The organism is Streptomyces sp. NPDC088706 (assembly GCF_044752765.1).
In the GTDB taxonomy this organism is placed as follows: Bacteria; Actinomycetota; Actinomycetes; order Streptomycetales; family Streptomycetaceae; genus Streptomyces.
In genome coordinates, this window is the sequence record NZ_JBIVLW010000007.1 from 55,599 (window position 1) to 111,405 (window position 55,807).

Annotated in this window: 54 protein-coding genes (1 of these 54 running past the window's edge); 26 read left to right on the forward strand and 28 right to left on the reverse strand. The window is 74.1% G+C overall.

Features of this window, described 5'->3' with window-relative positions:
• Positions 1–17: 17 nt before the first annotated feature.
• Positions 18–272 carry a type B 50S ribosomal protein L31 gene (locus ACIQAK_RS18465; RefSeq protein ID WP_018512979.1) on the reverse strand — a complete coding sequence of 85 codons (255 nt, stop codon included), beginning with the start codon at positions 270–272 and terminating at the stop codon, positions 18–20.
• Positions 273–327: 55 nt separating this feature from the next.
• On the reverse strand, positions 328–492 hold the full coding sequence (gene rpmG / locus ACIQAK_RS18470) for a 50S ribosomal protein L33 (RefSeq protein ID WP_366389212.1): 165 nt from the start codon (positions 490–492) through the stop codon (positions 328–330).
• 69 nt (positions 493–561) lie between these two features.
• Between rpmG and rpmB the strand changes: the two genes are divergently transcribed.
• Positions 562–798, forward strand: a complete 237-nt coding sequence (gene rpmB / locus ACIQAK_RS18475; protein ID WP_366389211.1) for a 50S ribosomal protein L28 — start codon at positions 562–564, stop codon at positions 796–798.
• Positions 798–1,103 (forward strand): 30S ribosomal protein S14, encoded by a 306-nt coding sequence (gene rpsN, locus ACIQAK_RS18480; RefSeq protein WP_366389210.1) that lies wholly within the window; start codon positions 798–800, stop codon positions 1,101–1,103. Before rpmB ends, rpsN begins: the two co-directional genes overlap by 1 nt.
• A gap of 84 nt (positions 1,104–1,187) precedes the next feature.
• Here rpsN and rpmF read toward each other — a convergent pair whose 3' ends face one another.
• Positions 1,188–1,358 carry a 50S ribosomal protein L32 gene (gene rpmF / locus ACIQAK_RS18485; RefSeq protein WP_366389209.1) on the reverse strand — a complete coding sequence of 57 codons (171 nt, stop codon included), beginning with the start codon at positions 1,356–1,358 and terminating at the stop codon, positions 1,188–1,190.
• A gap of 97 nt (positions 1,359–1,455) precedes the next feature.
• Complete coding sequence (locus ACIQAK_RS18490; RefSeq protein WP_366389208.1) at positions 1,456–2,721, reverse strand: hypothetical protein; 1,266 nt, start codon at positions 2,719–2,721, stop codon at positions 1,456–1,458.
• 174 nt (positions 2,722–2,895) lie between these two features.
• Here ACIQAK_RS18490 and ACIQAK_RS18495 point away from each other — a divergent pair, with 174 nt between their 5' ends.
• From ACIQAK_RS18495 to ACIQAK_RS18545, 11 genes are all read left to right on the forward strand, one after another.
• Positions 2,896–3,876 (forward strand): ABC transporter substrate-binding protein, encoded by a 981-nt coding sequence (locus tag ACIQAK_RS18495; protein ID WP_366389207.1) that lies wholly within the window; start codon positions 2,896–2,898, stop codon positions 3,874–3,876.
• Between the two features lie 32 nt (positions 3,877–3,908).
• Positions 3,909–4,976 carry an iron ABC transporter permease gene (locus tag ACIQAK_RS18500; protein ID WP_366389206.1) on the forward strand — a complete coding sequence of 356 codons (1,068 nt, stop codon included), beginning with the start codon at positions 3,909–3,911 and terminating at the stop codon, positions 4,974–4,976.
• Positions 4,973–6,031 (forward strand): iron ABC transporter permease, encoded by a 1,059-nt coding sequence (locus ACIQAK_RS18505; protein WP_366389205.1) that lies wholly within the window; start codon positions 4,973–4,975, stop codon positions 6,029–6,031. The genes ACIQAK_RS18500 and ACIQAK_RS18505 overlap by 4 nt, the downstream gene beginning before the upstream one ends.
• Positions 6,032–6,102: 71 nt before the next feature.
• Positions 6,103–6,966 carry an ABC transporter ATP-binding protein gene (locus ACIQAK_RS18510; protein ID WP_366389356.1) on the forward strand — a complete coding sequence of 288 codons (864 nt, stop codon included), beginning with the start codon at positions 6,103–6,105 and terminating at the stop codon, positions 6,964–6,966.
• Between the two features lie 67 nt (positions 6,967–7,033).
• Positions 7,034–7,168, forward strand: a complete 135-nt coding sequence (amiA, locus tag ACIQAK_RS18515) for a streptamidine family RiPP (protein ID WP_015613003.1) — start codon at positions 7,034–7,036, stop codon at positions 7,166–7,168.
• 126 nt (positions 7,169–7,294) lie between these two features.
• Positions 7,295–8,137, forward strand: a complete 843-nt coding sequence (locus tag ACIQAK_RS18520; protein ID WP_366389204.1) for a hypothetical protein — start codon at positions 7,295–7,297, stop codon at positions 8,135–8,137.
• Positions 8,138–8,193: 56 nt separating this feature from the next.
• Complete coding sequence (locus ACIQAK_RS18525) at positions 8,194–9,744, forward strand: CocE/NonD family hydrolase (RefSeq protein WP_366389355.1); 1,551 nt, start codon at positions 8,194–8,196, stop codon at positions 9,742–9,744.
• Positions 9,735–11,108, forward strand: coding sequence for a YcaO-like family protein (locus tag ACIQAK_RS18530; RefSeq protein WP_401848409.1), 1,374 nt, complete (start codon positions 9,735–9,737; stop codon positions 11,106–11,108). The genes ACIQAK_RS18525 and ACIQAK_RS18530 overlap by 10 nt, the downstream gene beginning before the upstream one ends.
• Positions 11,109–11,122: 14 nt before the next feature.
• Positions 11,123–12,493 carry a nitroreductase gene (locus ACIQAK_RS18535; protein ID WP_366389202.1) on the forward strand — a complete coding sequence of 457 codons (1,371 nt, stop codon included), beginning with the start codon at positions 11,123–11,125 and terminating at the stop codon, positions 12,491–12,493.
• On the forward strand, positions 12,490–14,229 hold the full coding sequence (locus ACIQAK_RS18540; RefSeq protein ID WP_366389201.1) for an ATP-binding cassette domain-containing protein: 1,740 nt from the start codon (positions 12,490–12,492) through the stop codon (positions 14,227–14,229). The genes ACIQAK_RS18535 and ACIQAK_RS18540 overlap by 4 nt, the downstream gene beginning before the upstream one ends.
• Positions 14,226–16,079: an ABC transporter ATP-binding protein gene (locus tag ACIQAK_RS18545; RefSeq protein ID WP_366389200.1), complete on the forward strand. Its 1,854-nt coding sequence runs from the start codon at positions 14,226–14,228 to the stop codon at positions 16,077–16,079. The genes ACIQAK_RS18540 and ACIQAK_RS18545 overlap by 4 nt, the downstream gene beginning before the upstream one ends.
• Here ACIQAK_RS18545 and ACIQAK_RS18550 read toward each other — a convergent pair.
• The 3 genes from ACIQAK_RS18550 to ACIQAK_RS18560 form a co-directional block, all read right to left on the reverse strand.
• Positions 16,009–18,525, reverse strand: a complete 2,517-nt coding sequence (locus ACIQAK_RS18550; RefSeq protein WP_366389199.1) for a SpoIIE family protein phosphatase — start codon at positions 18,523–18,525, stop codon at positions 16,009–16,011. The genes ACIQAK_RS18545 and ACIQAK_RS18550 overlap by 71 nt on opposite strands.
• A gap of 240 nt (positions 18,526–18,765) precedes the next feature.
• Positions 18,766–20,001, reverse strand: a complete 1,236-nt coding sequence (locus ACIQAK_RS18555; protein WP_366389198.1) for a glycosyl hydrolase — start codon at positions 19,999–20,001, stop codon at positions 18,766–18,768.
• A 123-nt stretch (positions 20,002–20,124) separates the two neighbouring features.
• Complete coding sequence (locus ACIQAK_RS18560) at positions 20,125–21,405, reverse strand: cytochrome P450 (RefSeq protein ID WP_366389197.1); 1,281 nt, start codon at positions 21,403–21,405, stop codon at positions 20,125–20,127.
• 213 nt (positions 21,406–21,618) lie between these two features.
• On the opposite strand from ACIQAK_RS18560, the gene ACIQAK_RS18565 reads away from it, so the two are divergent.
• Together ACIQAK_RS18565 and ACIQAK_RS18570 are read left to right on the forward strand one after the other, a co-directional pair.
• Positions 21,619–22,101 carry a tyrosinase family oxidase copper chaperone gene (locus tag ACIQAK_RS18565; RefSeq protein ID WP_366389196.1) on the forward strand — a complete coding sequence of 161 codons (483 nt, stop codon included), beginning with the start codon at positions 21,619–21,621 and terminating at the stop codon, positions 22,099–22,101.
• A 64-nt stretch (positions 22,102–22,165) separates the two neighbouring features.
• Positions 22,166–23,029, forward strand: a complete 864-nt coding sequence (locus tag ACIQAK_RS18570; protein ID WP_366389195.1) for a tyrosinase family protein — start codon at positions 22,166–22,168, stop codon at positions 23,027–23,029.
• A gap of 68 nt (positions 23,030–23,097) precedes the next feature.
• Here the strand turns inward: ACIQAK_RS18570 and ACIQAK_RS18575 are convergent, their stop codons facing one another.
• The 16 genes from ACIQAK_RS18575 to ACIQAK_RS18650 all read right to left on the reverse strand — a co-directional run bounded on the left by ACIQAK_RS18575 (position 23,098) and on the right by ACIQAK_RS18650 (position 39,309).
• The gene (locus tag ACIQAK_RS18575) at positions 23,098–23,478 is read right to left on the reverse strand and encodes a chaplin (RefSeq protein ID WP_366389194.1); all 381 of its coding nucleotides are present in this window, start codon (positions 23,476–23,478) and stop codon (positions 23,098–23,100) included.
• A gap of 138 nt (positions 23,479–23,616) precedes the next feature.
• Positions 23,617–24,765 (reverse strand): GNAT family N-acetyltransferase, encoded by a 1,149-nt coding sequence (locus ACIQAK_RS18580; RefSeq protein WP_366389193.1) that lies wholly within the window; start codon positions 24,763–24,765, stop codon positions 23,617–23,619.
• A complete protein-coding gene (locus ACIQAK_RS18585; protein WP_366389192.1) occupies positions 24,762–25,481 on the reverse strand; it encodes a lipopolysaccharide biosynthesis protein in 720 nt (239 codons plus the stop codon). The genes ACIQAK_RS18580 and ACIQAK_RS18585 overlap by 4 nt, the downstream gene beginning before the upstream one ends.
• Complete coding sequence (locus ACIQAK_RS18590; RefSeq protein WP_366389191.1) at positions 25,478–26,614, reverse strand: glycosyltransferase; 1,137 nt, start codon at positions 26,612–26,614, stop codon at positions 25,478–25,480. The genes ACIQAK_RS18585 and ACIQAK_RS18590 overlap by 4 nt, the downstream gene beginning before the upstream one ends.
• Complete coding sequence (locus ACIQAK_RS18595) at positions 26,611–27,423, reverse strand: polysaccharide deacetylase family protein (RefSeq protein WP_366389190.1); 813 nt, start codon at positions 27,421–27,423, stop codon at positions 26,611–26,613. The genes ACIQAK_RS18590 and ACIQAK_RS18595 overlap by 4 nt, the downstream gene beginning before the upstream one ends.
• Positions 27,413–29,200 carry a lipid II flippase MurJ gene (locus tag ACIQAK_RS18600; protein ID WP_366389189.1) on the reverse strand — a complete coding sequence of 596 codons (1,788 nt, stop codon included), beginning with the start codon at positions 29,198–29,200 and terminating at the stop codon, positions 27,413–27,415. The genes ACIQAK_RS18595 and ACIQAK_RS18600 overlap by 11 nt, the downstream gene beginning before the upstream one ends.
• On the reverse strand, positions 29,197–30,558 hold the full coding sequence (locus ACIQAK_RS18605; protein WP_366389188.1) for an O-antigen ligase family protein: 1,362 nt from the start codon (positions 30,556–30,558) through the stop codon (positions 29,197–29,199). Before ACIQAK_RS18605 ends, ACIQAK_RS18600 begins: the two co-directional genes overlap by 4 nt.
• Before the next feature lie 2 nt (positions 30,559–30,560).
• A complete protein-coding gene (locus tag ACIQAK_RS18610) occupies positions 30,561–32,045 on the reverse strand; it encodes a sugar transferase (protein ID WP_366389187.1) in 1,485 nt (494 codons plus the stop codon).
• Between the two features lie 2 nt (positions 32,046–32,047).
• The gene (locus ACIQAK_RS18615) at positions 32,048–33,217 is read right to left on the reverse strand and encodes a glycosyltransferase (protein ID WP_401366428.1); all 1,170 of its coding nucleotides are present in this window, start codon (positions 33,215–33,217) and stop codon (positions 32,048–32,050) included.
• Between the two features lie 316 nt (positions 33,218–33,533).
• Complete coding sequence (locus ACIQAK_RS18620; RefSeq protein WP_366389185.1) at positions 33,534–34,136, reverse strand: isochorismatase family protein; 603 nt, start codon at positions 34,134–34,136, stop codon at positions 33,534–33,536.
• A gap of 116 nt (positions 34,137–34,252) precedes the next feature.
• A complete protein-coding gene (locus ACIQAK_RS18625) occupies positions 34,253–35,302 on the reverse strand; it encodes a polyprenyl synthetase family protein (RefSeq protein WP_366389184.1) in 1,050 nt (349 codons plus the stop codon).
• The gene (locus tag ACIQAK_RS18630; RefSeq protein WP_366389183.1) at positions 35,299–36,459 is read right to left on the reverse strand and encodes a tetratricopeptide repeat protein; all 1,161 of its coding nucleotides are present in this window, start codon (positions 36,457–36,459) and stop codon (positions 35,299–35,301) included. The genes ACIQAK_RS18625 and ACIQAK_RS18630 overlap by 4 nt, the downstream gene beginning before the upstream one ends.
• 239 nt (positions 36,460–36,698) lie before the next feature.
• Positions 36,699–37,064: a VOC family protein gene (locus tag ACIQAK_RS18635; protein ID WP_366389182.1), complete on the reverse strand. Its 366-nt coding sequence runs from the start codon at positions 37,062–37,064 to the stop codon at positions 36,699–36,701.
• Positions 37,065–37,262: 198 nt separating this feature from the next.
• A complete protein-coding gene (locus ACIQAK_RS18640) occupies positions 37,263–37,940 on the reverse strand; it encodes a TetR/AcrR family transcriptional regulator (RefSeq protein ID WP_366389181.1) in 678 nt (225 codons plus the stop codon).
• Positions 37,937–38,617 carry a DUF4166 domain-containing protein gene (locus ACIQAK_RS18645; RefSeq protein ID WP_366389180.1) on the reverse strand — a complete coding sequence of 227 codons (681 nt, stop codon included), beginning with the start codon at positions 38,615–38,617 and terminating at the stop codon, positions 37,937–37,939. Before ACIQAK_RS18645 ends, ACIQAK_RS18640 begins: the two co-directional genes overlap by 4 nt.
• Positions 38,614–39,309, reverse strand: coding sequence for a hypothetical protein (locus ACIQAK_RS18650; RefSeq protein WP_366389179.1), 696 nt, complete (start codon positions 39,307–39,309; stop codon positions 38,614–38,616). The genes ACIQAK_RS18645 and ACIQAK_RS18650 overlap by 4 nt, the downstream gene beginning before the upstream one ends.
• 150 nt (positions 39,310–39,459) lie before the next feature.
• Here ACIQAK_RS18650 and ACIQAK_RS18655 point away from each other — a divergent pair, with 150 nt between their 5' ends.
• From ACIQAK_RS18655 to ACIQAK_RS18665, 3 genes are all read left to right on the forward strand, one after another.
• Positions 39,460–40,137, forward strand: coding sequence for an ABC transporter permease (locus ACIQAK_RS18655; protein WP_366389178.1), 678 nt, complete (start codon positions 39,460–39,462; stop codon positions 40,135–40,137).
• Between the two features lie 25 nt (positions 40,138–40,162).
• Positions 40,163–40,834: an ABC transporter permease subunit gene (locus ACIQAK_RS18660; protein ID WP_366389177.1), complete on the forward strand. Its 672-nt coding sequence runs from the start codon at positions 40,163–40,165 to the stop codon at positions 40,832–40,834.
• A 62-nt stretch (positions 40,835–40,896) separates the two neighbouring features.
• Entirely contained in the window at positions 40,897–41,853 is a 957-nt protein-coding gene (locus tag ACIQAK_RS18665) for an ABC transporter substrate-binding protein (protein WP_366389176.1), read from the forward strand.
• A gap of 11 nt (positions 41,854–41,864) precedes the next feature.
• Here ACIQAK_RS18665 and ACIQAK_RS18670 read toward each other — a convergent pair whose 3' ends face one another.
• Entirely contained in the window at positions 41,865–42,761 is an 897-nt protein-coding gene (locus ACIQAK_RS18670; protein ID WP_366389175.1) for a nitroreductase/quinone reductase family protein, read from the reverse strand.
• Positions 42,762–43,116: 355 nt separating this feature from the next.
• On the opposite strand from ACIQAK_RS18670, the gene ACIQAK_RS18675 reads away from it, so the two are divergent.
• Positions 43,117–43,242 (forward strand): hypothetical protein, encoded by a 126-nt coding sequence (locus ACIQAK_RS18675; protein WP_366389174.1) that lies wholly within the window; start codon positions 43,117–43,119, stop codon positions 43,240–43,242.
• Between the two features lie 88 nt (positions 43,243–43,330).
• Here the strand turns inward: ACIQAK_RS18675 and ACIQAK_RS18680 are convergent, their stop codons facing one another.
• Positions 43,331–44,494: a betaine/proline/choline family ABC transporter ATP-binding protein gene (locus ACIQAK_RS18680; protein WP_366389173.1), complete on the reverse strand. Its 1,164-nt coding sequence runs from the start codon at positions 44,492–44,494 to the stop codon at positions 43,331–43,333.
• Between the two features lie 128 nt (positions 44,495–44,622).
• On the opposite strand from ACIQAK_RS18680, the gene ACIQAK_RS18685 reads away from it, so the two are divergent.
• The gene (locus tag ACIQAK_RS18685) at positions 44,623–45,918 is read left to right on the forward strand and encodes an alpha/beta fold hydrolase (RefSeq protein ID WP_366389172.1); all 1,296 of its coding nucleotides are present in this window, start codon (positions 44,623–44,625) and stop codon (positions 45,916–45,918) included.
• Positions 45,919–45,930: 12 nt separating this feature from the next.
• Here ACIQAK_RS18685 and ACIQAK_RS18690 read toward each other — a convergent pair whose 3' ends face one another.
• A complete protein-coding gene (locus ACIQAK_RS18690; RefSeq protein WP_366389171.1) occupies positions 45,931–46,503 on the reverse strand; it encodes a rhodanese-like domain-containing protein in 573 nt (190 codons plus the stop codon).
• A 154-nt stretch (positions 46,504–46,657) separates the two neighbouring features.
• On the opposite strand from ACIQAK_RS18690, the gene ACIQAK_RS18695 reads away from it, so the two are divergent.
• The 5 genes from ACIQAK_RS18695 (at position 46,658) to ACIQAK_RS18715 (ending at position 51,462) form a co-directional block, all read left to right on the forward strand.
• Positions 46,658–47,392, forward strand: coding sequence for a PIG-L deacetylase family protein (locus tag ACIQAK_RS18695; protein ID WP_366389170.1), 735 nt, complete (start codon positions 46,658–46,660; stop codon positions 47,390–47,392).
• Between the two features lie 61 nt (positions 47,393–47,453).
• Entirely contained in the window at positions 47,454–48,053 is a 600-nt protein-coding gene (locus ACIQAK_RS18700; protein WP_366389169.1) for an XRE family transcriptional regulator, read from the forward strand.
• 141 nt (positions 48,054–48,194) lie between these two features.
• Positions 48,195–49,160, forward strand: a complete 966-nt coding sequence (locus ACIQAK_RS18705; protein ID WP_366389168.1) for an NADPH:quinone oxidoreductase family protein — start codon at positions 48,195–48,197, stop codon at positions 49,158–49,160.
• Positions 49,157–50,347: an acyl-CoA dehydrogenase family protein gene (locus ACIQAK_RS18710; RefSeq protein WP_366389167.1), complete on the forward strand. Its 1,191-nt coding sequence runs from the start codon at positions 49,157–49,159 to the stop codon at positions 50,345–50,347. The genes ACIQAK_RS18705 and ACIQAK_RS18710 overlap by 4 nt, the downstream gene beginning before the upstream one ends.
• Entirely contained in the window at positions 50,344–51,462 is a 1,119-nt protein-coding gene (locus ACIQAK_RS18715) for an acyl-CoA dehydrogenase family protein (RefSeq protein WP_366389166.1), read from the forward strand. Before ACIQAK_RS18710 ends, ACIQAK_RS18715 begins: the two co-directional genes overlap by 4 nt.
• A 96-nt stretch (positions 51,463–51,558) precedes the next feature.
• On the opposite strand, the gene ACIQAK_RS18720 is transcribed toward ACIQAK_RS18715, so the two are convergent.
• Positions 51,559–51,915: an STAS domain-containing protein gene (locus tag ACIQAK_RS18720; RefSeq protein WP_366389165.1), complete on the reverse strand. Its 357-nt coding sequence runs from the start codon at positions 51,913–51,915 to the stop codon at positions 51,559–51,561.
• Positions 51,912–53,237, reverse strand: coding sequence for a GAF domain-containing SpoIIE family protein phosphatase (locus tag ACIQAK_RS18725; protein WP_366389164.1), 1,326 nt, complete (start codon positions 53,235–53,237; stop codon positions 51,912–51,914). Before ACIQAK_RS18725 ends, ACIQAK_RS18720 begins: the two co-directional genes overlap by 4 nt.
• A gap of 274 nt (positions 53,238–53,511) precedes the next feature.
• Between ACIQAK_RS18725 and ACIQAK_RS18730 the strand changes: the two genes are divergently transcribed.
• Positions 53,512–55,807 carry the 5' portion of a SpoIIE family protein phosphatase gene (locus ACIQAK_RS18730; protein ID WP_366389354.1) on the forward strand. Its footprint extends 1,847 nt past the window's final position, so 2,296 of the gene's 4,143 nt are visible here — the first part of the coding sequence; its start codon is at positions 53,512–53,514; its stop codon lies off the right edge, out of view.

Below are 55,807 nucleotides of genomic sequence, written 5' to 3' on the forward strand. Positions count from 1 at the left end.
CCGCCGCTGTTCCTCCGTCACCGGGCCTCACCCCGCCCGTACCGGCGCTCGAAGCGCTCGACGCGGCCGGCGGTGTCCAGGACGCGGGCGGTGCCGGTGTAGAAGGGGTGGCTCGCGGAGGAGATCTCCACATCGACGACCGGGTAGGTGCGGCCGTCCTCCCACTCGACGGTCTTCTCGCTGGTCAGCGTGGAGCGGGTGAGGAAGGCGAAGTCGGCGGCCTTGTCGCGGAAGACGACGGGGCCGTAGGCGGGGTGGATTCCGGGCTTCATGAGGGGGTCCTAGCGGTCGGGGTTGCTGCGGGGCGGGCCGGGAGAGGGAGAGCCCTCAGCGCTCCTCGCGGAAGTCGACATGCCGGCGGGCGACCGGGTCGTACTTGCGCAGCACCATGCGGTCGGGGTCGTTCCGGCGGTTCTTGCGGGTGACGTAGGTGCAGCCGGTCCCCGCGGTGGAGCGCAGCTTGATGACCGGGCGTACTTCGTTGCGAACCATGGGCGCTACTATATGGCAATGGTTTCCATTTTCAATAATGGATGCATCGATGAGAGGCAGGTAACGTCCGTGTCCGCCCACTGCCAACTGACCGGCTCCAAGCCGGGATTCGGCAACGCCATTTCCCACTCGCACCGCCGTACGTCACGCCGGTTCGACCCGAATGTCCAGCGCAAGCGGTACTGGCTCCCCGGTGAGGGGCGCCATGTGCGGCTCACCCTCAGCGCGCGGGCGATCAGGACGATCGACGTGCTCGGCATCGAAGCGGCGGTCGCCCGCATCCGCGCGCGAGGAGGGAAGGTCTGATGGCGAAGAAGAGCAGGATCGCGCAGAACGAGAAGCGCAAGGTGATCGTCGAGCGGTACGCGGCCCGCCGGGCCGAACTGAAGGAGATCGTCCGCCGACCCGGCACTCCGGCGGCCGAACGTGCCGCCGTCCTCGCGGAGTTGCGGCGCCAGCCACGTGACGCCAGCGCCACGCGGGTGCGCAACCGGGACAGTGTCGACGGCAGGCCCCGGGGGTATCTGCGCACCTTCGGCCTCTCCCGGGTCCGGATGCGCGAACAGGCGCACGCCGGATTCCTGCCCGGGGTGACCAAGTCCTCCTGGTGACGCCGGCCTGAGCGCGACGAGGGGCGGGTGGTGACGCGGCGATCGTGCCGCGCCACCACCCGCCCCTCTGTGTGCCGTGCGGGCTCAGCCCTGCGGCCGGATCAGGCCGCGCTCGTACGCCTTCACCAGCCGCTGCGGCACCTGGTGGACGGTGCCCTCGATCGTCACCGCGACGAGCTGCGGTGTGGTGGCCTTCCACTGGGCGCGCCGGTGACGGGTGTTGCTGCGGGACATCTTCCGCTTCGGAACTGCCACGGGTCTCTCCTGGAGGTGGGGTCCGGTAGGACCGACTGCTGCTGACCGTATATGGAAATGGAAGTCGTTTCCAAGGTGTGATCCGTGCGGTGGCCGGTCACCGCCCCACGAGGTCCGCGTGCGCCCCGTCGCCGGGGGCGATCAGGGCGAGGTGGCCACCGTCGTCGAGCGGCGTGGGGAGGGCGAGGGTGGTCACCGGCTCCGCCCGGTCGGCGTCGAAGAGGTGCACCTCGCCGTGGCCGCCCCGGCTGACCGCGACCAGGCCGGCGCAGGGAGAGGCGGCGATCGCCCGCCGCTGGACGCCGTCCCACGGGGTGCCGCCGCGCCGGGGCGCACCGGACATCGCGGGCAGCGGGAGGCGGGCGGTGAGGTGCGGCCGGGCCCCGGGGGCGGTGGGCGCGGCCAGCAGGATCAGTTCGTCGCCGTCCGGGTGGACGCGGGAGTACGCGATGTGGCGGGCGGTCACGGCGAGGCGGAACACCAGTCCGGGGCCCAGCTCCAGCCTCCCCGTGGTGCCCGTGTCCAGCCCGTGCCACCAGGCGTCGTTGGTCCATTCCGGCCATCGCCCCGGCGCGGTGGGCCCGCCGCGTACGCAGGACCAGAGGGTGCGCCGTACGGGGTCCAGCCGCAGGTAGTAGCCCCGGCCTCCGGTCCGTCCGTCGGCGACCCAAGGGAGGGGCGGCTCCGGCGTGAGCCTCTCGCCGTCGTGCCGGACCCGGTGCACGCCCGAGCCCGCCGCGGCGAACACCCGCCCGGTGACCGGGTCGTAGGCGTCCCCGTGCCCGTCGGCGTCCGGCAGCCCGATGCGCCGGACGGGCTCCACCGGCGGGCACGAAGGGGGTGCGGCCATCAGGTCCCGGTGCCGGTGGACCAGGAGTTCGCCGGGCTCCCGGTGGCGCAGCACCACGAGCGGCGACGCCCCGCCGAGGACCGTGACACCCGGCTCGCCGGTCCGGCCCCGTACGCGTACGGCGACGGCTCCGTCCGGTGCGTCGAGGTCGAGGACCGTCAGGAGCCCGGTCCAGGCCTCCTGGTTACGCCCGAGACCGGTGGTCACCGCGAGGTGCCGGCCGCCCGGCGCGGCCGCCAGGTGTTCGGCGGGTACGGCGACCGGCACCCGGCGCCGGACCAGGGGCCGGCCGGTGTCGGGGCCGTACGGATCGAGGACCAGCAGCTCGCCCGCCCGGTCGTCCACGCAGGCGACCAGATCGTCCGGCAGGGCGAGGAACCCGGCGTGCTCGGCGAGGTGCCGGTGGTTCAGTGCCGCCCGTTCGCCGCCGTCCGGGAGGTCCAACAGGCTGATGCGCCCGGCGACTTGGTCGGCGACCAGAAGGCGGGGTGGCGGATGGGGAGGGTGGGGCATGCGGCGCTCCTGAGGGCGGTCGATGGGTCCGGCGGTCCGGCGGGAAGCCTTGGCCCGCTTTATTGGAAATGATAATCATGTGTAAGGTCCGCTCTGTGGTGGGGATGGCTCCCGGGGCCCCGCCGTCGCACCTGCCTCCTTCCCGGGGCCGTACAGAAACTGAGGGACGAGCCGATGCCACGCACCGCACTGAGAGTCCGCCGCTGGGCCGCGATCGCCGTACTGGGAGGGCTGCTGGCCGGCTGCGGAACGTCGGGCGGCGAATCCGGGACCGCCGAACCCGCGGCCGGGGCCGGGCCCCGTACGAGCACCGAGGTGCGGCCCATCAAGGCCGCCACCGAGATCACCGACGCCAAGGGCGTCACGGTCTCCCTGGACAAGGCCCCGCGGAAGATCGTCTGCCTGGTCGCCCTCTGCGACGACATCCTCGTCGAGCTGGGCATGACCCCCACCGCCACCAACTCCGCGGTGCTCGCGCACCCGGAGTTCCTGGGCAAGGAGAAGGCGGCGAAGGTCCCCGTCGTGCCCGGCGGCTTCCTCAGCCCCGAGGTCGAGGCGATCCTCTCCCACCGGCCCGACCTGGTGATCGGCCTGGAGGACACCCACGGCAAGCTCGCCCCCGCACTGAAGGGCGCCACCACCTTCTGGCCGGTGCAGCCCGGCTCCTGGAAGGACAGCGTCGGCTACCTGCGGGACCTGGCCGCACTCACCGGCCGTACGGAGGAGGGCGAGAAGGCGGAGCAGACGTTCCGCGCCCGCCTGGCGAAGGCCGAGGAGGCCAGGAGCGACAGGACAGCGCTGATCATCTTCGGCAGCGACGAGAACTTCGGCGTGGCCACCCCGGAGACCGACGTGGCCGCCGGACTCTTCCCGAAGATCTCCCACTACCCCTGGAAGAGCCGGGGAGTCGACGGGTCCTACAGCCTGGAGGAGATCCTCGCCCGGGACATCGACGTCCTGTTCGTGGAGACGCTCTCCTTCGGCGCCCCGGACGGCAAGCTCTCCGACAAGCTCGCCGAGAACCCGCTCTGGTCGCGGATCCCGGCGGTGAAGAACGGCAAGGTCATCGAGGTCGACTCCGAGGTCTGGGCCAAGGGACGCGGCACCCGGTCCCTGGGCGTCGTCCTCGACGAGGCGACGGCCGCACTGCGGTGAGGGGCCGCCGGACCACGCTCGGATGGCTGCCCGTGGCGCCGGTCTGTCTGACGGTGGCGGCGGTGGTGGGCGCGGTGTGCGCCCTCAGTCTCGGTACGCCGTACGTCCCGCCCGGCCGGCTCCTGACCACCCTGGGGTCCGACGGCCTCGCGGGCCTCGTCGTCACCGAACTGCGGCTGCCCCGCATGGTGTTGGCGCTGGCCGCCGGCGCCTGCCTCGGCGCCGCGGGGCTCGTCCTCCAGGAGGCGCTGCGCAATCCGCTCGCCGTCCCGGAGATGCTCGGCGTCTCCTCCGGCGCCGCGCTCGGGGTCGCGGCACCGCTGGTACTGGCCCTCTCCGTACCGCTCGGGCTCCAGCCCTTCCTCGCTCTGGCCGGGGCCGCGTTCGGCGGACTGCTCACCCTGGTGGCCGCCGGGTTCGGCCGCAGCCCGTCGTCCGTGCTGCTGACCGGGGCCGCCGTCGCGGCAGCGCTCCAGGCCGGACTGCTGGTGCTCATGGTGATGGCCGACCAGCTCGATCTCCAGCTCATCTACCGCTATCTGCTGGGCAGTCTGTCCGCCCGCACCTGGGACGACGTCACCGGTCTGCTGCCCTGGCTGGCCGTCGCCGTCCCGGCGCTCGTGCTCTGTGTGCCGGTGCTCGGTGTGCTGCGGCTCGGCGACGACGACGCCCGCGCCCTCGGCGTACGCGTCGAACGCGCGCGGGTCGCGGCGCTGGGCATCGCCGTCGTCCTGATCGCCCCCGTGGTGGCGGTCTGCGGCCCGGTCGCCTGGGTCGGCTTCCTCGCGCCCCACCTCGCCCGACGGCTGCGGCCGGACGGCGGTGCCGCGGGCTGGCTCGTCCGGTCCGCGCTGTGCGGGGCGGTCGTGGTGCTCTGCGCGGACCAGCCCGCGCGGCTGGCGCTCGCACCGGTCGAGACGCCCGTCGGCGCGTGGACGGCCCTGGTCGGTGTGCCGGTCGGGGTGGTGCTGCTGAAGCGGGGGCGGCGGGCGGCGAAGAGCCGAGGGCCGATCCGGCCCGCCCTGCCGGTGCAGGGCGGGCAGCCCGGAGGCCGCCCCGTCGACGACCCCGTACCTCTCCTGCGGAAGGCGGAACGATGAGCGTCCTGGAAGTGGCGCCCGCACCACCCCGGCGGGCCTGGCGCTCACCGGCTGTCCGGATGGGCGCCCTGGCGGTCCTGGTATGCGCCGTCGCCTGCGCGGACCTGTTCGTGGGGCGGGGCGTCACGGGCGAGGGGGTGCGGGCCGTACTCCTCGGCGGTGGCGGCGACCCGATGGCCGAACACATCGTCCTCCAACTCCGTTTGCCCCGCCTGCTGGTGGCGCTGGTCGCCGGGGCGAGCCTAGGAGTCGCCGGGCTCGTCCTCCAGTCGGCCCTGCGCAATCCGCTGGCCGGGCCCGAGGTCACCGGGGTCACCCCCGGCGCGGTCCTCGGTGCGGTCGCCGCCACGGGCCTCGGCCTGGCCGGCTGGGAGTCCCCGACGGCGGTCGTCGTGGCGGCCTGCCTCGGCGGGTTCGCGGGCGCGGGACTGCTCTGGCTGCTCGCGGGACGGGAGAAGGGCGACCCCGAGCGGACCGCCGTCTACGGGGTGCTGGTGTCGGCGGTCCTCGCCGGCCTCACCGCCGTCGTCCTCCTGGTGGCCCCGGGCGAACTCGGCAGCGTGGTGCAGTGGTTGATCGGCTCCACCGAGGGCCGGGTCTGGCAGCACTGGCACCTGCTGTGGCCGTGGGCCGCGGCCTGGGGAGCCGCCGCGTGGCTGCTCTCCGCACCGCTGACCCTGCTGCGCTGCGGTGACGAGCAGGCCTCGGCCGCCGGACTGGACGCCGGGCGGGGCCGCGCCGCCGCGCTCGTGTGTGCGGTGGCCCTGACGGCCGGCGCCGTCTCGGCCGTGGGCGCCCTCGGCTTCGTCGGGCTGCTGGTGCCGCATCTGGCGCTGGCCGTCTTCGGGGCCGACCTGCGCATCACCCTGCCCGGCGCCGCGCTGCTCGGCGCGGTGGTGGTGTGCGGGGCGGACGCGGCGGCCCAACTGCTCTCCCGGCTCCTTGTGGTGGCGCTCGACGCGGACCGGCTGACCCTGCCGGTCGGCGCGCTGACCACCTCTCTCGGGGCGGGGCTGCTGCTGATCGTGGCACGGCGACGGACGGACGAACGATGACGGGGAGGCGGCCGGACATGGCAGCACGTACGAGAGATGTCACGACGGACGGGGAGGACGGGGAGAAGGGCATGGCGGAGGCGCCGGACGGGAGGAACCCCTCAGCGGGAGCACCGGACGTGGTCCGGGCGGAGCGGCTCAGCTTCGGCTATCCGGGGCGCGAGGTGCTGCGCGGGATCGACCTGAGCATCGGAGCGGGCGAACTCGTCGCCCTCATCGGCCTGAACGGCTGCGGCAAGAGCACCTTCCTCAAACTCGCCGCCGGACTGCTCACCCCCAGCGACGGCCGGGTCCTGCTCGACGGGGACGACGCGGCACGCCTGCCCAGACGGGCCGCCGCCCGCCGCGTGGTGCTGCTCCACCAGTCGGCCCCGGCCGTACCGGCCCTGACCGTACGGCAATTGGTCCGCCAGGGCCGTTACGCGACCCGGGGGCCGCTCGGGATGCTGCGGGACGGCGATGACGAGGTGACGGCCCGGGCCCTCGCGGACGTCGGTGTCACCGGCTGGGCGGACCGGCCGGTGGACGCGCTGTCGGGTGGTGAGCGGCAACGGGTCCGGCTGGCCATGGCGTTGGCCCAGGACGCCCCGGTCCTCTTCCTGGACGAGCCCACCACCTATCTCGACCTGCGGCACCAGCTGGAGGTGCTCCAGACCGTCGTGCGGCTGCGCGCCGAGCGGCGGCTCACGGTGGTGATGGTGCTGCACGACCTCAACCACGCGGCGCGGTTCGCCGACCGGATCGTGGCGCTGTGCGACGGCCGTATCGCCGCCGACGGCCCGCCCGGAGAGGTGGTCACGGAGCGGCTGCTGGCCGAAGTCCTGGGTGTCCAGGGGCGGGTGGGGATCGATACCGAGGGCGGCTGGCCCGTCTGTTACCCAGATCACCCTCTCGCTCCGCTCCAGCTATTGCGGAATGAAAATCATATTCATTAGTGTCTGTGGTGCGGCAAAGAACGGCGTCGCAACCATCACCAACCGATCCGAATGGAGGCTTCAACTCATGGAGCACAACAAGGTGTTCAGCCCGATCGCCGACCAGGGCCAGCTCGCCCACCTCTCCGCCACCCACTCGAACGCCCTCGTCGAGAACCCCTTCGACGACGCCGTCGAGGCCGACACCGCGGACGAGAAGTAGGCGGCACCTGCCGCTGAGGCAGGCTCCCGCTCCTCGCGGGGCGGGCCCGTCCGGGGGAACTCCCGGACGGGCCCGCCCCGTTCGCACCACCAGCTCACCCCCGTACGACGCCCCTCGGAGGCCCCCGTGAACCGCAGTCGACTCGCTCCCGGAGCCGGGATCGTCACCGTCCCCGGTGGCCGGCCCGTACTCCGCACCGCCGAAGGGGAGTTCCTGCGCATCGATACCGGCCGCGTCGGCCCGGGGGAACTGGTCGACCGGCTGACAGCGGGAGAGGAAGGGCAGGCGTCGTCGGGTGAACTCGACGGTCTGATCGCGGCGTTCGAGGAGGCCGGTCACGCGGTGACCGAGCCCCGCCGCCCACCGCTCACCGGGCGGACCGTCCACCTCCTCGGCGACCCCGTACTCACCGGACCACTGTCCCGGTTCGCCGCGGCGGAAGGGGCCGAGGTCCACCCCGCCTCCGCCGACGACGTGGCCCAACTCGCGGGGCAGCGCGACACCGCCGTGGTCTGGTGCCTCGACTCGCCCGTGCCCGAAGGACTCTGGGACGAAGCCGACCGCCTGCCCGCCCGGTACACCGCCTGGCTGCGCTGCCACCGTGAAAGCGCCCACACCTGGATCGAACCGCTCGCCTCGGCCCCCGGTGACGTCACCGCCGCCCACGTCCGCCGGCGCAGACTCGCGGCCACCGCCGCCCACCGCGAACTCGCCGCCTACTGGGCCGGCCACCGTACCCCCGACACCGGACCGCGCCCCACCGAGGCGTCCGCCGCCCTGATCGCCGCGCTGCTCACCGCCGACCTGATCGCCTGGGCGAGCGGCGAGCCGCACCGGGGGACCGGTCTCCCCGCCCGCCGCCGGCTGCGCCGGATCGACCTGCGCGACCTGACCGTCACCGAGCACCCCGTTCTCCCCGTACCGGAGGTCGCCCCGCTGCCCGCTCCCACCGTGCGGGCGAACGCGTGAACACCGTCCGACGGGAGGGCGACCGGGTGCATGCCGCCCACCGCGCGGACGGCCCCGTGAACACCGCGGCGGACATCGCCACCGTGATCGTCCCCGCCCCCGACGGCACCCCGCTCGCCACCGACCTCTGCCTGCCGGACACGCCGGGCCCCCACCCCGCCGTGGTGATCCGCACCCCCTACGGCCGCGCCGCCCACCGCGCTGAGCTGCGCGGCTGGGCGGCGCACGGGTTCGCCGCCGTCGCCCAGGACGTACGCGGCCGGCACGGCTCGCCCGGTCCGTGGCACCCCTACCGGGACCACGAGGAGAGCGACGGCACCGCGACCGTGGCGTGGGTGCGCGGGCAGGCGTGGAGCGGCGGCCCGGTCGTCGCCGTCGGCTCCTCCTACGCCGCCCACTGCGCCCTCGTCACCGCGCTCGGCGCCCCCGGCGACGGACGGCCGGACGCCGTCATCGCCGCCGTCCCCGCCCTCGGCCTCGCCGACACCGCCCGCGAGCCCGCAGGGCCCGAACGGCTCGCCGCCCGGGCCGGCTGGTGGGCCGCGCACGGCGACCGCCCCGACTCCGCTCCCGATGCGCTGGCCCGCGCCCTCGCCGACGACCCCGGCCTCCTGGAACACCTCCCGATCACCCGGCTGGCCGACCGCCTGGGCCGTGCCCTGCCGTCCTGGCCCGGGCTCTGGGACGACTGCCCGCGCGGCCGGATCGTCCTGCGCGGTTCCGCCTCCCGCCTCCCGCTCCTCACCGTCGGAGGCACCCACGACCCCTTCGCCGAGGACACCGTGGCGCTGTGGCGCGGCTGGGGCGGACCCGCGCGCCTGCTGCTCGGCCCATGGGGCCACCGCCTCACCGCGGACCGGCCCGAGATCGCGGCCGACCGCATCAACCTCGGTGCGCTGTACGTACGGTGGGCCCGCGCCGCCCTCGTCGGGCGGCTGGAGCCCGAGAGGCGCGGGGCCATCGCCCTCGGTGGCAGCGGCCGTTGGCACGGCGTACGGCAGGACATCACGCGCGGACCGGGCGGCGAGTCCCCGACACGCACCACCACCTGGCCCTTCGATGTCCCCACCGGTCTACGGCTGCTGCACGGAGCCGAGTTCACCGCCGACCCGGCCCGCCCCGTGCGCTCCGACGACCTGGCCGTCCCGGCGGGCGCCGCCCCCGCCGACCGCTGCCTCCTCCTCTCCCCGCCGCTGCCCCGCCCGCTCGACCTGGCCGGGCCCGCCACCGCCCGGATCCACGCCGCCGCAGACACCCCCGCCGCCGACTGGGCCGTACGCGTCACCGCCCTCGACCCGGCCGGCCGCGCGGAGCCGCTCGCGTTCGGCATCGTCCGGCGCACCGACCCGCCCGGGGAGACCGTGGAGATCACCGTGCCGCTCGGCACGCTGGGCCGTCGGCTGCCCGCCGGGACGCGGCTGCGCGCGGAGATCGCCGGACACCACTTCCCCGCCCACGCCCGCAACCCGCACACCGGCGAGAACCCGGTGACCGCCACCCGCCTCGCCCCGTCCCGCCGAGCCGTCACCGCACGGGGGAGCGTCCTGCACCTGACCGTCGTCGCCCGGCGTCGCTACGTCGAGCCCGTACCGGAGATATGCCGTTGACCAGCACCCTGCCCATCGAAACCCTGGTCGACCCCGTCTGCGGGTTGATCCGCGGTGTCGAGCCCGTCGAGCACCCCGCCGGCGCGCCGCCCCGCTACACCGCGATGACCGCCGAAGTGGCCGACGCCCGACGCCTCGGCGCCTGGCCCGCCGACCGGGTCTCGCTCGGCACCACCTTCGGGGACCCCGAGGGCGCTCGGATCGCCGCCGTCGCCGAAGCCGTGGAACGCTACTGCGGCAACCGCGTCCCGCCGCCCGGCCACCCCCGCACGCCCCGCAGGGCCACGGCCGCCGAGCTGGAGGCGGAGGGACTGCGGGTGTACGGACCGGGGTCGGTGCCCTCGTACGCCTCCTGGCAGTACGGGCGCCCAGGATTCCCGTACGCCGAACTCACCCCCGGCACACCGGCCCTCTGGACCCCGGGCACCGAGAACGGACAGGCCTGCTGGGCACCCGTGTCCCTCACCCACCTCAACTGGCGTCAGGGCGGGCTGCGTTCACTGCCCCGCACCCACCACCTCAACTACGCGGGCATCGCCACCGGCCAGGGCTTCGACGACGCCGTCGAGCGAGGGCTGCTCGAAGTCGTCGAACGTGACGCCCTGGAGCTGTGGTGGCACCTGGACGGGCCCACCCGGGGCATCGACCCGGCCGGCGTTCCCGGTCTCACCGAAGACCTTGCGGGCGCCGAACTGGACGTCCACATAGTGGAGATGCCCTCCGAGTTCGCCCCCTGCATGGCCGCTCTGGTCCACGATCCCCGGCGCGGCATCCACGCCGCCGGGTTCGCCTGCCGGTACGACCCGGCCGAGGCGGCCCGCAAGGCCGTCCTTGAGGCCGTGCACACGTGGGTGTTCACGCAGGGCGCGGTGGAAGCCGACGGGTGGGTCCACCGCTCCGTCGAGGCCGGTCTCTTCGCGCGGGGCCTGTACCTGGACCACCGGGCCGACCGGCGCTATCTCGACGACTGCGGACCGCAGTTCGCCGCCGTGCGTGACCTCGGCGCCCATGTACAGGTCTGGCTCGACGACCGGATGACCCCGCTGGCCCGGCGCTTCACGCATCCGGCCGGGGGCACCGTCCCCGTCACCGAGGTCGCCCCGGGGAGCCGCGCCGTACTGGACGCGGCGCTCACCGCCGGCGGCCATCGTGTGATCACCGTCGACCTGACGACCGAGGACATCGCCGAGACCGCTCTGCGCGTCGCCCGCGTCCTGGTCTCCAAGCTGATCCCCAACGCCCCCGCCGCCTTCGGCTACTTCGGCTGCCCGCGCTTCGCCGAGGCCGCGCTCGACCGGGGATGGCGTACCCGGCCCCCGACCGGACCGGCGGATTTCACCCTCGCGCCGCCGCCGCACATGTGAAGGAGCGCACCGCCATGACCGAGGCTCCTCCCGCGACCTCCGAGCTTCTGCGCCGCGCTCTGGCCGATGTCAGGTCGTCCCGTGTGCCGCGCACCGCTCCCTACGTGCCGGAGCGCGCCTTCCCGTGGGGCGGCCCGGCGCTCTGCCTGGCCGGGGCCGGTGGAGCGGCGGACCTGGCACGTGCCCTGCGACGGTCGCTCGCCGTGCCCCCCGGGACGGGAGGCCGACTGCGGCCCGTCGCCTCGGCGGGCGCCCTCCACCCCGTGCGGGCACACCTGCTCCTCGGGCCGGGCTGCTCGCTGCCGCCCGGGCGGTACGCCTACGACCCGCACACCCACCGCGCCCATCCACGCGGCCGGGCCCCCGCCGACGTGCCCCCCGGGGCCGTCGTCGTCCTCACCGTCACCCTCTCGCGCACCGTCGCGCACTACGGACACCGCGCCTGGCCGCTGCTCCTGCTGGACGCGGGTCATGCCGCGGCCGCCCTGGCGCTGGGCGCCGCCCCGGGCGGCGTGCGGGTCTCCCTCGACGCGGAGGGGGCCGAGCTCTCCGCGGCTGCGGGGCTGCCCCGAGCAGGGGAGTGGACCGCGCGTTGGCCCGGAACCGACGTAGAACTTCCGCTGGCGGCACTCTGGCTGCCGCCCGGACGAGGGCCCGCACCCCCAACTGCCCCGCTGGCCGCCTGGGCCACCCTGCCCCGCGCCTCCGACCCGGTGCCACAGCCGGGCGCCGAGACCGCGTGGACCCGCGAACTGGACGCCGCGCGGGACCTGTTGGAGTCCATGACGGCGGATCCAGGCTCCACCTGGCATCCGGCCCGCCGCCCGGCCCACGTGACGGACGAGATCCTCCGTACGCGAAGGAGCGCGACCCCCTCGGACCTGACGCACCCGCCCGCCCCGGACCTGCTCGCCCGGGTCCTGGCCACCGCCGGGGCCGCCCGGCCGGACGGCCCCGTCTGGGCCGCGGCGGTCGGCGGCGACACTCCGGGGCTCCGCACCACTGCCGGCACCCTCGCCGCCGGCGACGCGCGCCCCACCCTCGCCCGCTGGGCGGCGGGCCAGCAGTGGATCGGCACGGCGGGCGCGGTGCTGGTGGCCCACGGCTGTCCCGCCGACGCCCCACCGGCCCTGATCCGCAGCAGCCACCTCGCCGCCGGTTACGCCGCCGGGGTCGCCCACGTCCACGCCACCGCACTCGGGCTCCGCGCACGTCCCATCGGCTCCTGGCAACAGGCCGATCTCGGCGCCGCACTCGGTGACACCCCCGGGCACGACTGGATCGTCCACGGCCTCGCCCTCGCCGGACCCCCACCCCCCGCATCCTCCGCACCACAAGCCCCACCGGCCCCACCGGCCCCGTCGGGCAAGGAAGAACGCCCATGATGCTCCACCCCGAACTCCTGCGCGCCGCCCGGACCGCCCGCCGTCCCCTCGGCTGGGCGACCCTGCTGCTCGCCACGGTCACCCTCACCCACCTCGCGCAAGCCGTGCTGCTCGCCGTGGTCCTCTCCCGGATCGCCCACGGCGACACGTCCGGCCTCACCCCGCTCCTCCTGTCGGTGCTCGCCGACGTGCTCGTCCGGGCCGCCCTCGGCCGAGCCCAGCGCCTGACCGCCGTCACGGCGGGCGCCGCCGTCCGGATCCGGCTCCGCGACACCCTCCTGTCCCGCCTCGGCGACCTCGGGCCCACCGCGATCACCGGGGCGCGGGCCGGAGCGGTGCGCGCCACGCTCGTGGACGGCGTCGAAGGGGTGGACGCGTACGTCTCCCGCTATCTGCCCCAGGCGCTCATCACCTCCACCGTCCCACCGCTGCTGCTCGTCGCCGTCGCGCTCATCGACCCGTACGCTGCCCTCGCCCTCGGCCTCGCCCTGGTGGTCGCGCTCCTCGGGCCGCGCTGGTGGGACCGGCTGCTCGCCCGGCGTGGCACGGAGCACTGGGACACCTACGAAGCGCTCGCCGCCGACTACCTGGAGGCGTTGCAGGGCATGGCCACCCTGCGCGCGGCCGGTGCCGTGGGCCGCGTGCGGGACCGGCTGGAGCAGCGGTCGGCGGCGCTCCACCGCGCGACCGTCGCCAAACTCCGGGTCTCGCTCGTCGACACCGGCCTCACCGACCTCGCCGTCCAGGGCGGCACCGTGGCCGCCGTCCTGGTGGCGTGTTCCTCGGCGGCCGGCGGACCCACCGCCACCACCGGGACGTACCTCCTGCTCATGCTGGCCTCCGAGTGCTTCCGCCCCGTCCGCGACCTCTCCCGCGAATGGCATGCCGGCTACCTCGGGGTCTCCGCCGCCGACGGCATCGCCGCGCTGCGCACCGCCGAACCCGCCGTCGCCGACCGGGGGAGGACCCTCGCCCGCTGGGACACCGCCCCCGACATCCGCTTCGACGCCGTGCACTACACCCACCCCGGAGCCGGAGCCCCCGCCCTGGACGGCATCACCTTCACCGCACCCGCCGGGCGCACCACGGCGATCGTGGGACCCTCCGGCGCCGGGAAGTCGACCCTGCTGAGCCTGCTGCTGCGCCAGCGCGACCCCGACAGCGGCCGTGTCACCCTCGCCGGGACCGAGACCGCCGCGTACACCCTCGCCTCGCTGCGCCGGGGGATCGCCGTCGTCTCGCAGGAGACCTACCTCTTCCACGCCACGATCGCCGAGAACCTGCGCATCGTGCGGCCCGCCGCCACCGACGAACAGCTGCGCGCCGCCACCCGGGCCGCGGGCATCGATCAGGAGATCACCGCCTTCCCCCAGGGGTACGCCACCCTCGTCGGCGAACGCGGCGCCACGCTCTCCGGCGGTCAGCGCCAACGGCTCGCCCTCGCCCGCGCCCTCCTCGCCGACGCGCCGGTCCTGATCCTGGACGAGGCGACCAGCGCGGTGGACGAGCGCGGCGAGGCCCGCATCGTGGGGGAGTTGACGGCGGCGAGCCGGGGCCGTACCTGCCTCGTCGTCGCCCACCGGCTCGCCGCCGTACGCCACGCCGACCACATCGTCGTCCTCGACGGCGGCCGGGTCGAGGCGTCCGGCGACCACAGCGGACTGCTGGCGGGCGGCGGCGTGTACGCCACGCTCGTCGCGGCGGGCCGGACCACCCAGGAGGAGCACGCCGCATGACACCCGCCGAGCCCAGCCCCACCCGGGACCGCACGACTCCGCGCGCACCCGCCCCCCACGACACCGGCGCCCTCCGCTCCCTCCTCCCCGTCCTCGGCGCCCACCGCGCCACCGTCCTGCGCACCTGCCTGGCCGCCCTCGTCGACCAGGCGGCCCTCGTCGCCCTGGTCACCCTCGCCGCGCACACCGTGGGTAGGGCGGTCATCGAGCACCGGGCCCCCTCACCGGTCACCGTGGCGGTCCTCATCGGGCTCGTCCTGCTCAGGGCGCTCGCCACCTGGCGGGAGATGGACCTCTCGCACGACCTCGCCTACCGGGTCCTGGCCGAACTGCGGGTCCGGGTCTTCGACGGGCTCTCCCGCTCCGCCCCCGCCCGGATCGCGGGTCGCCGCAGCGGCGACCTCGCGGCCACCGCGCTCGGCGATGTGGAGGCCCTGGAGTTCTTCTACGCCCATGCCATCGCCCAACTCATCGCCTCCGGCGTCGTCTTCGCGGTGGCCGCCACCCTGCTGGGCGTCCTCGGGCCATGGCTGCTCCTCGCCGTCGTGCCCGCCGCGTGGCTGCTCCTGTGGTCACCCCTGCTGGAGGCGCGCGGGCGGGCCGAGCGCGGAGCCGCGACCCGGGCCGCCCTCGCCGACCTCTCCGCGGAGAGCGTGGAGAGTGTCGACGGCCTGCGCGAGCTGCTGGTGGCGGGAGCCCTGAACCGTACCCGGGCCCGCCTGCGCTCCGGCGGCCGGCGGCTGGCCCGTGCCCAGCGCGCCGAACAGTCCTGGGAGACCGGGGCCGGCGCGGCCCGCGATCTGCTCGTCGTCACCGCCGTCATCGGGGTGGTCGCCGCTGCCGCCCACGCCGCCGGGGAGGGGCGGCTCGACGGTGCCTGGGCCCCGGCGGCCATGGCCCTCGCCCTCGGTGCCCTGGCCCCGGTGGCCGAATCGGCGGCAGCGCTGGGCCGGGCGGGCAGCCTGCGCGCCGCCGCCGCCCGGGTCCGCGCGGCCCTGAACGCGCCGGCCGGCGCCCCCGTCCCCGCCTCCCCGCTCCCCGCCCCGCCGGGCCCGCTCGGCCTGCGGCTGCGCGGCGTACGGTTCGGCTACGGAGCCGCCCCCGTCCTGGACGGTCTCGACCTGACCGTACGGCCGGGCGAGACGGTGGCCCTCGTCGGCGCCTCCGGGGCCGGCAAGACGAGCTGCGCCCATCTCCTGGCCCGCTACTGGGACCCGCAGGAGGGAACGGTGGAGCTGGTCCCCCAGACCGCCGCCCACCCCGTCGACCTGCGGGATCTCGCCGAGGCAGACCTGCGGGCCGCCGTGTGCGTGGTCGGCCAGGAGGCCCCGCTCTTCCACGGGACCCTCGCCGACAACCTCCGCCTGGGCGCTCCCGACGCCACCGACCGGGAGCTCGCCGCCGCCGTCCGTATCTGCGGCCTCACCCCCGTCGCCGACGCCCTGCCCCACGGTCTGGACACCCCGGTCGGCGAACGCGGCGCGACCCTCTCCGGTGGCCAGCGCGCCCGGATCGCCCTGGCCAGGGGACTGCTCGGCCGCCCCCGGGTCCTCGTCCTCGACGAGACGACGGCGCACCTCGACCACCGGGGCGACGCGGAACTGGCCCGGGCGCTCACGGCGGACTCCCAGGCCCACACCCGTACGACGCTGATCATCGCCCACCGCCCCGCCACCGTCCGCAGGGCCGACCGCATCGCGGTCCTGGAGGGGGGACGCATCGTCGAGGAGGGCACCTGGGACGAGCTGATCCGGACCGGCGGAGCACTGAGCAGGCTGTTCAGCCGGGAGGGGGAACCACGGGAGGAGGCCCGGTGGGAGGCGGCGGCAGACTCTGCTCCGCCCAGATGATCTTCCCCTGGTGTGTGTACCGGGTGCCCCAGCGCCGGGCGAGCTGTGCGACGAGGAACAGACCGCGTCCCCCCTCGTCCGTCGTCCGGGCGTGCCGCAGCCGCGGGGTGGTGCTGCTCGCGTCGGACACCTCGCAGGTCAGCACGGACTGGAGCAGCAGCCGCAGCCGTACCGGACCGGAGGCGTAGCGGATCGCGTTGGTCACCAGCTCGCTGACGATCAGCTCCGTCGTCATGGTCAGCTCGTCCAGCCCCCAACTCTCCAACTGGCGGGCCACCTTGTTCCGGGTCGCCCCGACGGCCGCCGGGTCGAGCGGGACGTCCCAGGAGACCAGCCGGTCGGGGCTCAGCGCGTGGGTGCGGGCGAGCAGCAGCGCGATGTCGTCCGGCTGCGGAACGGGCAGCAGCTCCTTGACCACCGCCGCGCACAGCTCGTCCAGCGGCAGCCCGTCCCGCGAGACCGCCCGTCCCAGCCGGATCCTGCCCTGCTCGACGTCCTTCTCCGGGCCCTCGATGAGGCCGTCGGTGTAGAGGCCGAGCAGGCTCCCCTCGGACAGTTCGACATCGACGGACTCGAAGGGGAGTCCGCCCAGGCCCAGCGGTGGGCCGGGGGGAAGGTCGGGGAAGCTGACCGCGCCCTGCGGGGTGACGATCACCGGCGGCGGGTGCCCGGCCCGGGCCATCGTGCAGCAGCGGGTCGCCGGATCGTAGACGGCGTACAGGCAGGTGGCGCCCAGCACCGTCGTGCCGCCCCGGTCGGCCTGTCCGCCCGCCGGCTCCTCCTCGCTCAGCCGCATGACGAGATCGTCCAGCCGGGCCAGCAGCTCGTCGGGAGCGAGATCCATGTCGGCCAGCGTCTGCACGGCGGTGCGCAGCCGCCCCATGGTCGCGGCGGCACTGATGCCGTGCCCCACCACGTCACCGATGACCAGGCCGACCCGCGCCCCGGACAGCGGGATCACATCGAACCAGTCGCCCCCGACCCCGTCCTTCGCATCGGCCGGGAGGTAGGAGGACGCCACGTCCAGCGCCGCTCCGCCGCGCAGGGTGTGCGGCAGCAGGCTCTCCTGGAGCACCAGCGCCGCGGTGTGCTCCCGGGTGTAGCGGCGCGCGTTGTCCACGCAGACCGCCGCCCGGGCCACCAGCTCCCGGGCCGGCGCCACGTCGTCCTCGTCGAACGGCACCGGGTTCTGCGACCGCATGAACGTGGTGAGCCCGAGGACGGTGTCCCGCGCCCGCATCGGTACGGAGATGAGGGAGTGCAGCCCGAACTCGCGGATACGGGCGGCCCGCGCGGGCTGCTCCACGGCCCACGCGCGGCTCTCCGGATCGAGCATCGGAAGGAGGACCGGATCACCGTCGAGAAGGAAGTGCACGTCGTGCGGCAGCGGCATGAAGTCGACGCTCTCCCCGACCCGCACCACCGCCTCCGGGCACCCCTCGCGCACCGAACTCATCCCCATTCGGCGCATCGGCGGCCTGCCGCCCGGCGCCTCCGAGCCGAGCGGAGGGGCCCCCGGCCGGTCCCGGCCCAGCGGCGTCTCCAGCAGGTCGACGAAGACGAAGTCGGCGAACCGGGGCACCGCGAAATCGGCCAGTTCCTGGGCCGTACGCTGCACGTCCAGGGTGGAGCCGATACTGGCCCCGGCCTCGTTCACCAGCGCCAGCAGCCGGCGCGCGTTCCACCGGTCGGTGACGTCCAGCACCGTGTAGCCGATGCCGATCCGGTTCTCCTCGGCGTCCACCAGCGGGAAGAACGAGCTCGAATAGGCCCGGCGGCGGTTCGGGTCCAACCAGCTCCAGCCCAGGTACTCGTAGTCGGTCACCGGGACCCCGGTCGCCAGGACCTGCCGCATCAGCCGCTCGATCGGCGCCGCCAGCAGTCCGGGCAGCACGTCCGCGGGCCGACGCCCCAGGCGCTGCTCCCGGGGGACCCCGCCGAACCGCTCCAGGGTGTCGTTGAGCCAGATGTAGCGCAGCTCGGGGTCCAGCACCGCCATACCCACCGGCGACCGGGTGAGGAACTCCTCCAGCACCGATCCGTCCACCGTCCACCGGGGGTTGCGCTCCCGCCCGGAGACCATGAAACCCTCGCGCCCGGCGATCAGGAACGAGGCCGAGACCCGTACGTCGACATCGAGCTGCCGCTCGTCCCGGCCGCGCAGGGCGACCAGCCCGCTCCACCCCGACCCGTCCCGGCCGCGGGCGGCGATCGCGGCCGTACGCCGGGGGTCGGCGGGCCCTGCCAGCAACAGGGCGGCGGACCGGCCCACCATCTCTGCGGCCGGGTACCCGAGCAGCGCCTGAGCCCCGCGGGTCCAGCCGATGACCGTGCCGTCCCCGGCGACCACCGCCACCGCGTCGTCGCTCAGCTGCACGGGGCCGCGCGGACCCGCGGAGGGCAGCGAGCCGGGCCCCGCCGGGGAGCCCTCGTCGGCGGATGCCATGCACCTCACCACCATCTCTAGGTTTCCATGGTCGCGCGTCACTGCCGAGTACGCACCGGCCCGCTCCCCGGCCGGGGAGGCGCGCGGCCCTCCGCCCGTTCGGCGGCGTGACGCGGCAGGCGGTGTCCCCGTCGGGGCAGTGACGAGCGGTTGCCCGTCCTCCTGCCCTCGCGCTGGACCCGTGCGGGTGGACGGCTCCGGCACCCGGGGGGGCGGCCGGAGCCGTTTCCACGAGGGGCGTCAGTAGCGCAGGCAGAGCTTGCGTTCCTTCAGCCACGGTCCCAGCCACTCCCCGAACGGCACCGTGACGCACCACTCGCGGGCGGCGGCCGGCGGCTTCGGTGCCGCGGGCGCGGGCTGCACCGGGGAGGGCGGCGGCGGGACGGTCGCCGGGGGAGTCGGGGACGGCGGAGGCGTCGGGGCCGTCGTGGGGGGCGCGCTCGGGGCGGCTTCCACCGGTGCGGCCATCTCGGCGAGCTTCGTCCGGTAGACCTGCGAGGAGCGGGGGTTGCTCCGGCACTGCCACACACCGTGCGGGCAGTAGTCCGTGATCGTCTGGTACAGCGGCTGGTGCCGGTCGATCCAGTCGAGCATCCGCCGCATGTACTCCGGATTGTCGCCGTTGCGGAACAGCCCCCACTCCGGGAACGAGATCGGCTTGCCGCGCTCCGCCGCGAAGTCCACGTGCTTCTGGAGCCCGTACGGATCGTCGATCTGTTCGTCGAAGGACTCGCCCGGCGGCTGGTCGTAGGAGTCCATGCCGATGATGTCGACGACGTCGTCACCCGGGTAGCACTCGGTCCAGGGCACCGCGTCCCGTCCCCGGCTGGGCGTGAAGTCGAAACGGAACTCCTGGCCGGGCACCTCGCGCATCGCCGTCACGATCCGCTGCCAGTACGCCTTCCAGGACGCCGGATCGGGACCGCAGCGATGGGTGTAGGTGGTGCCGTTCATCTCCCAGCCCAGCACGATCACCGTGTCCGGCACGCCCAGGGCGACCAGGCGCTCGGCCAGCCTGGTGAAGTGCTGGTCGTAGGCGCCCGCCGCCCCCGACCGCAGCAGACGGCGGACCTGGGCGTCCGGGACCCGCTCCTCGTTCCGCTCCAGCATGGGCACGTTGAGGACGAACATGCGGTCCTCGTCCGCCTTGCGCCAGTCGGCCCACGCGTCCAGGAAGTCGGGGGTGCCCTCGATGTTCACCCACAGGTCGCCCGGCAGGTAGGTGTGGCCGACCCGCAGCTCCGCACCGCCGAGCCAGCGCGACAGCTCCGCCATCCTGCTCACCCCGGCGGGGCCGTAGTCCAGATAGGCGCCGTGAGCGGTGGCCGCCGCCACCCTGCCGCCCCGCGGCCCCGGGGCGGCGCTGTCCACGGAATCCGTGCCGGACGGCAGCCGGCCGGCGATGCCACCGCCTGCCAGGAGACTGAGAACAGCCGCGGCGATACACGTGGTGATGAGTCGGCGCTTGGCCGGCATGACTCCTCCTGGCTGCAAGGAAATTCCGGCCGTTTCGGCCCGATGGGGAGAGAGTTTCATCATCCTGCACCGCACGCGAACAGAGCGGTCCATTTATCGTATTCGGCGTTGCGAACGGGCCGTTCAGGTGACGGTGGGGCCGAAAGTGAACGGCAGCGAACCGACGCGGTTGTCGAAATTCGAATCGACCAGCTCCGGATCACCCGTCTGCCGGATGACGGTCCGTCGGGTGAGCAGTTCCCGGAACAGGGCCGTCATCTCGAGTCGGGCCAGGTGGGCGCCGAGGCAGTGGTGCGGGCCGCCACCCCCGTACCCCAGATGCGGATTCGGCGACCGGGTGATGTCGAAGAGATCCGGACGGGTGAAAACTGCTTCATCCCGATTGGCGGACGCATAGAACAGTGCGACTTTCTCCCCGGGAAGGAAGGTCCGACCGCCCAGTGGGAATTCCGAGACCACGGTTCTGCGGAACTGGATGATCGGCGTCGAATGCCGGACGATCTCCTCCACGGCACCGCCGATGTACCGGTCGAAGTCCGAACGGAGCAATTCCCGTTGCTCCGGATGCCGGTCCAGCAGGGACACCCCGTGCGCGATCGCGTTGCGGGTGGTCTCCACCCCGGCCACGAGCAGCAGGGAGAAGAAGGCGCCGAGATCCCGCGAGGACAGCGCCTCACCGTCGATGTCCGCGCGCACCAGGGCCGAGACGAGATCGTCCTGCGGGTGACGGCTGCGTTCGCGGGCCAGACGCGCCATGACGAGCTGCATCCGGGCCAGGGACGCGAGCCCACGGCCGGGAACGCGCAGCCGGGCCCGGCCCCGGCGCTCGACGCCGACGTGCTCGGAGGCGTGGTCGATCTGCTCCGCGATCCGCGGCCGGGACTCCGCCGGGATGCCCATCAGGTCGCAGATCACCTCCAGCGGCAGCCGCGAGGCCGCCGACGGCATGAAGTCGTGGGGCCGCTCGGCGATCATCTCGTCCACCAGACGCCCGGCCAGCCGGCCGATGTTCTCCTCGGTGGCCGCGAGCAGCCGGGGGGTGAAGCGCCGGGAGATGATCCGGCGCAGCGCCGCGTGCTCGGGCCCGTCCATGTTGACCATCGAGTTCCCGAACAGCGCCTTCGCCCAGCCGGCCGGCTCCGGAGTGGTGACCCCCGGAGCGCTGGCGAAGACCTTCGGGGTGCGGCTCGCGGTCAGCACGTCCGCGTGGCGCACCAGGGCGTAGAAGGGTCTGCCGGAGGTACGGGCGGTGCCCGGCCGGGGCGTGAACAGCACGGGTGCGTCGAGCTCCCGCAGCCGGGCGAAGGCGCCTAGCCTCTCCGCGCGCGGCAACTGCCAGAAGGCCGGGTCGGCGAGGTCGGCGCCCGCCGCGCGGCCGCCGGACATCTGATTCGGAACGGTCATGTACTTCCACCTCCACGAGTTCGCCCGGACATCGTCGGGTCCCGTGCGCACGGCACACCGCGCGACGCGGCCTCCGGCGCGGATGGCCGCGCACGGTCACGCGTTTGACGGAACGCCAGGCACGCCACGCCCAAGAGAACCGATTCTCCGCCGCCTCCTTGCCACCATCGCCGGCAACAGCACCTCGGACGAGTCGACGAGAGGCACTCACCCATGAGCCGAACCACCGATCCCGGCGGCGCACCGCGAGGAGCACGCGGTCCGTCGCGCCGGATCGTCCTGCGTACCGCCTTCACCGCGGCCGTGGTCACCGGCACCGCCGGAACCCTCCTACCGCTGCGCGACGACGAGCCGGGCACCGCGTCCGCTCCCGCTCCCGCGAAGGGTTCCGGGGATCCGGCCCCCCGTACGGAGGAGTTCGCCGAGATGTACCGGGGCCGGGAGATCCGCGGAAACGTGAGCGTCCTGGTGCCGGCCGGCGAGGCGGGCGGCACCGCCGCGGACCGGGCCGAGCCGGTCATCGAGATCCGCATCGACGGCCGCCCTCTGCACGTCATGCGGCGCGCGGACGGCACCTATCTGAGCGAAGTCACGCACTACGAGTCGTTCCCCACGCTCCGCGAGACGGCCCGCGCCGCCGTGGACGAGCTCGGCACCGCCCGGCTCGCGCTCCCCGCGTCGCAGCACCACCGATGAACGCTCCCCGCGTCGCAGCACCACCGATGAACGCACCCCCAGCTAACCAGGAGGACCAGAACCGGTGTACACCCGCAAGAACCAGCGTGACCTTACGCGTACCGAGAAGCGGCGCCTCGTCGACGCGGTCCTGAAGCTCAAGCGCTCGGGCCGCTACGACGACTTCGTCGTCATGCACCGCGAGTTCTACGTCATGGACACCGAGAACCGGCCGCGACCTGCCCATATGACGTCCTCGTTCTTCCCCTGGCACCGCCGCTTTCTGCTGGAGTTCGAGCAGGCTCTCCAAGCCGTGGACCCCGGGGTGAGCGTGCCCTACTGGGACTGGACGAAGGACCGCTCGCCCACCTCGTCGCTGTGGGCGGAGGACTTCCTCGGCGGCAACGGCCGCTCCGGCGACCGGCGCGTCACCACCGGGCCGTTCGCCTTCGACGCGGGCGACTGGAGCGTGGGCGCCGGGGTCACCGACGAGCACTACCTCACCCGCAACTTCGGCAGGCCCGGCGACAACCCGGTCTCCCTCCCCACCGCGGACGACGTGGCGCGGGCGCTGGCCGACCCGGTCTACGACACCGAACCGTGGAACAGCATCAGCACCGAGGGGTTCCGCAACCGCATCGAGGGCTGGGGGATCAGGGGCGTGCGCACGGTCGGCAACCACAACCAGGTGCACCAGTGGGTCGGCGGACCGATGGCGGGCGCGGCCTCCCCCGAGGACCCGGTGTTCTGGCTCCACCACTCGTTCATCGACCTGCTCTGGGACCGCTGGCGGAAGGCGCACCCGAAGTCCGCCTACCTGCCGGGCCGCAAGCCCGCCCGGCCCGGCCGGGACCGCGCATACGTCTTCGGCCTCGACGACCCGATGCCCCCGTGGGACGTGACCCCCAGGAAGCTCCTCGACCACGGCAAGCTCTACCGCTACGCCTGAGCGTGCCCAGCGAAACGGCCGGCCCCCTCCGGAAGGAGGGAGCCGGCCGCTTCTGTGGAACGGGGAGATCAGCGGCCGTAGCCGTAGTCGCCCCGGTCGTCGTGGCCGTTGTCGTCGTGGCCCTTGCCGTCCCAGCCGTTGTCGTCGTGGCGCTGGTCGTCGTGACGGTTGTCACGCTTGTCGTCGTGGCGCTTGTCGTCGTGGTCACCGGAGACGTTGGCGCAGGTGTTGCCGAAGGCCGGGTTGAGCAGCCCGATCACGTTGACGGTGTTGCCGCAGATGTTGACCGGCACGTGGATCGGAACCTGGAGGACGTTGCCCGACAGGACACCGGGGGAGCCAATAGCGGCGCCCTGCGCACCGGCGTCGGCGGAGGCCAGGCCGGCGCCGCCGGCGAGGAGGGCACCGGTGCCCGCCATGACGACGGCAACCTTCGTGATACGCGACATCAGAACTCCTTGGAAGGAAGGGGGGTTGTTGCGGAGCGCGAGGCCCGCATGCCCTACAACGCGGGAATCGCCGGTCGGTAACGGATCAATGTGGGGGCGATTTTTCCGGTGTTGTCCTACGGCCTGTCGCAGCCCGCCTCACCGCCCGATGACCGGAAGCGTGGTAAGCCGCTCGTGCCAGTCCCGGGCGGCGGGGAACCGTGCCTTCACGGTCTCCACGGCCCGCTCCCGTACCGCCACCTGCGACTCGCGCAGCCGCAGCAGCGGCTCCAGACCGGGCCGGGCCAGCAGCAGCCGCTGGTTGACCACCGTGGCCGGCTGCCAGTGGTTCTTGTACTGCTCCGCGCCGCGCAGCAGGCTCAGCACCTCCCGGCCGGTGTCCGACGCCTGCTGGGCCACCTCGCGCAGCAGCATGGTCGACACATCGACCTTCCGCTCCCGCAGTCCCGGGTCCGCCCCGTACAGATAGCCACCCGCCAGCTGCCCGGACTGCAACGAGAGGTTGGCCGCCACGACCTCGCCGCCGATCAGGAACTCGGTGACGGCGGCCGTGCCGTCCCCCACCATCCGGCCCACCGAGCGGACCAGGTGGTCCGAGAACCGGGGCCGCAGATGCTCGGGATTGACCCCCCGGTCACGCCACTGCAGTTCGTGGAGCCGCAGCAGGGTGCCGATGGCCGCCGGCACCCCCTCCCGCGGGACCGGGCGGGCCTGCACGCCCAGGGCCTCGATCCTGCGCAGCTTGGCCCGCAGCCGCTGGCCCCGCGAGCCGGTGAGCCGCGCCACGAGATCGCCGAGCGGCTCCGCGGGAAGCTCCATGCACGTGGAGTCGGTGAGCCGGCTCCGGGCGCCGGGCCACCGGCCGAACAGCAGCTGCGCCGACGCGTCCGGCCGCACCTCCCGCAGGTCGACCACGGTGTGCCGGGCGGCCCGCTCCAGACCGCGCTGGAGCGCCCCGACCGCGTAACCGGCCTCCTCCTCGTCCAGCAGGATGTCGAAGAAGTCGGAGATCGCCCCGCCCATCGGCACCAGCAGCGGCATCGGCCGGTGCACCAGCATCAGCGGGGCCGCGCCGATCAGCCGTCCCGAACGGCGGACCAGCAGAACCCGCAGCCTCCCCTCCTGGCCGTAGGAGATCCACCACGAATGGAGCCAGGCGTGGCTCTGGAAGGGGGTGGCGGTGGCGCAGCGGCGGTGCAGCGCGTCCCACTCCCCGGCGAGCGCGCCGAACTCCCCGAAGTCCCGGCACAGCGTCACGGAGAGGCTGCCCGCGCGGTCGGCCGTCATCGTACGAGCTCCCGTTCGTCGGCGGTGGCGCTGTTCCCGGCGGAGGCCGGCCCGGGCACCTGGGCGGAGACGCTCCAGCCCGCGCGCCGGGGACGTACGAGCAGGACGAGGCCGCCCAGCAGGCCGCCGGCGGCCGCCCCCACGGCGCTGCCCAGCGGCACCGACGGCGAGACCGGCTGGTCCGGCTTCATCGCGTGGGTGAACTGGATCAGCTTGACCCCGGTGTCCTCGGAGACATGGCCGCTGCTCACGACGACGGCCTCGATGACCGCGTTGGCGATGTCGGCCGCCCGGTCCGCGTCCTCCGACGTACCCGTCACAGCGATCATCGGCGAGTCGGGAGAGGTCTCGGAGCGAACCTGGGAGCGGAGCGCGCGCACCGGCTCACCGGCCGCGCCCTGGGCGTAGGAGAGGGTCGCGTCGCTGGTGACGAGGCGCCCGTAGGACTGCGCGTAGCCGAGGGCGGCCGAGGGGTCCGTCTCCTCCTCGGCGACCGCCATGGCGTAGCTGGTGGCCTCGTACTGGGGGGACGCCAGCAGCCCGTAGGAGAGCCCGGACGCGGTGCCGAGCAGCACGCAGACGGGCAGGGGCCACCACGGGGGCAGCCGGGTGAGGGTGGTGCGCAGCCGGGCGGGGGCGGTGCGCAGCCGGGCAGGGGTGGCGCGCAGCCGGCGTCGCAGGACGACGTGGAGCCGCTGCTCGGGAGACTCGGTCATGAAAGGGCTCTCCGGTTCGGTGGGGCGGTGTCGAGGGCGTACGCGTACACGTCCATCAGGCGCTCACTGCTGCGCCGGATGTCGTAGTGGCCGACGGCCCGGGGCGGCGGGCGGCGGCCGGGCCGGGCCTGTATCCGCTGCCGCAGCACGGCGGTCAGCTCGTCGGCGCTCCCGGCGATCCGGGTGGCGCCCGGGGCGTGGGCGGCCGACAGGTCGTCGATGGCCGGGCAGGCGTCGTGCAGGACGGGCAGCCCGGCGGCGAGCGCCTCCACGGCGGCCAGCCCGAAGGACTCCTCGCGGGACGTCGACACGAAGGTGTCGACGGCGCTCAGCAGGGCCGGCACCCCGGGGACCGGGCCGCTCCCGCCTGCGCCGCACTCCCCGAGGAGGCGGATCCGGTCCGCAGCCCCGAGCCGGGCCGCCAGCGCCCGCAGCGCTCCGGCCTCCGGCCCGTCACCGGCCAGCAGCAGCCGGGCCCCCGGCAGCGCGGCGACGGCCCGCACCGCCACGTCGAAGCGTTTGCCGGGCACCAGCCGGCCCACCCCGCCGACCACGAACGCGTCGTCCGGGATGGCCAGGGCCGCCCGGACGGCGAGCCGCCGGTCCGGGTCGAAGCGGAAGCGGTCCGCGTCGATGCCGTTGGGCACCAGCCGGATCCGGTCGGCGGGCACTCCCCAGTCCCGCAGCCGCCCGGCGACGGTGGAGGAGACGGCGACGGTGGCCGCGCCGAGACGTTCGGTGGAGAGGTACAGGGCGCGGATGCCCCGGGTCAGCGGACGCCCCTCGATCTCGGCGCGCCCCAGGGAGTGCTCGGTCGCCACGGCCGCCCGGACGCCCGCGAGGCGGGCGGCGATCCTGCCGTAGACGCAGGCCCGGTAGAGGTGGGTGTGCACCAGGTCGTAGCGGCCCTCGCGGATCAGCCGGGTCAGCCGCCCGACCGCCGAGAGGTCCCGGTTGCCGCGCATCCCCAGGTGGACCACACCGACCCCGTCGGCCCGCAGTCCGTCCGCCACCGGACCCGGGTTGGTCAGGGTGACCACGTCGCACTCCACCGGCAGATGGCGCAGCAGCAGCCGCAACTGCTGCTCGGCACCGCCGACCCCGAGTCCGGTGATGATGTGCAGCGCCCTCACCGGGGGCCGCCCGCCCGCACCGGGGAGGGCGTCCGGGAGCCCGCCCCGGGGACCGCCCCGTGCCGCAGCCCGTGCCGGAGGTCCTTCGCCCAGAGCCGTACGCCGCGGTCCGCCTGGCTGATGTGGGTGCGGGGGAGCGCGAACCGGCTGAGCAGAGGACCCGGAGTCAGTGCGCAGCCGTACCCGTATCCGGCGGAACGGACGGCTCGTGCCACCCGCCGGTCGAACGTCCCGTACGGATAGCAGAAGCCCTCCGGGAGCGTGCCGGTCAGCTCACCGAGCAGCTCGCGGCTGCGGACCGTCTCGTGGCGCAGCTCCTCGTCGGCCAGCGCGGTGAGGTCCTGGTGGAGCAGACCGTGCGAGCCGATCTCCATGCCCGCGTCGGCAACCTGACGGATCTCGTCGTGGGTGAGCAGCGGTTTGCGCGGACCCAGCGGGTCCCACTCGTTGACGCCCCCCGGCCGCCCCGGCAGCACGAAGAGGGTCGCGGAGCAGCCGTGGACGCGCAGCACCGGCAGCGCCTCGTGGAGGAAGTCCGCGTACCCGTCGTCGAAGGTCAGCCCGACCAGCCCGCGCCTGCCCGCCGCGTGGGCCCGCATCAGCTCCGCGACCCCGACCCCGCGCAGCCCCCGGCTGCGCAGCCACGACAACTGCTCACCGAGCCGCCGGGGGGAGACGGTGATGCCGTACGGGTCGTCGCCGGTGTCGGTGACCGAGTGGTACGTGAGGATCCACGGCTGACGGCGGGTGTGCGGGCGGAGCCGGGACGAGGGAGCGTCGGTGCCAGGTGCCGAGAGATCAGCGGCCATCGGTAAACCTCCGTCGGATGAGTGCCAGCAGGGAGACGACCTCGGGCGAGCGCAGGGTCAGCCCGGTCAGGAAGAACACGGTGGGGACGAGGACACACCCGGCGGCCAGGCTCAGCACCGCGTCGGGGAGCACCGGGGCGGCGGCCCAGCCCGCCGCCCCGGCCGCCAGCGCGGCGCCCGCGAGCCGGCCCAGCGCGAGGGCGACGGCCCGGGCCCGGATCGGGACCACCCGGGTGCCCAGCCCCATCAGCAGGAGCAGCGCGGTCGTGCTGATCCCGATGGCGTTGGCCGTGGCGATGCCGTCGACGCCGAAGCGGTAGGTGAACGCGTAGCCGGTGCCCATGGTGACGAGGAGCCCGGTGCCCATGGCGAACGCGGGGAACCAGGTGGGCCGGCCCGAGGAGAAGAACGGCCGGCTGAGAGCGCCGACGAGGCAGTGGCCGAGCAGCCCCGCCGCGTACACCCGCATCACCTGGGCGGTGGCCTCGGTGTCGGCGGCCTCGAACGCGCCGCGCTGGAAGAGGACTGCGATGATCTGGGGCGCGTAGCCGAGGACGACCGCGGTGCCGAGCAGCACGACCATGCCCGCCAGCGCGAGGTCCCGCTCGACCCGCTGCCGGGCCTTCTCCCGCTGACCGTCGGCCATCGCCCGCGCGACGAGGGGGAACGTCACCGTGCAGATCATCAGCGACAGCACCATCGGCATCTGCGCGACCTTCTGCGCGTAGTTCAGATGCGAGATGGCGCCGGCGGGGAGCGTGGAGGCCAGGAACCGCTCCACCAGCACCTGCGACTGGCGGGCCACCACGAACAGCACGACCGGGGCGAGCACCGTCACCCCCAGCAGGGGGGCGGCGGTGCGCACGGGTCGGCGCTCCGGTCGTCCGAAGCGGGGGAGGCGGGGGCGTGCCAGGGGCAGCAGCCGCAGGAAGGTGGGGAGCTGGGTCAGGATCATGAGCAGGCTGCCGGCGGCCACGCCCGCGGCGGCCGCGCGCACGCCCCAGATCGAGTGCAGCGCCAGCGTCATGCCGATGATGCCGACGTTGTACGCGACGTAGACCCCGGCGGGCGGCAGGAAACTGCGGTGGGCGCGCAGGGCGGCGCTGAAGTAGCCGGTGATGCCGAAGGTGAGTACGGTGACGGCGGTCAGCCGGGTGCAGTCCACCGCGAGGCCCGGATCGACCAGCCCGGGCGCGAGGACGCGCACCACCCACGGGGCGCCCGCCATGAGCAGCGCCGCACCCGCCATGAGCAGGACGCAGAGCCGGGGGAGGGTGGCCGCCACCAGCTCCCGTACGGGGTCGGGACCCGGCTTCCCGGTGGCTTCGCCGCCGTGGGTGGCCCCGGCGTCCGCGCGGCGGGTGAGGGCGAGGCTGAAGGCCGGGACGAGGAGCAGCGCCATCCCGTCCTCGATCAGCAGGGTCGCCGCCATCTCCGGCACGGTCCACGCGATCAGGAACGCGTCGCTGGCGTCGCTCGCCCCGAAGTACCGGGCGATCGCCTGATCCCGTACCAGGCCGAGCAGGGCCGCCAGCACGGTCAGCGCCGCCGTGCCCGCCGCGGCACGGGCGAGGAAGGACCCGAGCCCGGGAGCCTCGCCGCTGTCGGCGGGTTCGGGCGCGGCGTCGCCGACTGTGCTCCCCCCGGGGCCGGGGCCGGGCGGCTGCCCGGGTCCCGGCAGCAGGGGAGGGGCGGCCTCCTCGCGGGGCCCGGCCTGGAGGGAAGGGGGCTCGCGGGGGAGGGCCTCCGCCTCCGTCCCCGTACCGGTGTCGCTCACGTGGTGCCCGCCTTCTCCGGCTCGGCCAGCGCCCACCAGGCGGCGAGGCCGAGGACGACACCGGTCAGCACGGTGGTGGGCCCGCCGATGTCGGAGTACAGGAAGTTGACGCTCTGCCAGGCCATCAGGGCGACGGCCAGCAGCCCGCAGTCCACGGCCGCGTGACCCCGAGAGCGGGCCCGTACCAGGCGGCGTACGGCGCCGACCAGGATGGCCGCCCAACTGCCCACGATCGCGGTCAGCCCGATGAGGCCCTGCTCGCCGAGGACGAGCAGATACATGTTGTGCGGCGAGAGCAGCGTCTGCCGGCGGAACCGCTGGCCCGCCCCCGCCGTGTCGCTGCCGGAGGAGAGGCCGATCGAGGCGTGGGCGTCGCGGTGCGCGGGGAAGCCCTTGAGGCCGACACCGGCCGCGGGCCGCTCGCGCCACATGCGGCCCGCCGCGCTCCACATGGCGTACCGGTCGCTCACCGACCGGTCGGGGGCCCGGGTCACCTGGGTGACGCTGGCGGCCCGGTCGGTGATCATTTCCGAGCCGACGCCGAACCCGCCGACCAGCACCACCCCGGTGGCGCCCAGCACCGCCAGCGACGTCAGCGCCTGCCGGCGGCCGGTCAGGGCCAGGGCGGCGAGGAGGGCGGCGGCGGTGGCGATCCACACGCCCCGGCTGAAGGAGAGGGCGAGCGGCACGATCAGCGCGACGGCGACGACGGCGGCGCACGGCCGGAGCCAGGCGGGGGCCTCGCGCGGGGTCCGCAGCGCGCACGCGGCGGCGGCCAGCAGCCCGTAGGCGACGACCGTGGCCATGCCCATGATGTCGCTGGGGCCGAACGTGCCGACCGCCCGGACCTCCTCACCCATGTACGAGGCGCCGGTCCCGGTGACGTACTGGTCGACGCCCACGACGCCCTGGACGAGGGCCAGCAGCACCAGCGCCCCGGCGACGATCCGGAAGCCGTGGGCGTCCCTGAGCAGGAGGCAGACGGCGACCGGCACCAGCACGAAGACCTGGAGGTAGCGGACCAGACCCGGCAGCGCGGCGGCCGGGTCCGCCGCGGTCAGTGTCGCCACCGCGAAGCCCACGGCGGGCAGCCCCAGCACCAGGGCCGCCGCCGCGCTGAGCGGGCGCCGGCGCAGGTACAGCAGCCGCCCCGCACAGACCAGCACCGCGATGCCGGAGGCCACATCGGCCGGCCCCACCGCGGGCCCGCCGCCCCCGCCGGCGTACGGCACGGCCGGCAGCAGGACCGTCGCGATCAGGGGGAGCAGCGGCCACCGGGTCCGCCACCCGCCCGGGTTCGGACCCGCCGCGGTACGGGCCGGGGCCCCGGGCGCCGGGGTGGTCAGGGTGGCGGCCATGGTCAGCTGCCCCCGAGCCGGAAGAAGGAGCCCGCGGTCCGCGCCAGCACGCACGCGTCCTGCCACAGGGACCAGGTCTCGATGTAGCGGTTGTCGAACCGGGCCCGCTCCTCGATCGAGGTGTCACCGCGCAACCCGTTCACCTGCGCCAGCCCCGTGATGCCCACCGGCATCCGGTGACGGGCCTGGTAACCGGGGTGGGTGCGGCTGAACTGCGCCACGAAGAAAGGGCGTTCGGGACGGGGGCCGACCAGGCTCATGTCGCCGCGCAGGACGTTCCACAGCTGCGGCAGCTCGTCCAGCGAGGTGCGGCGCAGCAGCCGCCCGACGCGGCTCATCCGCCCGTCGGAGGCCACGTTCCACCGGGTCGCCGACTCCGTGGCGTCGGCGGGCCGCAGCGTACGGAACTTCAGCAGGACGAACGGGCGGCCGTGCCGGCCCACCCGCTCCTGCCGGAAGATGACGCCAGGCCCGTCCGAGAGCCGCACCGCCAGCGCGCACACCGCCATCAGCGGCGCCACCAGCACCAGGCCGATCCCCGCCAGGAGGGCGTCCATCGCCCGCTTGGCCGCGTGGCTCACCGGCCGGTGCGTACCGTCCTGGAGCGGGTGGGCGGCGAACCCCCACAGGTGGTCGGGGCGGCCCGCGGCGGGGCGGGCGGCGACAGCGGTGTCGCCGGTCACCAGCCACACCCGGCAGCCGTGCCCGGTGAGCAGGGCGAACAGGGCGGCGCCGTCGGGGGTGGTCTCGGGCGGTGCGGTGAACACCGCGTGCCGCACGCTGTTCTGCACGACGGCCCTCCCCACCTCCTGCGGGGTGACCAGCACCGGCAGTGGCACACCGTCCGGCCGCGCCGGGGGTTCCTCGTCCGGGGCGGTGGAGGCGCCGACCCGGCCGACCGGGCGCAGCCCGTACTCGGGGTGGTCGTACAGCGCCGCCGTCACCTGCCGGGCGACCGGGCCGTGGCCCACGACCAGCGTCGACAGGGGGTTGCGGACCGCCGCGCGGTGCCGGAGCCGGTGCACCACCGCGCGCCCGGAGGCGCACAGCACGGTCTGCGCGGCCGCCGCGTACCCCAGCAGCGCCCAGCCGATCTCGTGGCCCGGCGCCCACACCGCGATCACCTCGATGGTCACGTACCACTGGAGCAGGCCGAGGCCGAGGAGCGCGGGCACTTCGGAGAGCACCGAGGGGGACAGGCCGAGCCGGTAGAGCCCCCGGTACGCGTGCAGCAGCACCTGCGCCACCGCCTGCGCGGCGACCACGGGCCAGGCCCACCCGGCCGGGGTGCACAAGGTGAACGTGAGGGCCAGCGCCGCCGCGTCGGCGCCCAGGAGCTGCGCGGCGGGAGCCCGCCGGCCGGCGCTGTGCCCGCCGCCGAACTCCCGGGTACCGCCGCCGCCGCTTCTTCGTGGCGGATGAACCGTGTGAGCCTGGACGGCTGTCGCCCGGCCGGCGCCGGGAACCGGTGCACTCTCCATCGTCATCGCTAGGTGCGCTTCCTCATCGTGGGGCCGGACAGGCAGACAAGTTCCTGGTAGAGACCGGCAACCGCCCCCGCGGTCCGTCGGACGTCGAACGCCGCCCGGGCATGGCGCAGGGCCCGGTGGGACACCGCCTCGCGCAGCTCCCGGTCGGTGAGCAGCGCGAAGAGCGAGGCCGCCAGCGCGGCGGGGTCCTCGGGCGGTACGAGGAGGTGGTCCTCGTCGCCCGGCGCCACGCTCTCGCGCGCCCCGCTGACATCGCTCATCACCACGGCCCGGCCGCAGGCCATGGCCTCCAGCGGTGCCAGAGCCATGCCCTCCCAGCGGGACGGCAGGACGAGGACGTCCGCCGCGTGGATCCACGGCCGCACATCCGCGCTCGCCCCGGTGAACAGGACACCGGCCGGGGCCGCGCCCTCCAGGCCGGGCCGGTCGGGTCCGTCGCCCACCAGGACCAGGCGCGCTCCGGGCACCCGCATCCGCCGCCAGGCGCCGAGCAGGACGTCCTGGCCCTTCTGCCGGGTCAGCCGGCCGACGCAGACGACGAGGGGGGCCTGCGGATCCATCCCGGCCGGCAGCGGCAGCGAGGCGCGGGCCGCGGAGCGGTCGTCCTGTCCACCGGGACGGAAGCGGTCGAGATCGATGCCGTTGTGGATGACCGACCAGCGGGCGGCGATGCCCGCTTCCTGGCCGGTGCGCCGCTCGGACTCGCTGACGCACAGGATGTGATCGGCCCAGCGGGCCCCGAACCGCTCCCAGCGCCGGGCCAGTTGTGCGGTGCGGCCGCCCACGGCCTCGAAGGACCAGGCGTGCGGCTGGAACACCGTGGGCACCCGGCCGCGCACGGCGATCCGGCCCGCGAGACCGGCTTTGGCGCTGTGCGCGTGCACCACGTGCGGTCGGCAGTCGCGGACGATCCGCCGCGCGGCGGCGACCTCGCCGGCCAGCCGTGGGCCCGGCGCCCGGGTGGCGGACCAGTCCCGGACCTGGGCCCCGGCGGCGGCCGCCCCGACGGCCAGCGGGCTGCCGGGAGGACAGGCCACCACGGGCCGCAGCCCGGCGCCGGCCTGGGCCCTGACGAGATCGGTGACGACCCGGGCCACTCCACCGTCCACGGGCTGAACCAAATGAAGGACCGTCAATTGTCTTTCTTCGGTACGACGCATGTGCACCACGTACGGCTCTCTTCGCTCAATCCGGTGAGTAAAGCCGAAGTGCACTTTGGCAGACATATGGCGAAATCGTGCGCGTGACTCGCTCATACGATCACGGGAGGATTACCGGGGCGATTCCGCTGATCAGGTGGTCCCGGCGGCTGATCCGTATCCTCGGCGAAGGCCTCGGAATGCTGAGGTGAAGGGCGTGCGGGGCGGTGGCGCGGCGAAATTCCGGAGCGTGCCGGCACAATTGCCCGGGTCAGGTGTCACCTGTTCGCCGCATCCTGCGGACGGCCGGTCGCCTCATCGCGTGGCACCGCCATCGACCTGATGGTCAGTCAGTTCTATTGTCGGCAGAGGAGTCCGCGCGGGTGCCCTCGAAGGTGACGTCCTCGGCGCGGGCGAGGACCTCCACCTCGTCGCCGAGGGCCCATTCGGCGACCCGGGACGCCATCGCGGCCGGAACGGCCTCACTGATTCCCGGGGCGGCGGGGATGTCGTACGTGGCGTGGGCGTCGTGCGGCAGCACGACCCGGTAGTCCAGCTCCAGCGCCCGGCGGGCGGTGGCCAGGACGCACATCTCCGACATCACCCCGCACACGGCGAGCGACGTGACCCCCGCTGCCGTCAGCTCCTCCTCCAGCGAGGTGTTCTCGAAGCCGTCGTCCTCGGACTTGCGGATCACGGTCTCCGCCGGGCCGTCGTGGACGGGGAGGTGCAACGCCCATCCGGAGGTGTGCGGTTCGTCGGGCTCGCCCGCCGGTCCGTCGTTCTGCAGGTGCACGACGAGCGCCCCGGCCGCCCGGGCCCGGTGGACGAGGCCGCCCACCCGGTTCAGCAGCCGGGACGCGTCGGGCACGGGGTTCCCGCCCGCGACGAAGGCCGACTGGAGGTCGATGACGAGCAGCGCCTGTACGGGCGAGGGGAGGGGAGGCATACCGGCTCCGGCCTACGGTGGCGTCCATCGGGAGTGTGCGGCTGGGGTTGTCCAGCGAGGTGTCCATCCTCGCAGCCGGCGGCCCGGGAGGGGCCGCCGGCGGCGTGGGCCGGGAATCAGCCGGTGCGGTCGACGAGGAAGGGGATCAGGGTGAGCAGATCCCCGCGGGCCCCCTCGGCGAGCTCCACCGCGTCCAGGCAGGCATGGGCGGCCCGCAGATGGTCCCGGGCCTCGATGACGGTGGCCCGGCGCCCGCCGGCCTCGTCGACCAGTTCGGCCGCCCGGCGCAGCCCCGGTTCGTCGAGGGGGCCGGGCGCGGTGAGGAGGGATTCCAGCCGCCGGGCCGCCGGGTGCTCGGCCGCCAGGGCGGCGAGGACCGGGAAGGTCTTCTTGAGCCGGCGCAGATCGCTGTGGACCGGCTTTCCGGTGATCGGCGGATCGCCCCAGATCCCCAGCAGGTCGTCCACCGCCTGGAACGCCACGCCCAGATGCCGCCCCGCCCGGTCCAACGCGTCCGCCGTGGCCGCGGGAGCCCCGGCCAGCGCCGCGCCCAGGGCGGCGGCGCAGCCGAGCAGGGAGCCCGTCTTGTGGGTGGCCATCGCCCGGTACTCGTGCGGCAGGACCGCATCGCATCCCGTCCACGGCCGTGACTCGAAGAGCAGGTCCTGGGCCTGACCGTGCACCAGGTCGCCCAGCGCCTTCGACAGCCGGCGCACCGCCGCGGCGCCCCTCGGTCCGGGGACCTCTGTCAGGGTCCGGACGGCCAGCGCGAACAGGGCGTCACCCGCCAGGACAGCGGGACCGGTGCCGTACGCCTTCCAGAGGGCCGGACGGCTGCGCCGGGTCTCGTCGCCGTCCATGATGTCGTCGTGGATGAGGGAGAAGGTGTGGACGAGCTCGACGGCGACCGCACCGGTGACCCCGTCCTGGCCGCTGCCCCCGGCGGCCTCCGCGCCGAGCACCGCGAGCGCCTGGCGGACGCCCTTGCCCTGCGAGCCGGGGACCGGGTCGCCGTCGACCCCGCTCCAGCCGAGCGAGAAGGCGGCCGTCTCGGCGTGCCAGGGGTGGAGCCGGCGCACGGACTCGACCAGGGCCGGCCGGACGAGCTCGCGGCACCGGTCGAGTATCCGGGGTGCGGGAGCCTGACGGGTCGTGGACAGCGTCATCGGGCCCGAGCCCCCTCGTGCGGGGCGACGGGTCCGGTACCCGGTGAGGCGGCCGGCCGGTGGGTGGGGGCAAGGTCCCCGGCGGGCCCGGTGAGGGCGACCGGCTCCTCGCCGCGTTCGGAGGCCCGCCCCCGCTCCACCCCGAGCTCCGCGTACGCCTTCTCCACCATCTCCCGGGCGTTGAGCAGCCCGATCCGGCTCAGCCTGCCCCGCAGCTCGTCCAGCTCCGCGGCCGTGGCCGCACGGTCGCGGCCGAGCCGGGCGCGGGCCTTGACCAGGCCGAGGGCCGCCAGTGCCTCGCCCCGGGGTTCGGTCATCGCGCGGAACTCCGCGAGCGCCTGCTCGTAGACCGCGCGGGCCTCCTCGTACCGCCCGGCGCGGAAGAGCACGTTCGCCCGCATCTTGTGGTTGTAGGCGAGCGCGCTGGAGAGCTTCATCTCCCGGCAGGTGACCTCGGCCTCGGAGAGCAGGCCGAGTGCGCGTTCCGTCGCCCCGTCCCGCAGGGAAACGATGTCAGCGATACCGCGCAGGGCCCAGGCCCGGCCCCGCCGGTCGTCCGCGTCACCCGCGAGGACGGCCGCCTCCTCGAACATCTCCAGGGCCGAGTCGAGCTGCCCGGTGTTGCGGTGGATCTGCGCGATGCCCTCCAGCGCCCACACCGTATGGCGGGCCTCGCCCCGGGCGCGGGCCTCGGCGAGCAGCTGCTCGTGCAGGGTGGCGACCGTCCCGTAGTCGCCCTGGATGCGTCCGGTCTCGGCCAGTCCGGCGAGCGAGTAGCCGCGCGCGACCACGTCCCCGCCGCGCCTGCCCAGCTCGGCGGCGAGCCCCAGCAGCCGGAACGCGAGGCGCAGCGCGCCCCGTTGACGCGCCAGCGTCCCCCCGCTCCACAGCGCCCAGGCCATCGCCCCGGTCGCCCCGGCCGAGCGTGCTGCCCGGTAGCTGGCCTTCCACGCCCGGTCGGCCTCCTCCACCTGCCCCAGTCGGCGGTGTGCCTCGGCCACGGCGAGTCCGGCCCGCGCCACCTCCTCCGTCGAGCCGGAGAGCTCGGCCTGTCTCAGTTGCCGTACGCCCTCGGACAGGACGTCGGTCAGGGAGGCGTTCACCGACAACTTGGTGAGCGCGCCCTGGTACTCGGGCGCCAGTGCCTTGGTCTGCATGGGTGCCTTCCGCGCGGTGCCCGGGCCGTTCCGATGTCCACTATGACCCCTGTGTATACATAGGGTGCATAGTTGGCCGGTTCTCCGAGCCCGGTACAGGGGGGGGCGGACGCCGCTCGTTCCACGGGCGGCGAACCGTTCTGTCGGTGATCAAGACGGCACCTGGGCGCCCGGGGTTGCTCGGAGCGCGCAGGACGTTCTCCGCGACCCTTCGCCGCCCCCGATCCGCAGCTCGGAGGTCAGGGGACGCGCGGTGGCTCGTGCAGGCCGAAGGGGGAGCCCTGGTCGTCGCGGCAGAGCCGGAACCGGCCGAACCGGGCCGCCGACGCGTCGTCCTCGCCGAGGTCCGTACCCTCCACGCTGCCGCCCAGCTCGCGCACCTGTGCCACCGCGGCGGCCAGGTCGTCGACCCGGAAGAAGAGGTACGGCCCGCCCCCCGGGTCCCCGCCGTGGACGCCCCCCTGCCCGCTGGGCGTCCCGATCGCGTAGCCGCCCTCGCCGGAGGGGCCCGGCTCGAAGTTCCACCCGAACAGCGCGCCGTAGAACGCCCGGGCCTTCTCGGGATCGTCCACCCCGAGCTCGAAGAAGGAGATCTCACCGGTCATCGCTGGCTCCTGCCCTCTCCGCGGGGTCGCACGCGCCGTGCGGGGAGGCGCAGGCACGCTCCCTCCCACCGTACGGCGACGGATGCGCCCGCGCAGCGCTCCCCGGCCCTGGCCCTGCCCCTGGCCCTGGTCCGCGCCCTAGCCCTGCCCCTGGCCCTGGCCCTGGTCCGGGCCCTGGTCCGGGCCCAGCCCCTGGCCCTAGCCCTGCCCCTGGCCCTGGTCCGGGCCCTGCCCCTGGCCCGTCCGCCGGAGCCGATGGCGTACCGCACGCCGGGCCACCGGGCCGAGCGCGTCCAGGACGGCCGCCAGCCCGGCGAGCTGCTCCAGCGCGTCGAAGGCCCGCGCCGCGCCTTCCGGGTCGACACCCTCGTACATCTCCAGGCCGACGAACGACCCCGCCACCGCCCGCGCGAGCCCCACCGGGTCGGTGAACTCGCCGAGCGGCGAGCCCGCCAGGACGCGGACCAGCACCTTCTCGATCTCGGCGGTCCACAGGTCGAGCCCGGCCGCGGTGGCGGGCGCCAGCCGGGGCTGGGTCTGGGCGCCGGCCAGCAGCTGGGCGAGGACGGCGACATGGCCGCCCGCCCGCTCCCGCTCGTGCAGTTCGCGCCCGCAGGCCACGAGTTCGGCGAGGGTGGTGACGGCGGCCAGGCGGTCGCGGTACAGGGCGACCCGCTGCTCGGCGCCGTGCCGGCAGGCCGCCGCCAGGAGCTCGTCGACCGAGCCGAAATGGTAGAAGACCAGCGCCTGGTTGACCCCGGCCGCCGCCGCGACCGACCGGGCCGAGGTCTTGGCGATGCCGTGCTCGGCGAGTGTGCGCAGTGCGCCTTCCAGGAGCTTGACCCGGGTGTCCGCCCCGGCCGGTCTCCCGCTCATGCCCGCGCCTCCTCGCGTACGGGGCGCAGCCCGGCGCGTACGCCGTGGCGCAGGGCGTCCACATAGCGGGCGCGGAAGGTCCCCTCGTAACCGAAGAGCGGTCCGAAGTGCCGGTTGACCACTTGGACCCGGATGCGGAAGCGGCCCGTGGACTCGTCGAACGACTCGCGCACCTCGGCCTCCCCGCCGATCAGATCGGGAACCCGTACGTCGAAGGGGCCCTCGCGGAAGCGGTGTTCCCCCGAGCGGATCAGCAGCGAGCCGTCGGGCTCCGCGGTGAGCCGCAGATCGGTGGCGAGGTGCTGGTGGGTGCCGAGGTAGTCGAGGACGCAGGAGCGCTCGGGGCTGTGCACCATCGTGGCGTCGAAGCGGCGCGGCCCGCGCGGCAGCGCGAACGTGCGGACGAAGGTCACGGTCTCGCGGCCGAAGGAGTCCGCGTACGGCACGTTCTCGATGGTGAAGGGGACGTTCCGGCCGGCCCGGGGCACCAGGATGTTGCGCGTGGCGCCGAGCGCGAGGAACGGCTTCACGAAGGCGCGGCCGTGCCAGATCCGGTCCATCGAGCCGCGCCCGACGCAGGCTTCGCCGCTCTCCAGACCGACCGAGAAGCGCCGTCGCAGCTGGGGGTGGAGCCGGTCGAAGTCGTCGCCCATCGCGCGGCGGAAGATCGAGGTCATGGACGCTCCAGTCGGCTGAGGAGGAAAGGGGCGGTGTCGGCCGTCCGGCCGGGCGGCCGGCGCAGGCAGCGGCGGGCGGCCGGGGTCACGGGCAGGGGCGGCAGGAGAAGGACGGCCAGGGCGGCCGGGAGCGCGGCGGCCGGCCCGAGGGGGAGAGCGGCCCCCACCACCGCCACCCGGACCAGCACCTCCGCGAAGGCGTGGGCCAGGGACCTGGCCGGGCTGATCCCGCGCTCGCACCAGAGCCGCAGCCGGTCGAAGGACCAGGTGGTGGCCCACCCCATCAGCGGCCGGAACACCAGCCGGTCCGTGAGCGCCCCGAACCGGCCCCAGCGGGTCCGGTAGTCGTAGCCCGTCAGGAAGCGGACGCCGTCGCAGGTGGGTACGTAACGCCAGTAGCCGCTGCCCTCGGCGAGCAGCGACAGCCGCTGCGGCGAGGCGAAGCGCAGGGCCGAGACCCGCTCACCGCCCGCCCGCTGCCGCTCTCCCGCGCTGGTTCCGGTCCCCGCCACGGTCACGAAGGGCAGCACCCGGGTCGCGTACCGGAACCGCTGTTCGCCGACGGGACCGCCCGGCAGCGGTCCGATCTCGGTGAACCGCAGATCCCACCGCTGGTGGAGCGAAGGCTCCTGGGTCCGCTCCCACAACAGCTCGGGATCGACGCGGATCAACGCCTCGACGTACAGCCTCATATTGCCCCCCCCCGACGGCCACACGTTGTTTGAGCGACTGCTCAACCCGGTGCACCGGGACGCTACCAGAGGGTTGAGCACTTGCTCAATCACCCCTCGGACGGGCGAACAGGAGGGGCGGTGATCCACCGGCCACGCTGGAATGGGCGGGTGACGGCACCCCCGGACGACTGCCTGGCACGCAACGAGTGGATCTGCGGCGCCTACCTCTCCAGCCGCCGGGAGATCCTCTGGGACGCTGCCCTCCAGCACCTCCGACTCACCGCGCTCGCCGTGCTCATCGCCCTCGCCCTCGCCGTCCCGCTGGCCCTCGTCGCCCGCCGCCGGCGCTGGGCCGCCGGTCCCGTACTGGGGCTGACGACGATCCTCTACACCATCCCGTCGCTGGCGATGTTCTCGCTGCTGCTGCCGGTGTACGGACTCTCCGCCGCGCTCGTCGTCACGGGGCTGGTCCTCTACTCGCTGACCCTGCTGGTCCGCAACATCCTGGCCGGACTCCGGGCCGTCCCCGAGGAGACCCGGCAGGCCGCGCGCGGCATGGGGTACGGGCCGACGCGCCTGCTGCTCGCGGTGGAGCTCCCGCTCGCCCTGCCCGCCGCCATGGCCGGGCTGCGGATCGCCACCGTCTCCGCCGTCTCCCTCGTCACCGTGGGGGCGATCGTCGGCCACGGAGGACTCGGCAACCTCATCTACTCCGGCATGAACACCTACTTCAAGGCCCAGGTGCTGACCGCCTCCGTGCTCTGCGTCGTCATCGCCGTCGCCGCCGACCTGCTCCTTCTGGGAGCACAGCGGCTGCTGACCCCCTGGACGCGGAGACGGTCATGAGGACGCGGCGGAAGGGCGGGCACCCGTGAAGACGCTGTCCGACACCTGGTCCTGGCTCACCACCGCCACCCACTGGTCGGGCCCCGACGGCATCCTGAACCGGCTCGGCGAGCACCTCTTCCTCACCGTCGTCTGCCTGCTCATCAGCTGCCTGATCGCGCTGCCCGTGGCCCTGGTCCTCGGCCATCTCGGCAAGGGCGGCGCGCTGGCCGTCAACATCTCCAACGTCGGCCGGGCCGTGCCCACCTTCGCCGTCCTCGTCCTGCTGCTGCTCACTCCCGTGGGCACGTACGGCCAGTGGTCGACGATCATCGCGCTTGTCCTGTTCGCCGTGCCACCGCTGCTCACCAACGCCTACGTGGGGATGCGCGAGGTGGACCGGGACGTGGTGCGGGCCGCCCGGGGGATGGGCATGACCGGCCGCCAGATGCTGTGGAACGTGGAGCTGCCGCTCGCCCTCCCGCTGATCCTCACCGGCGTCCGGATCGCCGCCGTGCAACTGGTCGCCACCGCCACCCTCGCCGCCCTGGCCGGCGGCGGGGGACTGGGCCGGATCATCACCGCGGGATTCAACCTCGCCTCCACCCCGCAGGTGGTCGCCGGAGCCGTCCTCGTCGCGGTCTTCGCCCTCCTCGTCGAGAGCCTCTTCGAGGCCGGGCAGCGGATGGCACCCAGCCGGGGCCGGGAGGCCGCATGATGCCCGCTCGGGTCCGGCCGGGAGGCCGCATGATCCCCGCTCGGGTCCGGCCGGCAGGCCGCATGATCCCCGCTCGGGCCCGCCGGACCATCGCCGGGCTCCTGCTGCTCGCCGCCACCGCCTGCACCACCGGGCCCAGCCTGGAGAACCAGGGCGAGGTCACGGCGCCGCCCGGCGACAGCAGGGAACTGACCATCGGCACGGCCGGATTCACCGAGAGCGACCTGCTGGCCCAGATGTACGCCCTGCTCCTGGAGCGTGCCGGATACTCCGCCGACATCATCTCGGTGACCAACCGGGAGATCTGCGAACCCGCCCTGGAGAGCGGCCAGATCGATGTCGTACCGGAGTACGCGGCGGCCTTCGCCGACTGGCTCGACGCCAAGGCCGATGGGGCCGACGCGGCCCCCGTAGGATCGCCCGACCTCGCCGCCACCATGAAGGCACTGCGCAGGCTCGCGGCCCCGCGCGGGCTCACCGTGCTCGACCCCGGCCGGGCCGTCGACCAGAACGCCTTCGCGGTCGCCGCCTCCTACGCGAGGAAGCACGACCTCAGGACGCTCAGCGACCTGGGCGCGGCGAGGCTGCCGGTACGCCTCGCGGCGGGCGACGAATGCGTGCAACGGCCCTACTGCGCACCCGGACTGAGGAAGACGTACGGCATCGACATCGTCGCCGTCGACCCGAAGGGCGTCGGCACCACCCAGGCGAAACAGGCCGTCCAGAACGGTCAGGACCAGATGGTGCTGACCACCACGACCGACGCCACGCTCGACCGGTTCGGACTGGTCCTGCTGAAGGACGACAAGAAGCTCCAGAACGCCGATCACGTGGTCCCTGTCGTCAACCGCGCCCGCGCGGGAAGCGCCGGGGTGCGCGACGCCCTCGGCCGGCTCAACACCGTCCTGACCACGGCCGACCTGGCGTCCATGAACGAACAGGTCGACAGCTGGCGCAGGCTCCCCGAGGACGTCGCGCGCACCTACCTGGAGTCGAAGAAGCTCATCCCGAAGGGGTGAGGGGCGTCGTCCTACGGCACCGGCGGCCACGGCACGTCCGCCAGCAGCGGCAGGATCTCGGCCTCCTCATAGGTGAGATGGGCGGTCAACTCCTCGGTCATCCGCGTCAGTTCGTCGCGGAAGCGGTCCGGATCGGCGATGGCTGTCCCGGCCAGCAGTGCCGCGAGCGCCGACTGCACGGCCGCGATGGACCGGTGCTCGTCCCGGAGCCGGTCGAAGACGGGGCGGAGGTGGGGGTGGTACCCCTCCATCGCCGGGAACACATGGCCGTCCTCGCTCGTGTGGTGGAACTCCAGGGCCTGGCAGAACGCCAGGCAGCGCTGCCGGATCTGGAGGCCGAGGCCGGGAGGGGGCGGCGCACCGGGTCCCCGGTGGCCGGCCCGGGCGGCGAAGTACGCCTCCGTCTCCGCGTGGACCTGGGTCAGTTGGCCCCGCAGCCAGGTGTGCACCTCGGTGAGCTTGCCGGCCAGGGAGGTGATGGCGGGAGCCGCCGCATACGGGTCGGGGAGTTCCAGGACCACGACCGGCAGCACCCGGTCGGTCGCCTCCTGGTACTCGGCGTATCCAGGGGCTTCGGCCACCACCCGGGCGAACAGCCCGTCGCGCCGGGGGCCTTCGGCGGGCACGGCGATGCACGCGAACTGCTTCTCTCCTAGCTCCACTTGGACCTCCGGGCGGGCGAGGAGGTTGTGGTACCAGTCGGGGTGGTGCGGGGCGCCGAGGTTCGAGCCGACGACCAGCAGCCGGTCGCCGTCGCGGACATGGCCCAGCGGGGTGGTGTGCGGCCGCCCGGTGCGGGCGCCGGTGGTGGTCAGCAGGAGCAGGTCGGTGCCGGCGAAGGGGCCGCCGACCCGGCCCGCGTTGGCACGGAACTCATCGATGACGGACTGCTGGAAGGCAGAGGGCATGGGTGTTCTGGGTCTCCCGGGAAAGGTGTGGACACGGCGCGGCGCCAGCGGGTGCGGCCAAAATGGCGGCACGCGCGGCCGCGAAGGTGTTCAGAAGCAGTGGGCGGTGAGTGAACTCATCACGTCGTCCCTGGAAGCGGGTGCTGGCTTGACCGCCGGCCGGCCCAGATCTCTTTGGCCGACGTCACGCTGCACGCGGACCATTAGAGCGAGAGCGCTCCGCGCTGTCAACGCGGGCCCGCTGCCACTCCTCGGCCCAGGATGAGATCCTGGCCCCATGGGGATTTTGCGCAAGGCGTGCGAGCGCTGCACGAAACGGGGACGGCTGCGGCGGGGAGTGTGCCGCCGATGTCGCTTGAAGGAGCACGGGGCCGACGCGGCCGACACCGGTACCGACGTCGCGGAGGTCGTGGTGGAGGCCGGTGCGCTGGGGGCGGTGGGGCGCGTCTTCGGCGCGATCGTCCGCGCGCTGCTCAACTGACGGTCCGTTCGAGGGACATACCGAAAGCGGCCGGCCCGCGGGGGCTCGTACTCCCGTAGGCAGGCCGCCCCCGGCCCGCCGCGCCCGCTCACGCGTCCGCCACCGAGTCGAAGTCCACCTCCTCGCGCCCCACACCCTGCGCGTCGGCGTCCACCGACCGGCGCAGCGCCTCATGGAGCTTCGCGGGGGTCAGGACCCCGAGGAACCGGGCCCCGTCCAGCACCGCCACCCACCCCGCGTCGTGCTGGAGCATCTCGCTGAACGCCTGCTTCAACGGCGCCCCGACCTGCACCCACGCCTCCATCCGACGGGCCAGTTCGCCCACCGTCCCCCGCCGCCCGGCGCTCCGCAGCGCGTCCACCGACACCCAGCCGTGCAGCTCGCCCGTGCCGCTCAGCACCACCGCCCAGCGGGCCCCCGCCACCCGCAGCCGCTCCGCCGCCACCGGTGCGGGCTCCTCCAGCCGGGCCACCGGCGGCTCCTCCAGGTCCTCCGGCTCGATCGCGGTCACCGACAGCCGCTTCAGGCCCCGGTCCGAGCCGACGAACCGCGCCACGTACGGGGTCGCCGGGGTGCCGAGCACGGCGGCCGGGGTGTCGAGCTGTTCGATGCGCCCCTCCCCGTACACCGCGATCCGGTCGCCCATCCGCACCGCTTCCTCGATGTCGTGCGTGACCATCAGGACCGTCTTGCGCACCCGCTCCTGGAGGGCCAGGAACTCGTTCTGCAGCCGCTCGCGCACCACCGGGTCCACCGCTCCGAACGGCTCGTCCATCAGCAGCACCGGCGGGTCGGCGGCCAGCGCCCGCGCCACGCCCACCCGCTGGCGCTGGCCGCCGGAGAGCTGCGAGGGGTAGCGCGAGCCGTACGTCCTCGGGTCCAGCCCCACCAGGTCCAGCAGCTCCGCCGCCCGCTCCCGGGCCCGCGCGCGCTTCCAGCCGACCAGCGCGGGGACGGTCGCGGTGTTGTCCAGGACCGTGCGGTGCGGGAAGAGGCCGACCTGCTGGATCACATAGCCGATCCGGCGGCGCAGCTTCACCGGGTCGACCCCGGCGATGTCCTCGCCGGCCACCAGGATCCGGCCCGAGGTCGGCTCGATCAGCCGGTTCACCATCATCATCGTGGTCGTCTTGCCGCAGCCGGAGGGCCCGACCAGCGTCACCAGCTCACCCTCCGCCACCTCGAAGGAGAGCCCGTCGACCGCCTTCGTACCGTCCGGGTAGACCTTGCCGACCTGCTCGAACCGGATCATGTCCGCACAGTAGGAGCGCCCCGGGCGCGGCGCACACGGGCCGGGACCGTCCGGGTCACCCCGCCGCTGTGCCGGCCGGGGGGAGCCATGTGCTGAACTGGCCCGGACCTTCGACACAGGAGCATCCCGTGACCAGCTACCGCCAGCCCGGCGTCGTCCTCACCGACCGGCGCTTCACCGTTCCCCTCGACCACGGCGACCCCGGCGGCGAGCAGATCGAGGTGTACGGGCGCGAGGCCATGGCCGCCGGGCGAGCGGGCGGGGAGCTGCCCTGGCTGGTCTACCTGGAAGGCGGCCCCGGCTTCGGCGCCCGCCGGTTCGTCGGCGCGCAGGCCTGGCTCGGCCGGGCCGTGCGCGAGTTCCGGGTGCTCCTGCTCGACCAGCGCGGCACGGGCCTGTCCACCCCCGCCAACCGGCAGACCCTGCCGCTGCGCGGCGGCCCGCGCGAACAGGCCGACTACCTCGCCCACTTCCGCTCCGACGCCATCGTCCGGGACTGCGAGCTGATCCGGCAGCGGCTCACCGGCGGCGCGCCCTGGACGGTGCTCGGCCAGTCCTTCGGCGGCTTCTGCGCGGTCCGCTACCTCTCCTCGGCGCCCGAGGGGCTCGCGGCCGTCCTCATCACCGGCGGGCTGCCCTCGCTGGACGCCCACGCCGACGACGTCTACCGGGCCGCGTACCCCCGTGTCGAACGGAAGGTCGCCGCGCACTACGCCCGCTACCCACAGGACGTCGAGCGGGCCCGCGCCATCGCCGGATACCTCGCCGAACACCGCCCCGAGAGCGCCGGGCACCGGCTGACGCCCGAACTCTTCCAGTCGCTCGGCCACATGCTGGGCGGCGGCAACGGCAGCCACCAGCTCCACCACATCCTGGAGAACGCCTTCGTCCGCACCCCGCACGGCACCGAGCTCTCCGACACCTTCCAGGAAGCCCTGCGCTCGGCCACCTCGTTCGCCGGGCACCCGCTCTACGCCCTGATCCACGAGGCGATCTACGGTCAGGGCGAACGCGCCACCGGGTGGTCCGCCGAGCGGGTCCGCGCCCAGTTCCCGCAGTTCGACGCGGAGAGCGCCCTGGCGGGCGACGGACCGCTGCTGTTCACCGGCGAGACCATCCACCCCTGGCACTTCGAGGTCGACCCGGCGCTGCGCCCGCTGCGTGAGACCGCCGAGCTGCTCGCTGGGCGCACCGACTGGCCCGTGCTGTACGACCCCGAGCGGCTCGCCGCCAACGAGGTGCCCGTCGCCGCCGCCGTCTATCACGACGACATGTACGTGGACACCGAGCACGCGCTGCGTACCGCCGCCGCGATCCGGGGGCTGCGCAGCTGGGTGACGAACGAGTACGAGCACGACGGGGTGCGCGCGAGCGGCCCGCGTGTCCTGGACCGGCTGCTGGCGCTGGTCAGGGACGAGGTCTGACAGCGGCGGACGTCAGCGCTGGAGCGCCTCCAGCGTGGCGTCCAGGTCGGTGCCGGAGCGCGGGGCCCGGTTGTACGGCAGCTTCGACAGGACGGAGGCCATACCGCAGGAGTTGGTGACGGCCGAGAAGACCAGGCCCGAGCCGATGCCCGCGGAGAGCCAGCGGGCGGCGGGGAAGCGGATGCCCGCCAGCAGTCCCGCCACCACCAGCGAACCGGCCGCGAGCCGCACCTGACGCTCCATGGGCCAGACAGCGCCGGCGCCCCCGGGCCGGTCCAGGCCGCGGCCGTCACCCTCCCAGGCGGAGGTGCCGCCGGTCAGCGTGGCGGCCTGGATGTCGGCGCCCGCGAGGATCTCGCAGGCCCGGGTCGAACGGACGCCGGACGCGCACACCACCAGCAGCGAACCGCGGGCGGACGCGGACTTGAGGGCGGGCAGGGCGTCGGGCAGCTTGTCGAGCGGGATGTTCAGGGCGCCGGGCACATGGCCCGCGGCGTACTCGCCGGGAGCCCGCACATCGATCACGGTGAACTCCTCCAGACGGGCCGCGGCCTGGGCGGGGGAGAGGGATGCGGGGCTGGTCACGAGCGGGTTCCTTTCGTCGACCGGGGGCTGCGCGCGGGAGGGCAGGGACTCTACACGTCTCTCCGGCACCGCGGCGCGGGCTCACATCCCACGCTCGTACCCGGATATTCGCCGGTCACGGCCCCTCCCGGGTGATCATCGGTAGCCTGCGGGTATGACGCAACAGCGACTCGAACCCCTGCCGACCGACTGGAGCCGCGCCCCGGCCGTGGTCGCCCACCCCGACGACCTGGAGTACGGCGCGGCCGCCGCCGTGGCCGACTGGACCGACGCCGGCCGCGAGGTCGTCTACCTCCTCGCCAGCCGGGGTGAGGCCGGCATCGACGGTCCGCCGCCCGAGGAGTGCGCCCCCCTGCGCGAGCGGGAACAGCGGGCGAGCGCCGCCGTCGTCGGGGTCAGCACGGTGGAGTTCCTGGACCACCGCGACGGTGTGATCGAGTACGGCATCGGGCTGCGCCGCGACATCGCCGCCGCCATCCGGCGCCACCGCCCGGAGCTGGTCATCACCCTCAACCACCGGGACACCTGGGGCGGCGCCACCTGGAACACCCCCGACCACCGGGCGGTCGGCCGGGCCACCCTGGACGCCGTGGCCGACGCGGGCAACCGGTGGATCTTCCCGGAGCTGACGGAAGGGGGCCTGGAGCCCTGGAACGGGGTGCGCTGGACCGCCGTGGCGGGCAGTGACCGGCCCACGCACGCGGTCGACGCGACGAGAGGCTTCGAACGTTCCGTGGAGTCCCTGCTCGCGCACCGCACCTACATCGAGGCCCTGACCGAGGACGAGCCGGAGACGTACTGCCGGACCTTCCTGGAGGGCATGGTGCGGGCCGAGGCCGATCGGTTCGGCGGGCGCCCGGCGGTCACCTTCGAGGTCTTCTCCAGCTGACCGCACCGGAGGTGACCGGGGCGGGATTGACAATCCTGCTTGCCAATTCTGCAATAGGGTCATGAAGGAACACGACCGGGAAGATCCGGAACTCGACGCCGTGCTCACCGGGGTCGGTCCCCGCCTGCGCCGCCTGCGCAAGGACCGCGGGGTCACCCTCTCCGCGCTCTCCGCCGCCACCGGGATCTCCGTCTCCACGCTCTCCCGGCTGGAGTCCGGCGGCCGCCGCCCCAGCCTGGAGCTGCTGCTCCCGATCGCCCGCGCCCACGAGGTCCCGCTCCACGACCTCGTGGGCGCACCACCCGTCGGCGACCCCCGGGTCCGGGCCAAGCCGATCGTCCGGCACGGCCGGACGATGCTGCCGCTGACCGCCCGTCCCGGCGGACTCCAGGCGTACAAGATGGTGCAGGAGGCGGGCAGCGGCGAGGCGCCGGAGCAGCGCACGCACGAGGGGTACGAGTGGCTGTTCGTGCTCGCCGGGAAGCTGCGCCTGATGCTGGCCGAGCACGATCTGGTGCTGGAGCCGGGTGAGGCCGCCGAGTTCGACACCCGGCTGCCGCACTGGTTCGGTCCGGCGGAGGACAAGCCGGTGGAATTCCTCAGCCTCTTCGGCCCGCAGGGTGAGCGGATGCATGTGCGGGCGAAGCCGAAACGGGGATGAGGGGACCGGCCTCCGGCCGGGGCAGGGGTGTTCCCAGATGGGCAAGCGACCGCTTAGTATGCGCCGGAGCAGTGGTTACGCGAGCAGTGGAAATGCCGACAGCGGCAGCGGTTGATGCCGACAGTGTTGTGGAGGCCCCTCATGCAGGCATGGCGAGTGCACCGTAACGGCGAGCCGGGCGAGGTGATGAGCCTGGAGGAGGCGGACCGGCCCACCCCCGGTGACGGGCAGGTGCTCGTCCAGGTCAGCGCGGCGAACGTGAACTTCCCCGACGCCCTGCTCTGCCGGGGCCAGTACCAGGTCCGGCCGCCGCTGCCCTTCACCCCGGGCGTCGAGGTGTGCGGCACCACGGAGGACGGGCGGCGGGTCCTCGCCACCCCCGCCCTGCCGTACGGCGGTTTCGCCGAGTACGTCGTCGCGGACGAGGCCGCCCTGCTGCCCGCCCCGGACGCGCTGGACGACGCCGAGGCGGCCGCCCTGCACATCGGCTACCAGACCGGCTGGTTCGGCCTGCACCGCCGCGCCCGCCTCCAGGCCGGCGAGACCCTCCTCGTCCACGCGGCCGCGGGCGGGGTCGGCAGCGCGGCCGTCCAGCTCGGCAAGGCGGCCGGCGCCACCGTGATCGGGGTCGTCGGCGGCCCGGAGAAGGCGGCCGTCGCCCGCGAGCTCGGCTGCGACCTGGTCGTCGACCGGCGCGGCGAGGACATCGTCGCCGCGGTGAAGGAAGCCACCGGCGGGCGCGGCGCCGACGTCGTCTACGACCCGGTCGGCGGTGACGCGTACGCCAAGTCCGTCAAGTGCATCGCCTTCGAGGGCCGCGTCCTCGTCGTCGGCTTCGCCGGCGGCACCATCCCGACCCCGGCGCTCAACCACGCCCTGGTGAAGAACTACTCCATCGTCGGGCTGCACTGGGGCCTCTACAACACCAAGGACCCGGCCGCCGTCCGCGCCTGCCACGACGAGCTGACGAAGCTGGCCGCACAGGGCATCGTGAAACCCCTGATCAGTGAACGTGTCCCGATGGCCGGAGCTGCCGAGGCCGTCCAGCGGGTCGCCGACGGCACCAGTACCGGCCGGATCGTCGTCCTGCCCGGAGGTGCCCGATGAGCCCGGCCGTCGACGCCACCGAGGTCCGCCGCCGCACCCGCGAGCTGCTCGCCGCACACCCGCCCGCCACCACCGACCGCACCGACTTCCTGAAGGCTCGCTTCGACGCGGGACTTTCCTGGGTCCACTACCCGGTGGGACTCGGCGGGCTCGACGCGCCCCGCTCCCTCCAGCAGGTCGTCGACACCGAACTCGCCGCCGCCGACGCACCGGACAACGACCCGCGCCGCATCGGCATCGGCCTCGGCATGGCCGCGCCCACCATTCTCGGCTTCGGCACCGACGAGCAGCAGCAGCGCTTCCTGCGCCCCCTGTGGGTGGGGGAGGAGGTCTGGTGCCAGCTCTTCAGCGAGCCCGGTGCCGGCTCCGACCTCGCGGCGCTCGCCACCCGGGCCGTCCGCGACGGCGACGACTGGGTGGTCGAGGGGCAGAAGGTCTGGACGTCCAGCGCCCATCTGGCCCGCTGGGCGATCCTCATCGCCCGCACCGACCCCGACCTCCCCAAGCACCGGGGCATCAGCTACTTCATCTGCGACATGACCGACCCCGGCGTCGACGTCCGGCCGCTGCGCCAGATCACCGGCGAGGCCGAGTTCAACGAGGTCTTCCTCTCCGGCGTCCGCATCCCCGACCGCCACCGGCTCGGTCCGGTCGGCGAGGGCTGGAAGGTCGCCCAGACCACCCTGATGAACGAGCGCTTCTCCATCGGAGGCTCCCGCATCCCCCGTGAGGGCGGCATGATCGGCCCGGTCTCGCAGACCTGGCGGAACCGCCCCGACCTGCGCACCCAGGACACCCACCAGCGCCTGCTCACCCTCTGGGTGGAGGCGGAGGTCGCCCGGCTCACCGGGGAGCGGCTGCGGCAGCAGCTCGTCGCCGGACAGCCGGGCCCCGAGGGCTCGGGCATGAAGCTCGCCTTCGCCCGCCTCAACCAGGAGATCAGCGGCCTGGAAGTCGAACTGCTCGGTGACGAAGGCCTGTTGTACGGGGATTGGACCATGCGCCGCCCGGAGCTGGTCGACTTCACCGGCCGCGACGCCGGTTACCGCTATCTGCGCTCCAAGGGCAACTCCATCGAGGGCGGCACCAGCGAGGTCCTGCTGAACATCGTGGCCGAGCGCGTCCTCGGGCTGCCCGCCGAACCCCGCAACGACAAGGACGTCGCCTGGAAGGACCTGAGCCGATGACCGCGCCCACCCAGCCCCCCGCCACCCCCGACCTGCTCTACACCCAGGACGAGGAGGACCTGCGCTCCGCCGTACGCGCCCTCCTCGCCGACCGGGCCGACGCGCCGGCGGTGATCGCGGCGACCGAGTCCGACACGCCGTACGACCCCCGGCTGTGGGAGGCACTCGCCACCGGCATCGGCGCCGCCGGCCTCCTCGTACCGGAGAAGCTCGGCGGCCAGGGCGCGTCCCACCGGGAGGCCGCCGTGGTCCTGGAGGAGCTGGGCCGCAGCGTGGCCCCGGCCCCGTACCTGACCAGCGCCGTCGTGGCGACCGAGACGCTGCTCGCGCTCGCCGGCGACGGCGGTCCGGCCGCCGCACTCCTGGCCGAGCTGGCCTCCGGTGCGCGTACGGCGGTGCTCGCCGTCCCCTTCGCCACCCCGCCCGCCGGTGCCCGGGCGGCCCTCACCTCACTCGACGGCACGGTACGAGGAGTCGCCGACGCGGCCGTGGCCGACGTCCTGCTGGTGCCGACCGCCGAAGGCCTGTACGCGGTCGGGGCGATGGCCCCCGGAGTGGTGGTGGAACCCCTCGTACCGCTGGACCTGACCCGCCCGCTCGCCACCCTCACCCTGTCCGGCGCCACCGGGACCCTGCTCGCCGACGCGGACGCGAGCACCACCGCCGTACGGCGTGGTCTGCTCGCCGGAGCCGGACTGCTCGCCTCCGAACAGCTCGGGATCGCCGAATGGTGCCTCACCGAGACCGTCCGGTACACCCGCGAACGCCACCAGTTCAACCGGCCCGTCGGTTCGTTCCAGTCGCTCAAGCACCGGATGGCGCAGCTCTGGCTGGAGGTCGTCTCGGCCCGCGCCGCCGCCCGCAACGCCGCCGACGCACTCGCCACCGACAGCCCCGACGCCCCGCTCGCGGTCGCAGTCGCCCAGGCGTACTGCTCCGGCGTCGCGGTCCACGCCGCCGAGGAGTGCGTACAACTCCACGGCGGAATCGGGATGACCTGGGAGCACCCCGCGCACCTGTACCTCAAGCGCGCCAAGGCGGACTCGATCGCGTACGGCTCGGCGGGCAGCCACCGCCAGGCTGTCGCCGAACTGGTGGAGCTGCCGGCTTCCTAGCCTCCGCGCCGCTCTCGGCCGACGGCCCTGGTACCCGCGTCTCGCCCGTCGAGGGGGGTGTACCAGGGTCCCCTCCGTAGGTCCGGGCCCGCGTGGTCAGGCGCTCAGCGAGTTGATGGCTTGCTCGGTGGTCGGCTGGAGGTCGAAGACCTGGTCGAGCCCGACGATGCTGAAGACGCGCACCAGATAGGAGCTCGGCTCCGCCAGGGAGAGTTTGGCCCCCGCGGCCTGAGCGCGCTGGTAGGTGGTCACGAGCAGCGTGATACCGGTGGAATCGCAGTAGGTCAGGCCGGAGAGGTTGATCACCAGCCGGGAACCGGCCTCAAGGGTGATCTCGTCCAGAGTCTCGCGGAGCTGGGCCGAGGTGTGGTGGTCGAGCTCACCGGACACGGTCAGCACGTGCGGTCCGGCGGGGTGCGGCTGGGCGGTCACGGTCAGGGGCTGGTTTCTCACCGGGTCTCCTGGGCGGGTGCGGTGCGGAGGGCGGGGACGGACAGAGCGAGGAGGGCGGTGTCGTCGTTGACGCCCGTGCCCAGGTCGGTGAGGAGCTTGTGGACGCCTGCCAGCAGGCCGTCCGCGTCGTGCCGGGCACTGGCGGCCAGATGGGCGACCAGGCCCTCCTCTTCAAGCATGGACCCGCTCGCTGTGCGGGCCTCGGTGACGCCGTCGGTGTACAGCAGCAGCGCGTCGCCCGGCCGCAGACGCGTGGTGGTCTGGGTGAAGTGGGGGGCGGGCAGCAGGCCGATGAGCTGTCCGCCGGTGACGGGGACCGGCTCGACGGTTCCGTCGGCGCGTACGGCCAGGGCAGGAGGGTGACCGCCACCGGCCAGGGTCAGGGCGAAGGAGCCGTCCTCCTCGGGTTGCAGGATACCGAAGACGGCGGTGCAGAAGCGGGGGTTGGTCCCCTGGTACTCGCCTTTGAGGACGGTGTCGAGGTTGGCCAGGACCGTGCACGGGTCGGGGTCGTAGATCGCGGCGGCGCGCAGGGTGTAGCGGGTGAGGGAGGTGAGGGCCGCGGCGTCGGAACCCTTGCCGCACACGTCGCCGAGGAAGAACGCCCACCGGCCGTCGTCGAGGGGGAACAGGTCGTAGAAGTCACCGCCGACCTCGTCCGCGGAAGCGGTGTGGTAGGCGGCGGCCGCTCTGAGGCCGGGCACCTCCGGCAGGGCGGGCGGCAGGAGGGTCCGCTGCAGGGTGCGCGCGAGGCGTTCGGCGGCGGTGCGCATCTGCCGCTCGGCGGTGACCGTGCGGATGGCCGACAGGCGCAGCTCCAGCTGGTCCATCACCAGAGCGGCCAGGTTCGGGAGGGCGGCCAGCTGCTCCTCGGTCACCTGGCGGGGCCGGGTGTCGAGCACATTGACGGTCCCCAGGTGGTAGCCGTCGGCGGTGGTGATGGGTGCGGCGGCGTAGAAGCGCACTCCCATCTCCCCGTGGACGAGGGGGTTGCCGGCGGTGCGGGGGTCGCTGAGCGCGTCGGTGACGACGTAGGGGGCGCCGTCGAGGATGGCGGAGGCGCACAGCCCGGGGTCGCGGCCGATCTCGGTGATGCCGCTCAGTCCGCTGGCCGCCTTGAACCACACGCGGTCGCCGTCGACGATGGTGACCGTGGCGACGGGGGTGCGGAAGATCTGGGCGGCCAGGGCGGCCACCTTGTCGAACGCTCCGTCAGGGGGCGTGTCCAGGATCTGGTACCTGCGCACCGCGTCCAGGCGCCGCTCCTCCTCGGCGGGCACAGGTGCTGAGCCCGGGTACAGGGCGCCCTCTGTGACCGTCACCGTTGTCCCCCCTTGCTGTCCCGCGTGCCCACCTGCGGGGCGACTGCCTTATCCTACGGTTCGCGCCACCCGACTTCGACAGAGGTGGCGGCCCGGTGGGGGAAACGGAACGGAGCGGTGCCACGTCGGAGGCGGCACACGGCGAACCCGCCGGCTTCCCCCGTCGCGCCGCCAGGGCCGACGGGCGCCTGTGAGCGGGGCGGCTGAGCTGTCGGGACGAACGGTGGCTTCCGGAGAACGGCCGGCGTGGACGAAGGGGTGGCGAGTGACAGGCATGGAAGACGCCGGGCGGGGGGCGGCGCCCGCGGTCGACGTGTTCACCGCGGACGACGAGGTCGGCAGGGACCTCGCCGCGGTGGACTGGGCGACGCATCCCCTCGGCCCGCCGGCCGACTGGCCCCAGAGCCTGCGGACAGCGGTGAGCATCCTGCTCTCGTCGCGGTTCTCCATGTGGATGGCGTGGGGGCCGGAGCTGACGTTCTTCTGCAACGCCGCCTACCGGCGGGACACGCTGGGCAGTAAGTACCCGTGGGCCCTGGGCCGCCCGGCCGGTGAGGTGTGGGCGGAGATCTGGGACGACATCGGCCCGCGGATCGACACGGTGCTCGATACGGGCGAGGCCACGTGGGACGAGGCCCTGCTGCTGTTCGTGGAGCGGTCGGGCTACCCGGAGGAGTCCTACCACACGTTCTCCTACAGCCCTCTGCGGGACGACGCCGGCCATGTGGTCGGCATGCTCTGCGTGGTCAGCGAGGACACCGAGCGGGTCATAGGCGAGCGGCGGATGGGCACGCTGCGGGATCTGGGCTCCGACCCCAGCGTGGTGCGGACCGAACAGGAGATGCTGGCCTTCTCCGGCCGGCAGCTCGGCCTCAACCTGGCAGACCTCCCCTTCACCCTGACCTATCTGTACGAGGACGACGGCAGCGCCCGGCTGGCGAACGCGGTCGGCATCGGGGCCGGGCATCCGGCCGCCCCGGCGATCCTGCCCGCCGACGGGACGGACGGGGTGTGGCCGGTGGCCGCGCCCGCCCGGGGGGAGTCGGCGCTCGTCACGCTCGACACGGAGCCGTTCACCGCCCTCCCGGCCGGAGAATGGCCCGAGCCGCCCACCCAGGCGCTCGTGGTGCCGCTGCTGCAGCAGGGCGGCGCGCCCTACGGGTTCCTGGTGGCCGGACTCAACCAGTACCGGCCTCTGGACGACGCCTACCGGGGCTTCGTCGACCTGGTCGCGGGCCACATCGCGGCGGGGGTCGCCAGCGCCCGCAGCTACCAGGCCCAGCAGCGGCGGGCCGAGGAGCTCGCCGAGCTGGACCGGGCGAAGACCGCGTTCTTCTCCAACATCAGCCACGAGTTCCGCACCCCGCTCACCCTGATCATGGGACCGGTCGAGGAGCTGCGCGGCCAACTGGCCGAGAGCGACCCGCGGGTGCGGCAGGAGCTGGAGGTCATCCACCGCAACGGGCTGCGGCTGGGCAAGCTGGTCAACACGCTGCTGGACTTCTCCCGCATCGAGGCGGGCCGGATGCAGGCGACCTATGAGCCCGCGGACCTGGCCGCGGTCACCGCGGACCTCGCCAGCGTCTTCCGCTCAGCCGTCGACAGGGCCGGGCTCGACTTCGTCGTCGACTGCCCCTCCCTCGACGAGCCGGTGTACATCGACCGCGGCATGTGGGAGAAGGTGATGCTCAACCTGCTCAGCAACGCGCTGAAGTTCACCTTCACCGGCTCGATCGCCGTAGCCGTCCACGCCCGCGACGGTGAGGCGGTGGTAACCGTCACGGACACCGGTATCGGCGTCCCGGCCGACGAGATGCCCCGGCTGTTCGAACGCTTCCACCGCATCGAGAACGCCCGCTCCCGATCGAACGAGGGCAGCGGCATCGGCCTGGCCCTCGTCCAGGAACTCGTGGGCCTGCACGGCGGCACCATCAGCGCCGACAGCACCGAGGGCGAGGGCACCCGCTTCGCCATCCGCCTTCCCTTCGGCTCCGCGCACCTGCCGGCCGAAGCCCGGACGTCCCTGGCCGGCACCGCCCCGTCGCCCGACGCCGCGGCCCCCTACGTGCAGGAAGCCCTTCGCTGGCTGCCCGACACACACAGCGGCGGGACGACGGCCGACGCCAACCCGGCCGCCGAGCCCGCCACCGGACCGGCCGTCCAGGCCCGGGTGCTGGTCGCCGACGACAACGCCGACATGCGCGAGTACCTCACCCGGCTCCTGGGCGGCGCGGGCTACGAGGTCCAAGCCGTCAACGACGGCATGGAGGCGCTGGACGCGGTCCGCGCCCAGGCCCCCGACCTCGTGGTCAGTGACGTGATGATGCCGCGCCTGGACGGCCTGGCCCTGGTCGCGGCCCTGCGCACCGACCCCCGCACCGCGGCCGTCCCCGTGCTGCTGCTCTCCGCGCGGGCGGGCCAGGAGGCGTCGATCGAGGGCCTCCAGGCGGGTGCCGACGACTACCTCGTCAAGCCGTTCGCCGCGGCCGAACTCCTCGCCCGGGTCCGGGCCAACGTGGAGCTGGCCCGCCTGCGCAACCACCACGCCCGCTGGCGCACCGCGCTCGTGG

What these genes read in the sequence shown, in the direction of transcription:
- ACIQAK_RS18465 (WP_018512979.1), bottom strand. Translation starts at nt 272, where the DNA reads ATGAAGCCCGGAATCCACCCCGCCTACGGCCCCGTCGTCTTCCGCGAC.
- rpmG (WP_366389212.1), bottom strand. Translation starts at nt 492, where the DNA reads ATGGTTCGCAACGAAGTACGCCCGGTCATCAAGCTGCGCTCCACCGCG.
- rpsN (WP_366389210.1), top strand. Translation starts at nt 798, where the DNA reads ATGGCGAAGAAGAGCAGGATCGCGCAGAACGAGAAGCGCAAGGTGATC.
- ACIQAK_RS18490 (WP_366389208.1), bottom strand. Translation starts at nt 2,721, where the DNA reads ATGCCCCACCCTCCCCATCCGCCACCCCGCCTTCTGGTCGCCGACCAA.
- ACIQAK_RS18495 (WP_366389207.1), top strand. Translation starts at nt 2,896, where the DNA reads ATGCCACGCACCGCACTGAGAGTCCGCCGCTGGGCCGCGATCGCCGTA.
- ACIQAK_RS18505 (WP_366389205.1), top strand. Translation starts at nt 4,973, where the DNA reads ATGAGCGTCCTGGAAGTGGCGCCCGCACCACCCCGGCGGGCCTGGCGC.
- ACIQAK_RS18510 (WP_366389356.1), top strand. Translation starts at nt 6,103, where the DNA reads ATGGCGGAGGCGCCGGACGGGAGGAACCCCTCAGCGGGAGCACCGGAC.
- amiA (WP_015613003.1), top strand. Translation starts at nt 7,034, where the DNA reads ATGGAGCACAACAAGGTGTTCAGCCCGATCGCCGACCAGGGCCAGCTC.
- ACIQAK_RS18530 (WP_401848409.1), top strand. Translation starts at nt 9,735, where the DNA reads ATGCCGTTGACCAGCACCCTGCCCATCGAAACCCTGGTCGACCCCGTC.
- ACIQAK_RS18535 (WP_366389202.1), top strand. Translation starts at nt 11,123, where the DNA reads ATGACCGAGGCTCCTCCCGCGACCTCCGAGCTTCTGCGCCGCGCTCTG.
- ACIQAK_RS18540 (WP_366389201.1), top strand. Translation starts at nt 12,490, where the DNA reads ATGATGCTCCACCCCGAACTCCTGCGCGCCGCCCGGACCGCCCGCCGT.
- ACIQAK_RS18545 (WP_366389200.1), top strand. Translation starts at nt 14,226, where the DNA reads ATGACACCCGCCGAGCCCAGCCCCACCCGGGACCGCACGACTCCGCGC.
- ACIQAK_RS18550 (WP_366389199.1), bottom strand. Translation starts at nt 18,525, where the DNA reads ATGGCATCCGCCGACGAGGGCTCCCCGGCGGGGCCCGGCTCGCTGCCC.
- ACIQAK_RS18555 (WP_366389198.1), bottom strand. Translation starts at nt 20,001, where the DNA reads ATGCCGGCCAAGCGCCGACTCATCACCACGTGTATCGCCGCGGCTGTT.
- ACIQAK_RS18560 (WP_366389197.1), bottom strand. Translation starts at nt 21,405, where the DNA reads ATGACCGTTCCGAATCAGATGTCCGGCGGCCGCGCGGCGGGCGCCGAC.
- ACIQAK_RS18565 (WP_366389196.1), top strand. Translation starts at nt 21,619, where the DNA reads ATGAGCCGAACCACCGATCCCGGCGGCGCACCGCGAGGAGCACGCGGT.
- ACIQAK_RS18575 (WP_366389194.1), bottom strand. Translation starts at nt 23,478, where the DNA reads ATGTCGCGTATCACGAAGGTTGCCGTCGTCATGGCGGGCACCGGTGCC.
- ACIQAK_RS18580 (WP_366389193.1), bottom strand. Translation starts at nt 24,765, where the DNA reads ATGACGGCCGACCGCGCGGGCAGCCTCTCCGTGACGCTGTGCCGGGAC.
- ACIQAK_RS18585 (WP_366389192.1), bottom strand. Translation starts at nt 25,481, where the DNA reads ATGACCGAGTCTCCCGAGCAGCGGCTCCACGTCGTCCTGCGACGCCGG.
- ACIQAK_RS18595 (WP_366389190.1), bottom strand. Translation starts at nt 27,423, where the DNA reads ATGGCCGCTGATCTCTCGGCACCTGGCACCGACGCTCCCTCGTCCCGG.
- ACIQAK_RS18605 (WP_366389188.1), bottom strand. Translation starts at nt 30,558, where the DNA reads ATGGCCGCCACCCTGACCACCCCGGCGCCCGGGGCCCCGGCCCGTACC.
- ACIQAK_RS18610 (WP_366389187.1), bottom strand. Translation starts at nt 32,045, where the DNA reads ATGACGATGGAGAGTGCACCGGTTCCCGGCGCCGGCCGGGCGACAGCC.
- ACIQAK_RS18620 (WP_366389185.1), bottom strand. Translation starts at nt 34,136, where the DNA reads ATGCCTCCCCTCCCCTCGCCCGTACAGGCGCTGCTCGTCATCGACCTC.
- ACIQAK_RS18625 (WP_366389184.1), bottom strand. Translation starts at nt 35,302, where the DNA reads ATGACGCTGTCCACGACCCGTCAGGCTCCCGCACCCCGGATACTCGAC.
- ACIQAK_RS18630 (WP_366389183.1), bottom strand. Translation starts at nt 36,459, where the DNA reads ATGCAGACCAAGGCACTGGCGCCCGAGTACCAGGGCGCGCTCACCAAG.
- ACIQAK_RS18635 (WP_366389182.1), bottom strand. Translation starts at nt 37,064, where the DNA reads ATGACCGGTGAGATCTCCTTCTTCGAGCTCGGGGTGGACGATCCCGAG.
- ACIQAK_RS18640 (WP_366389181.1), bottom strand. Translation starts at nt 37,940, where the DNA reads ATGAGCGGGAGACCGGCCGGGGCGGACACCCGGGTCAAGCTCCTGGAA.
- ACIQAK_RS18645 (WP_366389180.1), bottom strand. Translation starts at nt 38,617, where the DNA reads ATGACCTCGATCTTCCGCCGCGCGATGGGCGACGACTTCGACCGGCTC.
- ACIQAK_RS18650 (WP_366389179.1), bottom strand. Translation starts at nt 39,309, where the DNA reads ATGAGGCTGTACGTCGAGGCGTTGATCCGCGTCGATCCCGAGCTGTTG.
- ACIQAK_RS18665 (WP_366389176.1), top strand. Translation starts at nt 40,897, where the DNA reads ATGATCCCCGCTCGGGCCCGCCGGACCATCGCCGGGCTCCTGCTGCTC.
- ACIQAK_RS18670 (WP_366389175.1), bottom strand. Translation starts at nt 42,761, where the DNA reads ATGCCCTCTGCCTTCCAGCAGTCCGTCATCGATGAGTTCCGTGCCAAC.
- ACIQAK_RS18680 (WP_366389173.1), bottom strand. Translation starts at nt 44,494, where the DNA reads ATGATCCGGTTCGAGCAGGTCGGCAAGGTCTACCCGGACGGTACGAAG.
- ACIQAK_RS18695 (WP_366389170.1), top strand. Translation starts at nt 46,658, where the DNA reads ATGACGCAACAGCGACTCGAACCCCTGCCGACCGACTGGAGCCGCGCC.
- ACIQAK_RS18700 (WP_366389169.1), top strand. Translation starts at nt 47,454, where the DNA reads ATGAAGGAACACGACCGGGAAGATCCGGAACTCGACGCCGTGCTCACC.
- ACIQAK_RS18705 (WP_366389168.1), top strand. Translation starts at nt 48,195, where the DNA reads ATGCAGGCATGGCGAGTGCACCGTAACGGCGAGCCGGGCGAGGTGATG.
- ACIQAK_RS18710 (WP_366389167.1), top strand. Translation starts at nt 49,157, where the DNA reads ATGAGCCCGGCCGTCGACGCCACCGAGGTCCGCCGCCGCACCCGCGAG.
- ACIQAK_RS18715 (WP_366389166.1), top strand. Translation starts at nt 50,344, where the DNA reads ATGACCGCGCCCACCCAGCCCCCCGCCACCCCCGACCTGCTCTACACC.